Raw genomic sequence first — 49,731 nt, 5'->3', positions numbered from 1 at the left:
TTTTGGCACGCTGTTGAGTTCTCAAGGAACGGACGCTTCCTTTGTACTCACCCGAGAGACTCTCTCAGGCTTTCCTCCGGGCGCTTCCCTTCGGTGTTTCCAACACTATCAGGCTTTCCCGGTCCCTCTGACCACCGTCCTGCGAGCACGCAGAAGGCGATCCAGCGATAGGATCTGATGAGTTGGGTACTGCCGGGGCGAGGACGCCTGCTTCGCATCGCTCAGCCTCATGCAGGAGTAACGACTCTACACGGAGCCGTGGAACGGGTGCAAATCCGTGGGGACTGTGGTCTAGACCTCTAATCGGAACACTCATGCGGAACCGGTACTTCCTATGACATACCCTGCTCGTCAGTGCGCCGTCCGGGACAGGCAGTGACGGCCCGTACACATCACCGCCCCTGGGAGGCTTCCCATGACCACCGTCTCGTCCCCGCTCGCAGGACGTGCCATCGGACTGGCCGCTGTGCCCGACCCCGTCTTCTCCGGCGCCATGGTCGGCCCGGGTACCGCCATCGACCCCGTACGGGAGCCTTCTGAGGCGGTCGCCCCCGTGGACGGGGTCATCGTGTCCCTGCACCCGCACGCCTTCGTCGTGGTCGACGACAGCGGGCACGGTGTGCTGACTCATCTCGGCATCGACACCGTGCAGCTCAACGGTGAGGGTTTCGAGCTGTTGGTGAACAAGGGCGACACCGTCGTGCGTGGGCAGGGCGTGGTCCGCTGGGACCCGGCCGCCGTCGAGGCCGCGGGCAAGTCGCCGGTCTGTCCGATCGTGGCCCTCGAGGCGACGGCCGAGGCCCTCACCGATCTCCGTGAGGACGGCGAAGTGAAGGCCGGCGAGAGTCTCTTTCTCTGGAAGTGACATCACCGCCGTCGTATGACGGCTGGTAGGACAACCACCGCGGCGGCGGGACCCGCCGCATTATCGGGACGGGTGAGATGGAGACAACGCTGCGAGGCGTCGGTGTGAGCCACGGTGTGGCGATCGGCGAGGTTCGGCACATGGGGACGGCGGTGCTCGAGCCGCCGGCCAAGCAGATTCCGGCCGAGGACGCGGAGCGTGAGCAGGGGCGCGCCCGCAAGGCCGTGGAGGCTGTGGCGGCCGACCTGATGGCGCGCGGCAATCTGGCGGGGGGCGAAGCCCAGGCGGTGCTCGAGGCGCAGGCCATGATGGCCCAGGACCCCGAGCTGATGTCGGACGTGGAGCGGCGGATCGCCGTCGGCAGCACGGCCGAGCGCGCGGTGTACGACGCGTTCGCCGCCTACCGCGCCCTGCTGGCCGGTGCCGGCGAGTACCTGGCCGGCCGCGTGGCCGACCTCGACGATGTGCGGAATCGTATCGTCGCCCGTCTGCTCGGGGTGCCGATGCCGGGCGTCCCGGACAGCGACGAGCCGTACGTTCTCATCGCGAGGGATCTGGCACCCGCGGACACGGCGCTGCTGGACCCGGCGCTGGTCCTCGGTTTCGTCACCGAGGAGGGCGGGCCGACCAGTCACAGCGCGATTCTCGCGCGGGCGCTCGGCGTGCCGGCCGTGGTGGCGCTGCCGGGCGCCGGGGAACTGCCCGAAGGTACGGTCGTCGCCGTGGACGGCAGCACCGGTGAGATCTTCGTGAACCCCGGCGAGGAGAAGAAGTCGCGGCTGCGGGCGGCGGCTGCCGAGCGCAAGGCCGCGCTGGCCGCGTCGACGGGACCGGGTGCGACCTCGGACGGTCACAAGGTGCCGCTGCTCGCGAACATCGGCGGGCCCGCGGACGTGGCCGCGGCGGTCGAGGCCGGGGCTGAGGGTGTCGGTCTCTTCCGTACCGAGTTCCTCTTCCTCGACGACAGCGAGAAGGCGCCGTCGGAGGAGAAGCAGGTCGCCGCCTACCGGCAGGTGCTGGAGGCGTTCCCCGAGGGGCGCGTCGTCGTGCGGGTGCTGGATGCCGGCGCCGACAAGCCGCTGGACTTCCTGACCCCCGGTGACGAACCGAACCCGGCATTGGGCGTGCGCGGTCTGCGGACGCTGCTCGACCACCCGGACGTGCTGCGCACGCAGCTGACGGCGCTGGCGAAGGCGGCGGAGGGGCTGCCCGTCTACCTCGAGGTCATGGCCCCGATGGTGGCGGACCGGGCCGATGCCAAGGCGTTCGCGGACGCGTGCCGTGAGGCCGGGCTGCGGGCGAAGTTCGGCGCGATGGTGGAGATCCCGTCGGCCGCGCTGCGGGCGCGCTCGGTGCTGCAGGAGGTCGAGTTCCTGTCGCTGGGGACGAACGACCTCGCGCAGTACACCTTCGCGGCCGACCGTCAGGTGGGCGCGGTGTCCCGGTTGCAGGACCCGTGGCAGCCGGCGCTGCTCGACCTCGTGGCGTTGTCCGCCGAGGCGGCGAAGGCCGAGGGCAAGAGTTGTGGTGTCTGCGGTGAGGCCGCTTCGGACCCGCTGCTGGCGTGTGTGCTGACCGGTCTGGGCGTCACCTCGCTCTCCATGGGTGCGGCTTCTCTTCCCTATGTCCGGGCGACCCTGGCGAAGTTCACGTTGGCGCAGTGCGAGCGTGCCGCGGCTGCCGCCCGGGCGGCGGACAGCGCCGATGAGGCGCGCAACGCCGCGCAGGCGGTGCTGTCCGGCGAGTAGGAGCCGGACGAGGCTGCGGCTGTGGCGCGGGGCGTTCCACCTTCGGGTGGGGCGCCCCGCACGCGTTCAGTGGTGGTGTCCCGGTGGCAGGTGGTCGTCTCCGAGGTCGGGGGGCGCGCAGTAGTCGACGTTGGATTCCGGGGAGATGAGGTCCCCGGAGTCCGCGTCGGTGCAGTACGCGTCGAAGACTTCACCGGCGGTGAGGGGTTCGAGGCCGTATCCCCGCAGGCGCCAGCCGTGGATGCGGTCCGGGCCGCCCGGGGTGCTGATCCGCATGACGAGTCCGCCGGGGCTGTGGGTGGCGAGGCCGAGGGCGAGGACACTGGTGAATTCCAGGGTTTCGGCCTCGTCGATGTGCGGGGTGCCGTCGATGTCCTCGTCGGCGTACAGGGCGGAGACGAGGGTTTCCGGGGAGCCCGAGACACTGCAGACCAGGTGCCGGTTGCCCGGTGGAGCCGTTTCGAGGATGCGGACGAGGAGGCGCGTGGCCCGGGTGAAGGCGGCTCGGCCGAGATCCTCGCCGCAGGTGGCGCAGCTGCCGAGGCGGGCGAGCAGGGTGGACGCGTACTCCCAGGTGGCCTGGCGGACGGCTTCGTCGACGAGGTCCGGGAGGAGGTCGGTGAGGGGCTGGCCCTCGTACGGGACGGTGGGTCCGCTGGCGGCGAGTTCGGCGGTGAACCGGGTGCGGCTGGCGGCGGCGTCGGGGTCGAGGCCCGTCGCCGAGCAGAAGTCGGCGTATTCCTCCGGGTCGAACAGGGCGACGCTGGTGTGGGTGCCCTGTGAGGCGCGTGACCTGAGCAGGGCTTCCACCTGGTGGAGATAGGCGGCGTGGTCGTCGAAGGTGAAGCTGCGGTAGCGCCGCATGGCGCGGAAGTCGTGTTCGTCGGTGAGCAGTCCGATGGTGCCGGCGATTTCCCGGCGCAGGACGCGTCGCCCGGTCTGGTCGGTGTGCGCCATGATTCCCCCTTTGCGCAGTCGATCAATGCTCACTCACAGTAACTGGCGGCACTGACAACAGCGTCGGGGCGGGGGCATCGTGAGCCGGCCGCCGTCTGGGCGGCCGGCTCGTCGAGGGCTTTTCAGGTGCGCCCGCGGGCGAGGTCCTCGTAGAAGCGGAGCAGGTCCGGGTTGTCGATGGAGCCGGGGTTGACGGCCTTCTCCAGCGGGGTGCCCTGGAGGAGGCGCTTGACCGGGACCTCGATGCGCTTGCCGGTCAGGGTGTGCGGGATACCGGGCACCTCGATGACCTCGTCGGGAACATGGCGCGGAGAGAGCTGTTCGCGAATGGTCTGTTTGATGCGGTTCAGTAGGGTTTCGTCGAGTACGGCTCCGGAGGCCAGGTGCACGAACAGGGGCATCCAGTAGCCGCCGTCGGGCTGCTCGACGCCGATGACGAGGGATTCACTGATTTCGGGAAGGCGCTCGACGGCCTCGTAGATGTCGGCCGAGCCCATGCGGACGCCCTGCCGGTTGAGGGTGGAGTCGGAACGGCCGTGGATGACGACGGATCCACGGGAGGTGAGGGTGATCCAGTCGCCGTGCCGCCAGACGCCGGGGTAGGTGTCGAAGTAGCTGTCGTGGTAGCGGCTGCCGTCGGGGTCGTTCCAGAAGCGGATCGGCATCGAGGGCATGGGGTTGGTGACGACCAGCTCGCCGACCTCGTCGGTGAGGGGCGCGCCCCCGGGGTCCCAGGACTGCAGGTCGGTGCCCAGGGCGGGGGCCTGGAGTTCGCCGATGTACACGGGCAGGGTGGGGACGGCGCCCGCGAAGCAGGAGCACACGTCGGTGCCGCCGCTGACGGAGGCGATCCACAGGTCCGCCCCGCTCGCGGCGAACTCGTCGTGCAGCCAGCGGAACCCGTCGGGCGGGAGCGGAGAGCCCGTGGTGGCGACGCACGTGACCCGGGAGAGGTCGTGGTCGCGGGCGGGGTGCACGCCGGCCTTGCGGCAGGCCATGACGTAGGCGGCGGAGGTGCCGAAGAGGGTGGCGCCGGTGCGTTCGGCGATGCGCCACTGGGCGCCCGTGTCCGGGTAGCCCGGGCTGCCGTCGTAGAGGACGATCGTGGTGCCGGTGAGCAGGCCGGAGACGAGGAAGTTCCACATCATCCAGCCGGTCGACGTGTACCAGAAGAAGCGGTCCTCGGGGCCCAGGTCGCAGTGCAGGCCGAGCTGTTTGAGGTGCTCGACCAGGATGCCGCCCTGGGACTGGACGATGGCCTTGGGCAGGCCGGTGGTGCCGGAGGAGTAGAGCACCCACAGGGGGTGGTCGAAGGGCACCTGCTCGAAGACGGGGTCCGTGTCCGCGGCCGTCAGGGTCTGCCAGTCCAGCGCGCCCTCGGGGGTCTTGGTGCCGAGGAGCGGGATGTGGACGACGGCGCGCAGGGTGGGCAGTTCGCGGCGGAGTTCGGTGACGGTGTCGCGGCGGTCGTGTTCCTTGCCGCCGTAGCGGTAGCCGTCGACGGTGAACAGGACGACCGGTTCGACCTGCTGGAAGCGGTCCAGGACGCTGCGGGCGCCGAAGTCGGGGGCGCAGGACGTCCAGACGCCGCCCACGGCTGCGGTGGCGAGGAGGGCTACCACGGCCTGCGGGATGTTCGGCAGGTACCCGCTGACGCGGTCACCGGGGCGTACGCCGAGGGCGCGCAGTTCGGCGGCGAGCGAGCCGACCTGGCGGCGCAGCTCGGCCCAGGTGACGGGGCTCGGCTCGTGGGTCTCGTCGACGTACAGGAGGGCCGGTTCGTCCGCTCGGGTGGCCGCCGCGCGCAGGGCGTGCTCGGCGTAGTTGAGGGTGGCGCCGGGGAACCACTGGGCGCCGGGCATCGAGCGGTCGCCCAGTACGCGCGCGTAGGGGGTCGAGAAGCGTACGTCGAACCATGCCGTGACGGCCTTCCAGAAGGCGGCCGGCTCGTCGACGGACCAGCGGTGCAGGGCGGCGTATCCGCCCTCGGCGGGGGCGCCGTGGTGTTCTGCGGCCCAGGTCTGGAACCTGGTGATCCGTGCCTGGTCGATGCGCTGCGGATCTGGCTGCCAGAGCGGCTGGGGGTTCACGGTCGGCATGGGGCGGCTCCCGGACTGTGCGCGTCGTGTGCGTCCTCCGCGCACGGGCTGGGGTGTGCGCGTGACGCGGCTGACACGGACGATGCCACGTGATCGATTTCCGCACCAGGGCGCGCGCCACATAGTCGGCGCCGTGAAGATGTGGTCCCGTCACGGGTGAACGGCAGTTGAACGAGGCCCGCGCGGGAGGTCGTCGATGGCAGGGTGAGCAGCATGGACGGTCGTGACCTGGTGCGTTCGGTGAAAATGGTCGGCTCTGCGGGGGCGGCGCAGGGGTTGCGTACCGTACGGGCGGCGTGGCGCAGGCGGCGTGCCGACGCCGCGGGGCTGCCGCCGCGGGGTGCGGAGCGTGCGCGGGTGCCGGGGCCGATGCGGGAGGTGGAGCCCGGGCCCGGCGGCGGTGTCGTCCGGTTCAGCCGCTCGGAGCTGCGCATTCTCGTCGCCGTGAACGGGGCCGTGTTCTGGGGCTGGGACGGGGCCGGGCCGGAGCCGTCGTACGCGTTGGCGGGCCGTTGTCCGGAGCCGGACCCGCGGGCGGTGCTGGAGCCGGACAAGGACGGCGGCTGGCGGGTGGTGGCCGAGCGGGCGACCGTGTCCGTGTCCCGGCACGGCCAGATCGAGGTCCGTACACCTGGGGGCGTGGTGCTGCGCCGTGAGCTGCCGCCCCGCTGGTGGGAACCGGTCGGCGGTGGTGCGGCGCGCTGGACGCAGCGTTCGGAGGTGGCGGCGGACGCCCGGTTCTTCGGGCTCGGCGGGCGGGCCACGGGTCCTCGGCTGCGGCACGGCACGTACCGGCTGTGGAACACGGCGGTGGGACCGGCCTTCTCTCCTGCGGAGGATCCGTCGTCCGTCACGATGCCGGTGCAGCTGGTGGTGGCCGACGCGGGGACGCATCTGGTGTTCCACGACAGCTCGTGGGACGGCACGGTGGCGTTGCGGGAGGGCGAGGAGGGGTCGGGTTCCGGGCACGACCGGCCGGGGCGGAGTGTGCTGCGGATGGAGGGCGGTCCGCTGCGGTGCTGGGTGATGGCCGGTACCCCCGCGCGCGTGCTGCTCACCTGGGCGTCGCTCACCGGGGCGTCGGCGCTGCCTCCGGCGTGGGCGCTCGGTCACCATCACGTGCGGTCGGGTCTCGGTGACGAGCAGGAGGTGCGGCGGATCGTCGCCGGCTACCAGGAGCGTGACCTGCCGCTCGACGCCGTGCATCTGGACGTCGGCCATCTCGATGCGCGGCAGGTGTTCACCGTGGACGAGGAGCGGTTCCCCAAGCTGCCCGTCCTCGCCGAGGAGCTGCGGCGGGACGGTGTCCGGCTGGTGTCGGTGGTGGGGCCCGTGGTCCCCGCCGCGCCCGGCAACGCCGTGTACGACAGCGGGACGGGCGAGGACGTGTTCGTACGGGACGCCTCGGGGCCGGTCGTCCGGGGGGTGGCGTGGCCCGGGGACGTGGTCTTCCCGGATTTCACGCACGCGCGTGTGCGCGAGTGGTGGGGCGGGCTCTACGAGGAGCGGCTGGGGCAGGGGTTCGCCGGGTTCTGGCACGATCTGGACGAGCCCACCTCGTTGGCCGCGTTCGGGGAGTCGACGCTGGCCCGTTCGGCCCGGCACTCCCTGGAGGGCGGGGGCGGCGATCACCGGGAGGCGCACAACGTGTACGCGCTGTGCATGGCCCGGGCCGGCTACGAGGGGCTGCGGAGCCTGGTGCCCGAGGAGCGGCCGTTCGTGCTCTCGCGGTCCGGCTGGGCCGGGATGCAGCGTTACGGCGGCACGTGGTCCGGTGATGTGGCCGCGGGCTGGCCCGGACTGCGGGCGTCGCTGGCGCTGGTGATGGGGCTCGGGCTGTGCGGCGTGCCGTATGCGGGGCCGGATGTGGGCGAGGCCGGCGGGGACCGGTCGCCGGAGCTGTACCTGCGGTGGTTCCAGCTGGCCGCCTATCTGCCGCTGTTCCGCACGCGCGGGGGGTCGCGGGCGGGCCGCGGGGAACCGTGGGCGCTGGGTGCCGAGGTGCTGGAGCACACGCGGACGGCGCTCGTCGAACGGCGGCGGTTGCTGCCCTACTTCATGACGCTGGCGCATCTGGCCCGGCGTACGGGCGCGCCGTACGTGCGCCCGCTGTGGTGGTCGGCGCCGGAGGAGCGGGCGCTGCGGGACTGCGAGGACGCCTTTCTGCTGGGTGACTGTCTGCTGGTGGCTCCGGTGCTCGATCCGGGGGCGGACCGGCGGGCCGTGCGGCTGCCGCGGGGGCGCTGGTACGACGTGGTGACGGAGCGGGCGTACGAAGGGCCCGCGCAGATTCTCGTCGATGCTCCGCTGGCGCGGATTCCGGTGTTCGCGCGCGCGGGAGCCGTGCTTCCGGTGCGGGGGGAGGACGGCGGGACCGAGTTGGAGGTGTGGGCGCCCGCGCGGGGGCGGACCGGCGGCGGGCTGGTCGTGCCGGACGCGGGCGACGGCTGGGCGGAACCGGAGATCGAGCGGTACGTGTCCCGTTGGGGAGCGCGGGGGCTCGTCGTGGAGAGGGAGGGCGAGGACGGCGTGAGCGAGCCGTCCCGACCGGTGCGCGTCCGTGGGCTCGAGGAGCGCTCGGCTCAGATGTAGCGGCCCTCGAACCAGGCCCGCACGGCCCGGGTGTGGAGGGGGAAGGCGAGCTCCTCCGCCCTGCGCAGCAGGTGCCACCCCTCGGTCTCGTCCGTGGCGACGGACGACGGGAGGTTCTCGGCCGGCCGCTCGGGGAGGAGCCCGAAGAGGAGCAGGTGGCCGTCGGGCGAGCTCATGGCGTCGATCAGCCGTACGTCGCGGCTCGCCGCGTCGATGCCCGTCTCCTCCTTGAGTTCGCGCACGACGGCCTGTCGCCAGTCCTCCCGGTCGTCGATGTAGCCGCCGGGCAGTGCGACGCCTCCGCGCGCGGGGGACACGGTTCGGGTGATGACGACCAGGGCGGTGCCCTGCGTGTCGTACACGGGCTGGAGGGCGACCGCGACCGGCAGTGGGTTGCGGTAGGCCTTGGTGCCGCACGCCGGGCAGGTGCGGGGCCGGCCGGAGACGCCCTCTCCGTAGGGCGATCCGCAGCTCGAACAGTGGGAGTCGGGTGCGGAGTTGGGAACGGAGGTATGAGTTTCGGACACGCGGCGGACTGTATCCGATGGCTCGGCGGGCGACCCCGGCAGGCGGCTCAGTGGCGGCCGGCTAGGGACTTGGCGGAGACCGGGAAGTCGAAGTAGGTGTCCGGGTAGGGCTCGGGCTTGTACGTGAAGTGCCACCACTCCTCGGGGAGGTTCACCAGGCCGACGTCCTCCAAGGTGTTCTTGAGCAGCAGCCGGTTGGCCCGCTGGGCGCCCTGGACGCGGGGGTCGAGGGTGTGTGAGCGGGTGTCGAAGCAGTCGTAGCCGGTGCCCATGTCGACGGAGTTGTCGGGGAAGCGTTCGTCCTGGGGGGCGAAGCAGGGGGCCAGGGGCTGCCCCGGGTGGTACGGCCGGGTGGGCTTCGCCGGGAGCTTCACGATCGTGAGGTCGACGGTGGAGCCGCGGCTGTGGCCGGACTTCTCCGCGATGTAACCGTCCGCGAACAGACGGGTCTTGTCGACGTCCGGGTAGAACTCGGCCTTCATGTCCTGGTCGTCGAGGTCCTCGGCCCAGCGGACGAAGTGGTCGACGGCGCGCTGCGGCCGGTAGCAGTCGTACACCTTCAGGGAATAGCCCTGGCGCAGCAGCCGGGTCTGGGCGTCGTGGAGGGCTTCGGCCACGGGGCGGGTGAGGATGCACAGGGGCTGCCGGTAGCCGTCGATGCGCTCGCCGACGAAGTTGTGCGGGGTGACGTAGCGCATCTCCTGGATGATCGTCGGGTCGACGCTTCTCAGGGCGACGAAGTCCTTCGGGGCCCTCGGTTCGGGGGTCGCCGCCCGGGCGGCGGCGGGGACGGTCGTGGCGGCGAGCAGGGCGGCGAGGGTGGTGGCCAGACCGCGGAGCGCGGTGGAGAGTCGTGTCATGTTCCCTGCATCTATCAGGTGCGCGTTCCGTGGGGGAAGTGGGCGGGCCGGCGACTCGCCGTCCGTACGCTTCGCGGGCGTGCCGGAATCCTGTGTGAACGTCACGTGAACTGGGCCCGTGGGGCTGCCCGCGGCGCCATTCTGCTCCCGTGCGCTCCTGGACGGACACTCTCCGCTTCGCCTTCCAACCGGTGGTCAACCTGATGACCGGCGGGGTCACGGCGCTGGAGATACTCGCCCGCCCGGAGACCGGCGACATCCTGGCCGAGGCCCGGCGCGACCCGGAACTCGACGGCCGGCTGGCGGTGGCGGCGTTCCGCGCGGCGGTCCGCAAGGAGACGCTGCTGCCGCTGCACGTCAACGTGTTCGCGGGCACGCTCGCCGACCTCGGTGGGCTGGAGGAGCTGCACGGCGCCGTACGCGAGGCGGGACGGATGCCGTGGGAGGTGACGGTCGACGTCTGTCCTCCGTACACGCATGTTCCGCGTCGCGCCCTGCTGGAGGCGGTGACCGCGTTGCGGGGCCAGGGGTTCCGGGTGTGCGCGGACGGCGTCGGTGACGGGGACGCGCCGCTGCGGCTGCTGACGGACCTGGCGCCGGAGCTGGTGAAGCTCGACGCGTCGTTGCTGGCGCGGCCGGCGGCCGTACGGGCGATGCGGGTGCTGTGCGACGAGCTGGGGGCGCTGCTGTCCGTGGAGGGCGTGGAGACGGAGTCGCAGTGCGCTGCCGCGCGGTCGGCCGGGGCGCAGTTGGCGCAGGGTGAGTTGTTCGGGCCGCCGACGCGGCTGCCCGCGGCGGACGTGTACGTTCCGGCCGGTTCCGCCGGCGTCGTACCGGCACCGCGCTCGGGGCCGTCGGTACGGCAGTTCGTGCGGCCGGCCGCGCTGCTGCCCGTGACGGCTTCGGCGGGGCAGGTGCGGGCGCTGCTGACCGGGTCGCCCGACGTGTCCGGGGTGCTGCTCGTGGACCGGGAGGGGGTTCCGGTGCGGTCGGTGCACCGCTCCCGCTTCCTGCTGTCGATGTCGGCTCGCTACGGGCACGCCCTGTACGCCGACCGGCCCGCCGCGAAGCTCGGTGACCTGCCGCGGACGGTGGGGGTCGACGCGACGGCCTGGGAGGTGTTGGACGTGGTGGCGGTCGGCGGCCCGGGCCGTACGTCGGACGACGTGGCCGTGGTCGACGCGTGCGGCCGGTGCGTGGGCGTCGTGCGGCTCGCGGATCTGGTGCGGGCGCTGGCCGAGAGCCGGGTCGAGGAGGCGGCGGGGCTCAATCCGCTGACGCGGCTGCCCGGTTCGGACGCGATCACGGGCGAGGTGGACCGGCGGATCGCGGACGGGCGGGCGTTCGCGCTGAGCTGGCTCGACGTGGACCACTTCAAGCAGGTCAACGACGGGGCCGGCTTCGCGGCGGGTGACGAACTGATCCGGGCGATCGGGCGCACGCTGCTGCAGAAGGCGGCGGGCTCCACGCGCGTGGGGCACATCGGCGGTGACGACTTCCTGGTGCTCACCGACCCGGACGGGCTGGATCCCCTGGCCACCTCCGTGCTGGACGTGGCGTGGTCGGCCGGCGGGCGGCCCGTGACGCTCTCCTTGGCGACGGTCCTGTGCCCGCCGGGCGGCGTGCCGGACCACCGGCAGGCGGCGGCCTGCCTGGCCCCGCTGAAGAAGGCCGCGAAGGCCCTGCACGGGGCGAGTTGGGTGCTGGGCCGGGCGGGCGTGCCGGGGTGGGAGGTCCGGCGCGGCTCGGACCGGGCGGCGGCGTCGGCGGGGTGAACCGGGCCGGCTCCGTGGGCACCGAGGCGCGACCGTGCGGCCGTCGTCGGTCAGGTCGGCGTGTACGTCGGGAGGGCCGGTGTCCACCGTCGGCAGCCGTCGGCCCGCGCTCGCGGTGCCGTTGCGGCCGGTGCTCGTCCCGCGGGCCGCGAACCGTTGCGGCCGGTGCTCGTCCCGCAGGACCCGCACCAGTGCGGTCGGCGTGTGTCGTCTCCGTGCCCCCGGCCGTCACGTCATGACGGCCGGGCGGCGGTCCGCCGCCTGGGCCATGGCGTGCTGGACCACGCCGATGAGTGTCTCCTTGACCGACTCCCGGTCACGGGCGTCGCACATCACCAGGGGCACGCCGGCGTCGAGGTCGAGGGCCTGGCGTACGGTTTCCGCCGGGTAGCGGGCCGCCCCCTCGAAGCAGTTGACACCGACCACGAACGGGATGGAACGGCGTTCGAAGTAGTCGACGGCGGCGAAGCAGTCCTCCAGGCGGCGGGTGTCGGCCAGCACGACGGCACCGAGCGCGCCCTCGGAGAGCTCGTCCCACATGAACCAGAACCGCTCCTGGCCGGGTGTGCCGAAGAGGTACAGCACCAGGTCCTCGCGCAGCGTGATCCGCCCGAAGTCCATGGCCACCGTGGTGGTGAGCTTGCCCTCCACACCCTGGACGTCGTCGACGGGCCGCCCGGCCTCGGTGAGCAGTTCCTCGGTACGCAGTGGCCGGATCTCACTGACCGCGCCGACGAGGGTGGTCTTGCCGACGCCGAAGCCGCCGGCCACCAGGATCTTGAGCGTGACGGGCTCGACCGGCGGCTTGCCGCGCTGAGAACGCCCGAAGATCATCGATTTCTTCTCCTTAACGTGCCGCTTGCCGTGCCGCTTGCCCTGCCCTGAGGCCGCTTCACAGTGCCCTCAGCCCGTTGATCACGTCGCGCAGGATGTTCTCGTCCGGCAGCTCGGCCGGGGGCACGGGCCGGTTCACGTGGACGAGTTCGGCGTCCACGAGGTCTCCGACCAGTACCCGTACCACGCCGATGGGCAGGTCGAGTTCGGCGGCGAGTTCAGCGACCGACTGCGGGGTGTCCCGGCACAGTCCGACGATGTCCACGTGCTCCGGGGAGAGCGTGACGTCCGCCTCCGGATCGTCCCCGTGGGGTTCCGTGACCACCATCGCGATCAGGTCGAGGCGGTGCTGGGCCGCACTGGTGGTGCGGCCGCGCGTCATGGCGTACGGACGGACGACGGGCCCGGCCTCGTCGTCGAACCAGTGGTTTCTTCCCTGACCGTCTGCGCTCATGTCATCCCACTTACCCGCCCGAGGACAGATCGGTGCGCGGAGCGGTGCCGAGATGCACGCCGACCCGCTTGACGAGGAGGGTCATCTCGTAGGCGACCTGGCCGACGTCGGAGTCGGCGTCCGACAGGACGGCGAGGCAGCTGCCGTCACCGGCGGCGGTGACGAACAGGAAGGCGTCGTCGAGTTCGACGACCGTTTGCCGGACGCTGCCCGCCTCGAAGTGCCGGCCCACGCCCTTGGCGAGACTGTGGAAACCGGACGCCACGGCGGCCAGGTGTTCGCTGTCCTCCCTGGTCAGGTCCTTGGAAGCCCCGGTCGCCAGACCGTCGCCGGACAGGACGACGGCTTTGCGGATGCTCGCGACACGGTCCACCAGGTCGTCGAGGAGCCAGTTGAGCTCCCCGGACTTGGTCGTGGTGTGGCCGGTCGTCTTCGGTGCGGTCATCGACCGTCCCCCTTACTCGTTTCCTGTGGTGCTTGTGGTGCCGTACCGCCGGGGACGTCGTCCCCCGCGGCGTTCTCCTCGCGGCCGCGCTGCCAGCCGCGTTGGAGCGAGGCCATACGGCTGCGCACTTCCTCGGCGTCCCGGTCGGCGGGATCCGAGCGGTCCTCGGCGGGCGGTTCGGGGCTCTGTCTGAGCTGGGGTGCCAGGCTTGCCTGCCGCACGCGCCGGGGCAGCGCGCCCGCACCGGGTCCGGAGGCGTCCGGGATTCCTCTCTGGACGCCGGGGGCGCGGTCGGCGTGCCACGAGCGGTCCTCGCCGTTGCCGGACACGGGGCCCCTGCGCGCGGCAGACGCGCCGCGGCGGCGAGCGGGGAGGGACGACAGCGCGTCGGGCTCCGGGCGGTCGGCGTCACGACCGTTGGTGCCTCCGTCGCCGCGGTCGTCGGTGCGGTCGTCGGTGCGGCGGCGGGTCGGCAGCGCGGGCGGCTCACCCGTTCGTGCCTGGGGGCCTGGCCGGGTTGCCGTGCGCTCCGCGTCTGCCGGAGCCGCCTCGCCCGCGTCCCGGGGGGCCCGTTCGGAGACCGGGCGCCCGTGTGAACTGACCAGCTTGGGGGTCCGGCGGCGGGGCAGCGCGACCGGCGCGCTCGTCCCGTCCTCGTCCCGCGGCGACTCGCCTTCGACGGCGGGCTCCTGACGTCGCCGTTGGGCGCGGCGGGCCACCCGGTCGTCGTCCGCCGCGACGAGCGAGCGGTGCGGGCGGAACAGGCCGCCCCGTTCGCTGTCCTGGCCGTCGAGGGCGCCCGGCAGGTCGTCGAGGGCGTCCAGGTCGACAGGCGCCTCCAGTTCGACCGGGCCGTCCAGCAGCGGGGCCGGCCGGTCCGGCGACCGTGCGGGCATGTGGGAGAGGGCGGACCGGCGGCTCTCCGCCCCCTCCTTCTTCTTGACGTGCTGGGGGCGGTCGAGACGGAACCCGACGCCGTTGGTGTCCGGCGCGTCGTCCGTGAGCAGCGCGTCGGGCACGAAGACGACCGCGGTGGTACCGCCGTACGGCGAGGGCTGCAGGGACACCCGGACGTTCTGCCGCTGGGCGAGCCGGCTGACGACGAAGAGACCGAGCCGGTCGGTGTCGGACAGCTCGAACTCGCGTGTCTCGGCGAGCCTGAGGTTGGCGTCGAGAAGGGCGTCGGCCGCCATGCCGAGGCCACGGTCGTGGATCTCCAGGGTGAAGCCGTTGGCGACACGCTCGCCGAGGACCTGCACCGCGGTGTGCGGCGGCGAGAACACCGTGGCGTTCTCGAGGAGTTCGGCCACGAGGTGGGTGAGGTCGGCGACCGCCGGTCCGGTGACGGCGATCCGGGGCAGCCTGCGGACCTCGATGCGCTCGTAGTCCTCGACCTCGGCGACGGCGGCACGCACCACGTCCATGAGCTGGACGGGCTTGCGCCACTGCCTGGACGGGGCGGCGCCGGAGAGGATGACCAGGCCCTCGGCGTGCCGGCGCATACGCGTGGTCAGGTGGTCCAGGCGGAACAGGTCGGCGAGTTCCTCGGTGTCCTCGGTGCGGCGCTCCATGGTGTCGAGCAGGGTGAGCTGCTTGTGCAGCAGCACTTGACTGCGGCGCGCGAGGTTGACGAACACCTCGGAGACGCCGGCGCGGAGTTCGGCCTGTTTGACGGCTGCTTCCACCGCGGCCCGCTGGAGGGTGTTCAGTGCCTGGCCGACCTCGCCCATCTCGTTCCTGTCGTACTCCAGGACCGGCACCTCGGTCTCCACGTCCACCTTCTCGCCGGCCGAGAGGCGGCGCATCACGCTGGGCAGGCGTACGCCGGACGCCTCGTGGGCCTCCATGCGCAGCTGCCTGAGGTCGCGGATGAGGGAGCGGCCGACGCGTACGGACAGGAAGAGGGAGTACAGCAGCGCGATCAGGCCGAGCGCGCCGGCGACGACCACCTTGGCGATGACGTTCGTCGCTACCGGGTCGACGCGGTCCTGGTAGCGGTCGGCGGCGTGATCGTCGAGGGCGCCGAGTTCGTCGAGCACACGGCCCGCGGCGGTGTCCCAGCTCTTGGCGGTGACGCCGCGGGGCGTGCCGGCCTCGGTGGAGACGGCCGCCTCCTCGGCGACGCGCAGGGGGGCGGAGGAGGCGTTCTTCCAGAAGCGCTGGTACCGCCCTCGTTCGGCGGCGGGCAGCAGCGGGAGGTTGATGTCGTACATCATGGTGCGCTGGGCCACGAGGTCGGAGACGTCCCGCGTCTCACCGCGGGTGAGCCGGCCGGTGACGAGGGCGGAGCCGAGGAGGGCGTCCTCGCGGGAGAGCAGTTCGCGGGCGCGTGAGACGTTGACGAGGGCTCGGTACTGCTTGTCCAGGCCCACGTTGTCGACGACGTGCAGGTTGGCGAGCAGTTCGTGGCAGGAGTCGACGAGCCGGTTGTAGAGGCCGAGCGCCTGCGCACGCTCGACGGTGCCGTCCTCCACGCTGCGGCGCAGCGAGCCGATGCCGTCGAGGGCGTCCAGTACGGCGGTGAGCCGTTCCTCCTCGGCCTCGCGCAGCGCGTCGCGTACGTCGGCGTCCGCGGCGTTGCGGCGGATCTCGGCAAGGGCCTCGTCGGTGGCTGCGCGGCTGCGCCGCAGGGCGGAGAGTCCGTCGGAGGCGCGCGGGTCGGCGAGGTGGACCAGGGTCTGGCGGCGTTCCTGCTGGAGGACGCGGACGGTGTCCTCGACCGGGTAGCCGATCTCCTCGACGACGGTCGAGACACTGAACAGCCGGCTCGCCTCACGCCCCGTGAGCACCGTGGCGAAGGCCCAGATCGCGGTCAGGGACACCAGCGGCACGAGAAGCAGCGCCACGATCTTCCGGCGGATCGACTTCCCGCGAAAGCGCATGGCCTCCCCCAGCTCGACCCCCACCGGCAGGGGGTGCACATGTACGTCAACAAACGGCGCGAGCCTACTACTGACGCGCAGGTAACTCGAAGACCCGTCCGGGGCGCGAACCTCCGCACCCCCGCCGGGCGATGGTCAGTTGTCCGGTCATTGGGGGAGATTGCCTCCCGGGATCCGGTGGCGGTCGGGGAGGAGCTTCCTCGTGGTATGGCGGGCGGATTGGCCGGAATTTTTCGACTGTGCGGGATTTTCGGGAATCTTGGAGGCCCGTCGTTCGTCCTTCACTACGGGAAATCGAGGCGGAATCGGCCGCGGGGGCCGCATCCCGGCCTCGAGCGGCGTAAAGCAGCGCAAGCAGGGCAGCCAGAGGGGAGCCGTGCTTCGTACACGGGAGAGCTGTCTGCTGGCGGTGGGGAGTGACATGTCGATGGGCACGGCGGAGCGGCGCAAGGCGCCGGAGGGCGGCAGTGCGGCCGAGTTGACGGCCCGCTCGGTCCCCGAGGTGCCGGATGACGGCATCCCGGCGGCGGGGCCGGACACGTCGGCGCGTGAGCGGCCGGAGCGGTCGGGCCGGCCGGAGGCACGGGAGCAGGAGTCGGCCTACCGGCCGTTGTGGACCGAGGAGCCCGCGCGGCGGCGTCGCCTGCCGGACCCGGTGCGTACGGCGGCCGTCCGCGCGGTGCTGGTCGTCGCCGTTACGTTGATCATGGCCATGGTGGCCTTCCTGTGCACGCTGGCGGAATCCTGGCTGGCGTTCCCCATGGTGATCGGCAGCGTGGCGGGCACGGTGGTGGCCACCTGGGGCGTGCTGGACGTCTGGGTGACGAGGCAGGTCTGGCACCAGCGGCACGGCGTGGTGTCGATGCCGAGCAGCACCGCGCGGGCCATGCGACGCGAGCGTCGCCGTGCCAGGCGGCAGGCCCGGTCGGCGGAGCGGGCCCAGGAACGGATACGCCGGCAGGGCGGCGCGGGGCGGTTGTCGCACGGTTGAATGGCCGGGTTCCGGAACATTCCTGAGTGAACGGGCTACGGCGGGGCCGTGTCTCACGGCGCGGCCGACCGCAGACGGTCGGCCGTCGGTTGGATGCGGTCGGCCGCGGGCCGGTTCCACCCGGCCTCGCGGGCGATGTCGCGTCGGGCCCGCATGAAGGGGCGTGGCCGGTCCACGGCGAGTACCGCGGTCGTACGACCGTCGCGTTCGTATCGGACGAGGAAGCCGCCCTCGGCCGGCGCTCCGTCGGAGACCTCGCCTTCGGCGATGCGGGCGGTGTCGCCCTCCAGGCGTCGGCCGGCGAACTGAAGGCAGGCACCGTACTGGTCGGACCAGAAGTACGGCAGCGTTCTCGCGCTCTCCACGGTGCGTCCGGCGAGCAGGTTGGTCACGGCGGCCCGCGGCTGTTGCGTGGCAGAGGTCCAGTGCTCCGCGCGCGTGCCGCCGACGCGGGCGACGTCGCCGACGGCGACCACCTGCGGCAGGGACGTCACACAGCCCTCGTCGCACAGGACGCCGTCGTTCAGGGCCAGTGACGACCCCGCCAGCCAGGCGGTGTTGGGCGTGGCACCGATACCGACGACCACCACGTCCGCGGGCAGGGTAGGACCGTCGGCGAGTGTCACCGAGGTGACGGCGGTCGTGCCGTGCAGTGCGGCCACGGACGCGCCGGTGACCAGTTCCACACCACTGCGGCGGTGCAGCGCGGCGCAGACGGCGGCCATCTCGGCGCCGAGTTGGGGCACGAGCGGGAGCGGAGCGGCCTCGACGACGGTGACCGTGTGACCGAGGGCGGCGCACGAGGAGGCGGTCTCCGCGCCGATGAAGCCGCCACCGATGACGACGACTCTGCGGGGACCCCGGGTGAGTTCCGCGCGCAGGGCACGGGCGTCGTCCAGCGTACGCAGGGTGTGGACGCCGTCCAGGCCGTCGCCGGCCAGGCGCCGGGCCGAGGCACCGGTGGCCACGACGACGCCGTCGGTGGACACCGTACGGCCGTCGTCGAGCAACACCGTACGGCCGCGGGCGTCCAGGCCGCGGGCGCGGACGCCGAGCAGCCACTCGGCGTTCAGCTCGGCGGTCTCCTCCGCATCGGTGAGGGCCAGTCGGTCCTCGTCCGCCCGGCCGGTGAGGAAGTCCTTGGAGAGGGGAGGACGGTCGTAGGGGCGGTGGGGCTCGTCGCCGACCACCACCAGCCGGCCGTCGAAGCCCTGGGCACGCAGTTCCCGGGCGGCGTACAGGCCGGACAGCGAGGCGCCGACGACCGTCACGGTCCTCATGCGGCGCTTCCCTCCTCCGTGGCGAGGCCGACGTGGACGATGCCGTCGTGGACGGTGACGCGGTGGGTGCGGACGGGCCTGCGAGCCGGGAGGCAGGTCGGCCGGCCCGTACGGAGATCGAACGAGGCGGCGTGCAGCGGGCATTCGACGAGGCAGCCCTCCAGCCAGCCCTCGGACAGGGAGGCGTCCTGGTGGGTGCATGTGTCGTCGATGGCGTAGAGATCACCGTCGTCGGTGTGGAAGACGGCGATCGGCGGGCTCGTCCCCACGCGGGCGGACTCCCCCTTGGGGAGGTCTTCGAGGCGGCAGACGGGAATCATGGCTCCCCCTCTCGGTCCGGAGCGCGTGTTCCCGACGGTGCGGGACGCGTACTCTTCCGGGATCCGGACGCTTCGGTAACATGATGTTTCACATGACGCATTGAAGAGCGTCATGCGCAACAGAATCCGGGGCGGGTGCCCGTGGCGTCAAGGGCTTCCCGCAGATGCGGTCCGAACGGGGCCGCCAGGTGGTGGGAGTTGAGCCATGACCCGCACACAGAACCAGCCCGACCATGGTGAGGAGCACGTGGAGAACGCGGAGGACTTGGCGCGCTCGGCCCCCTCGGGCAGGCAGGCCGGCAGAGGGACGGCGAGCGCCGTGCAGTCGGTCGACCGCGCGGTGAGCGTGCTGGAGATCCTCGCCCGGCACGGGGAGGCGGGCGTCACCGAGATCGCCGACGAGCTGGACGTGCACAAGTCCACCGCGTTCCGGCTGCTCGGCGTGCTGGAGAACCGCGGCCTGGTGGCCCAGGAGAAGGAGCGGGGCAAGTACTACCTGGGTGCCGGCGTACTGCGCCTCGCGGGGGCGGCGGCAGTGCGCCTGGACATCTCGCAGGAAGGCGTACCGGTGTGCCGCGAACTCGCCGACGAACTCGGGGAGACGTCGAACATCGCGGTGCTGGACGACGACGCGGCGGTCAACGTCATGCAGGCCCGCGGCACCGCCTCCGTGACCGCGCAGAACTGGCTCGGCCGGCGCACTCCGCTGCACGCCACCGCCAGCGGCAAGGTGCTGCTCTCCCACCTGCCGCCCACCCTGCGCGAAGGCCTGCTGGCCCGCCCGCTGCACCGGTTCACCGAGCACACCGTCACCGGCGCGGCGGTGCTGCGGGGCGAGCTGGAGGCCGTGGCCGGGCAGGGTTACGCGATCACGCAGGAGGAACTGGAGATCGGGCTCGCCGCCGTGGCGGCGCCCGTCCGTTCCCACGACGGCAAGGTGATCGCCTCGATCAGCGTCTCGGGGCCGGTGTACCGGCTGACGCCGGACCGGCTGCCCGGCCTCGCGAAGCGTGTCCTGGCGGCGGGGGCCGAGCTGTCCCGCCGCATGGGGTACGGCTCCTGAGCCGACGACGGGAGGCACGGGACGGGACGGGCCCGAACGACGGGCCGGGCCGGGCCGAAGCAGACAACCGCGGCGCGGGACCGGGATCCCCGAGGGTTCCTCCGGCCCCGCGCCCTTCCCCCGGCCTGCCTTCCTGCGTCCCGCCCTTCCTGCGTCCCGCCCTTCCTCCGTGCCGCCCTTCCTCCGTCCCCTGCGCCGTGGTGTGTCCGGTGTGTTCCGGCCCTGGTTCCTCTCACCCTTCGGCCCCCGTTCCTCTCGCCAAGGGTCGCCCGGTCCTCTTGACGGCCGCTCGATGGCCTTCTCACTATGTTCCTCAGCGCGCAACCCATCGTGCAATGCGCAACAGCAGAGGAGCTTGTCGTGCCACACGAGGTCCGTGCCGTAGTCGCTGTGAAGAAGGGCGCACCGGTGGAGGTGCAGACGATCGTCGTCCCGGATCCGGGGCCCGGCGAGGTTCTCGTCGCGGTACAGGCCTGCGGGGTCTGCCACACCGACCTGCACTACCGGGAGGGCGCGATCACGGACGGCTTCCCGTTCCTGCTCGGCCATGAGGCGGCCGGCACGATCGAGGCCGTCGGAGCGGGCGTCCACGATCTGCGGCAGGGCGACTACGTGGTCCTCGCCTGGCGGGCGCCCTGCGGCGGCTGCCGTTCCTGCCGGCGGGGCCGCCCCTGGTACTGCTTCGACTCCCGCAACGCCGCCCAGCCGATGACCCTGCTCGACGGCACCGTGCTGACCGCCGCCCTCGGCATCGGCGCGTTCGCCGAGATGACGCTGGTCGCGGCGGGGCAGGCGGTGAAGGTCGACCCGGCCGCCCGGCCCGAGGCGGCCGGTCTGATCGGCTGCGGGGTGATGGCCGGGTACGGAGCCGCGGTCCACACCGGCGCCGTCAAACGCGGCGACTCGGTCGCCGTCATCGGCTGCGGTGGCGTCGGCGACGCGGCGATCGCGGGCGCCGCCCTCAACGGCGCCACGAAGATCATCGCGGTGGACGTGGACAGCGGGAAACTGGACCGGGCGGAACGGTTCGGCGCCACACACACCGTCGACTCCCGCGGCACGGACCCGGTGGAGGCGGTCCGCGCCCTCACCGACGGCCACGGCGTGGACCTCGCGATCGACGCGGTGGGGCGTCCGGAGACGTTCCGTCAGGCCTTCTACATGCGCGACCACGCGGGCGTGCTGGTCCAGGTCGGGGTGCCCGCACCGGAGACGACGGTCGAGCTACCGCTCATCGACGTGTTCTCGCGCGGTGGCGCGGTCAAGTCGTCCTGGTACGGCGACTGCCTGCCGAGCCGGGATTTCCCGTTCCTCGTCGACCAGTACCTGCACGGGATGCTGGACCTGGGCGCCTTCGTGTCGGAGACGACCTCGATGGACCGGGTGGAGGAAGCGTTCGCCAAGATGCGGCGCGGTGAGGTGCTGCGCTCGGTGGTGGTCCTGTGAGCGCCCGCGACGCCCACCCCCAAAGCCCCCGCGTGGTCGTCATCGGCGCCGGCATCGTCGGCTGCTCCCTCGCCGACGAGCTGACCGCCCGCGGGTGGCGGGACGTCACCGTCCTCGAGCAGGGCCCGCTGCCGGCCCCCGGCGGTTCCACCTCCCACGCGCCCGGCCTCGTCTTCCGGACCAGCCCGTCCCGGACCCTGACGGCCTTCGCCCAGTACACGGTCGACAAGTTCAGCTCCCTCGAGGCGGACGGCGTGCGGTGCTTCGCCCCGGTCGGCGGCCTGGAACTCGCCACCACCTCGGAACGCCTCGCCGACCTGCACCGCAGGGCCGGCCATGCCGCCGCCTGGGGTGTGCGCGGCGAGGTCGTCGACACCGCCCGGTGCAAGGAACTCTGGCCGCTCCTCGACGCGTCGGTGGTGCTCGGCGGCTTCCACACCCCCGGGGACGGCCTGGCCCGCGCCCTGCACGCGTCCCGTGCCCAGCTCGACCGGGCCACCGCGCGGGGTGCCCGCTTCCTCGACCGGCACACGGTCACCGGCATCGAACGGCGGGACGGCCGGGTCACGGGCGTCGTCACCGACCGGGGCGCGTTCCCCGCCGACCACGTCGTCTCCGCCGCCGGTTTCTGGGGGCCGGTCGTCGGCCGCATGGCCGGCGTCGACGTGCCCCTGCAACCGCTCGCGCACCAGTACGCGAGGACCGGGCCGGTGCCCCGGCTGAGCGGCGCCACGGCGGAGGCCTCGAGGCCGATCCTCCGCTTCCAGGACCGCGACCTGTACTTCCGGGAGCACACCGACCGGCTCGGCATCGGCTCCTACGCCCACCGCCCGCTGCCCGTGGACCCCTTCGCCGTCCCCGCCTACGACGAGGCTCGCGCCCGGGACATGGACATGCCCTCGTCCTACCCCTTCACCCCCGACGACTGGGCGCCGAGCTGGGAGGACTGCCGCCGGCTGATGCCCGCCCTGCGCGAGACGGAGATCGAGTCGGGGTTCAACGGCGTCTTCTCCTTCACCCCGGACGGCATGCCCGTCCTCGGCGAGTCGCGCACGCTGCGGGGATTCTGGCTGGCGGAGGCCGTCTGGGTCACCCACTCGGCCGGTGCCGCCCAGGCCGTCGTCGAGTGGATGGTGAACGGGCGGCCGTCGCTCGACGTGCACGAGTGCGACCTCACGCGTTTCGAGGAGGCGCAGCGTTCACCGGCGTACATCCGTGAGCGCGGTTCACAGCGGTTCACCGAGGTGTACGACGTCGTCCACCCGCTTCAGCCGACGGGGCGGCCGCGCCCCCTGAGGGTCAGCCCCTTCCACGCCCGGCAGCAGCGACTCGGCGCGTACTTCCTGGAGGGCGGAGGCTGGGAACGCCCGCACTGGTACGAGGCCAACGCCGGCCTCGCCGCGGACCTGCGGCTCCCCGCCCGCGACGCCTGGTCGGCCCGGCACTGGTCTCCCGTCGCCGCGGCGGAGGCACGGACGACCCGCGAGAAGGCCGCCCTGTACGACATGACCCCGCTGCGCCGCCTGGAGGTCACCGGCCCCCGAGCCCTGGACTTCCTGGACCGCATGACCACCAACAACCTCCGCAGGAAGCCGGGCGCGGTCACCTACACCCTGCTCCTCGACGAGACCGGAGGCATTCGCTCCGACCTCACCGTCGCCCGCCTCGCCCCCGACCGCTTCCAGGTCGGCGCCAACTCCCCCGCCGATCTCGACCACCTCCTGCGCCACGCACCCGACGGAGTGCACATCAGGGACATCACCTCCGGCACCTGCTGCATCGGGGTCTGGGGCCCGCTCGCCCGCGACCTCGTCCAGCCACTGGTCCCGGACGACTTCTCGCACGAGGCGTTCGGCTACTTCCGCGTGAAGGAGACGTACGTCGGCCATGTCCCGGTCACGGCCATGCGCCTGAGTTACGTCGGTGAACTCGGCTGGGAGCTCTACACCACCGCCGACCTGGGGCTCAGGCTCTGGGACACGCTGTGGGAGGCCGGCCGGAGCCTGGGGGTGGTCGCGGCCGGGCGTTCCGCCTTCGACTCCCTGCGCCTGGAGAAGGGGTACCGGGCCTGGGGCACGGACATGACCGACGAGCACAACCCGTACGAGGCGGGCGTCGGCTTCGCGGTCCGGATGGACAAGGCGGACTTCGTCGGCAGAGCCGCGCTGGAGCGCGCGGGCGCGCCGGCCCGGCGTCTGACGCCCCTCCTCCTGGACGACCCGGCCGCCGTGGTCATGGGCAAGGAGCCCGTCCACGTGGACGGCACGCCCGCCGGATACGTGACCAGCGCCTCGTACGGCTACACGCTCGGCCGCTGCGTCGCCTACGCCTGGCTCCCCGCCGGTCTGGCCACCGGCACCGGTGTGCACGTGGAGTACTTCGGGGAGAAGGTGCCCGCCACGGTCGCCGACGAGCCGCTGTTCGACCCGCAGATGTCCCGTATCCGCCGCTGAGGCCCCAGGAGGCTCGCTCTTGTCCCCCACCTACGACGTGATCGTCATCGGTCTCGGCGGCATGGGCAGCGCCGCCGCCCACCACCTGTCCGCGCGGGGTGCCCGTGTGCTGGGCCTGGAGAAGTTCGGCCCGGTGCACAACCGCGGCTCCAGCCACGGCGGTTCCCGGATCACCCGGCAGTCGTACTTCGAGGACCCGGCGTACGTCCCCCTGCTGCTGCGCGCCTACGAGCTGTACGAGGAGTTGGAGCGGGCCACCGGCCGGGACATCGCCCTGCTGTGCGGCGGGGTGATGGTCGGCCGCCCCGACTCCTGGACCGTCTCCGGTTCGCTGCGTTCGGCACGCGAGTGGGACCTGCCGCACGAGATGCTGGACGCCCGGGAGATCCGCCGCCGGTTCCCCACGCTCGCCCCGCAGGACGACGAGGTCGCGCTGTACGAGGCCAAGGCCGGTCTCCTGCGCCCGGAGAACACCGTCGCCGCCCACCTCCAGCTCGCCACCCGGCAGGGCGCCGACCTGCACTTCGACGAGCCGATGACCCGCTGGGAGCCGTACCGGGACGGCGTGCGGGTGCACACCGCCGAGAACACCTACACCGCCTCCCGGCTGGTGGTCTGCCCGGGCGCGTGGGCACCGCGGCTGCTCACCGACCTGGAGGTGCCGTTCACGGTCGAACGGCAGGTCATGTACTGGTTCCAGCCGCGGAACGGCATCCGGCCCTTCCACCCCGACACCCACCCGATCTACGTCTGGGAGGACGCGGCCGGCGTCCAGGTCTACGGCTTCCCCGCCATCGACGGCCCCGACCGCGGTGCCAAGGTCGCCTTCTTCCGCAAGGGGCGGGCCACCACCCCGGAGACCATCGACCGGACGGTCCACGACCACGAGGTCGAGGCGATGGCCGCCCACCTGTCCGGTTGCGTCCCCGACCTGCCCGGAACCCTCCTCAAGGCCGCGACCTGCATGTACACCACCACCGCGGACGAGCACTTCGTGATCGCCCGGCATCCCGCGCACCCCGACTCGGTGGTCGTGGCCTGCGGCTTCTCGGGGCACGGCTTCAAGTTCGTGCCCGTGGTGGGCGAGATCCTCGCCGACCTGGCCCTGACCGGCACCACCGCCCACCCCATCGGTCTGTTCGACCCCTCCCGCCTCCGCTCCCGGCTTCGCCCGGGCGGGGGGTCCCACACCGCCGCCCCGCCCGCCCGAGGAGCACGCACGTGACGACGACTCCCCCGTCCCCCAGTCTCATCGCGACCCTGCCGGGCCACTACTACACCGACCCGGAGGTCTTCCGTCAGGAGCAGCGGCACGTCTTCGAGTCGATGTGGTTCTGCGCCGTCCGCGGGGCCGACCTCGACCGGCCCGGCTCCTTCCGCACCGTGCAGGTCGGCCGCGAGAACGTCGTCGTCACCCGCACCCGCGCGGGCGGACTCCGCGCCTTCCTCAACATCTGCCGGCACCGCGGGGCCCGGCTGTGCCTGGAGGAGTCCGGCCAGGTACGCCGCGGCCTCCGGTGTCCGTACCACGCGTGGACCTACGACCTCGACGGCAGGCTGGTCGCGGCGCCCAACCTGACGAAGATGCCGGACGTCGACCGCGCCGCGTACGGCCTGGTCGGGGTCGCCGTGCGCGAGTGGCTCGGCTACGCGTGGGTGTGCCTGGCCGAGGCGCCGCCCTCCTTCGAGGAGACGGTGCGGGGCGCGGCCGTCGAACGGCTCGGCGACCCGGCCGCGATCGAGCGGTACGGGACCGAGAACCTCGCGCTCGGGCGACGCGTCAGGTACGACGTGCGGGCCAACTGGAAGCTGATCGTCGAGAACTTCATGGAGTGCTACCACTGCGCGACCATCCACCCCGAACTCACCGACGTCCTGCCGGAGTTCGCCGACGGGTACGCGGCCCAGTACTACGTGGGCCACGGCGCCGAGTTCGGCGAGGAGGTGAAGGGCTTCACGGTCGACGGCGGCGAGGGCTTCGGCACGCTGCCCGAGTTGTCACCGGGCCAGGACCGTCGCTACTACGCCATCACCGTCAAGCCGACGGTCTTCGTCAACCTCGTACCGGACCATGTGATCCTGCACCGCATGTTCCCGCTCGCCGAGGACCGCACGGTCGTCGAGTGCGACTGGCTGTACGCCCCGGACGTCGTGGCGTCCGGGGCGGACCTGTCGCGGTCGGTGGAGCTGTTCCACCGGGTCAACACGCAGGACTTCGCGGCCTGCGAGCGGACCCAGCCGGCCATGTCGTCCCGGGCGTACCGTGCGGGCGGGGTGCTGGTCCCGACCGAGCACCACATCGGGGTGTTCCACGAGTGGCTGCTGGAGCGGCTGGACGAACCTGCCTAGGCGGGTGACTGGGCCGGCCGTCTGAACATCCGGGTCGCCGTGATCTCGCTGTGGACCGCCTCGCCGCCGCCCTCACCGGCCGGGGTCGGCTGGGGCAGTCCCGGCCGCAGGTGCTCCTCCACGCTGATGTACTTCAGGCCCGCCCGGAGGTCGGCGTCGTTGCGCAGCCGGATGACCAGCGGGAACTCCGCCAGCGCGGTCGTGTCGAACAGGCCGGTGGTGTACAGGAGCTGGACGCCGAGCGCGTCGGACACGGCCCGCTGGAGCTCCAGCAGATAGGTGGCGTTGGCGCGGCCGATGGGGTTGTCGAGGAACAGGGTGCCGGCGTGGCGGTGCCGGTCGCGGCCCCGGTCGTTGCTGCGGAGCGCGGCCATCGTACAGTAGAGGGCGATGGCCGCGGTGAGCAGCTGCCCGCCGGAGAAGACGTCGCCCATCTGGCCGACGGGGACCCGCTCGGCGCGCAGTACGGCATCGGGCTTGAGGATCTCGACGGCCACGCCCTTGGGCTGGAGTGCGGCGGCCACACCGCGCAGCAGCAGGGACATGCCGTCGCGGCGCAGGTCGGAGTTCTTCTTCACGGCCGCGCGGGTGGCCTCGTCGACGACCTCGCCGAGCCGCTCGGTGAGCGTGGCCTGATCGGGTTCCTCGAAGCGGATGCGCAGGAACTCCTGCCCGGACCACTCGCCGAGGCCCTCCGGGAGCCGGGAGAGCCGCTGGGCGGAGCGGAGCGTGGCGAGTGAGGACTCGACCAGGCCGCGCAGCCGGTCCACGATCGAGTCGCGGTTGCGCTCCAGCTGTGCCAGCTCGTCGGTCAGGACGCGCAGGCGGGGTGCGAAGGCGTCCGCCCACTTGGCGGCGTGCTCGGGCAGCGCGGAGGCGGGCAGCTCGCGGATCTGCTGGCGCGCGGGGGTGCGGACCTGCTCGTAGCGGGTGGAGTTGGCGTGGCGGACGAGGGCGTCGCTCGCCTCGCGCACGGCGGCCTCGGCGGCGGACAGGTCGGCGGCGCAGCCGCGCAGCGAGCGGCGGGCCTCGGCGGCGGCCCGGCGGGCGTCCTCCAGGCCGCCCGGGTAGGGCTCGGGCTCCTCCTGCTCCTCGTCGGCCGTGTGCTCGCGCATCAGGTCGCGGAGCATGGCGGCGATCTCGTCGAAGCCGCCGGCCGCGTCCTCGGCGGCACGGTGGGCGTCGAGGAGTTCGGCGTGCGCCTCGCGGGCCTGGGTGAGTGCCTCGGTACGGGAGGCGAGTTCGGCGGTCGCCGTGCGCAGCAGGGTCTGGGCGTGCCCGGCGTCGCGCGGGAGGAGTTCCTCGGGGAGTTCGGTGTGGGCGTCGCCGTCCTCGGGTGCGTGCCGTTCGGCCTCGCCGCGCAGCCGGCCGAGCTGCTCGCTCGCGCTGGACACGCGGGTCTCCAGGAGCTGCACCAGCTCCTCGGCGCGGGCGGCGGCGGCCTGCCGGGACGGTCCGTCGGAGCCGTCGGGCGACTCCAGCAGCTGCCCTGCCCGGGTGCGGACCTTGTTGCTGAGCCGGTCCAGGTCCGCGCGCGCGGCGCTCTCGTCGCTCTCCGCGCGGGCCTGTTCGGCGCGCAGGTCGGCGCCGACGCCCACCTTCTCGTAGAGCTGGGAGGCGGCTCGGTAGGCCTCGCGGAGGGCGGGCAGGGACGACTGCGGCGTGTCCGTGCCGTCCTCGGGTACGTCGTCGGGGGCGCCGGCGATCTCGGAGCGCTCGGCGCGCAGTGCGCGTGCGGTGCGGCGGGCGTCGTCGGCGGCGCGCTGGGCGGCGCGCCGGTCCTCGTCGGCGGCGCGGGCCCGCTCCAGGCAGGCCTGGGCGCGGGCCTCGGCCTCGGCGCCCTCGTCGGCCAGTTCACGGAGCCTGACCTGCCAGCCGGCGCGCTCGCGCAGCCGGAAGGCGAGTCCGGCGAGGGCGTCGGCGGCCCGGCGGGCCTTCTGCGCGGCCTCCTGCCGTTCGTCCCGCAGCCGTACGGCCTCGGCGGCGCTCTCGTCGGCCTCGGCCCGCACCGTGCGCGCCTCGGTCAGTTCGGCCTCGGTCTCCTCGGCGAAGGCGTGCGCTTCCTCGGCGGTCCGCGCCAGCTCGGCGAGGCGCCCGGCGGGGCAGCCGGTGCGCCAGGAGGCGAGCCGGGCCGCCAGTTCCCGGTCCTTGCCGAGCCGGGCGGCAAGGGTGCGGATCTCCTCGTCCCGCTCCGTCGCCCGCGCGCGCAGGGCGTGCCGCTCCTCGTCGGCGGCGTGCTCGTCGTGCATGGCGGGGTTCGGCGGTACGAGGAAGACGTCGCCGGCGTCGGAGCCCGGCGCGGGGGTGGGTGCGAGCAGGGCGGCGGCCGTACCGACGGCGACGGCGGAGCGCGGCAGCAGGGCCGCGTCGCCGAGGACCTCGCGGGCGCGGGTGTGCGAGTCGGGGTCGGTGATGACCACGCCGTCGACCAGCTCGGGACGGGCGGCCAGCACGCGCGCGTGGTCGGCCGGGTCGACGGCCTGCGCGAGGTAGCGCCAGCCGGGCAGGGCGGGGATGCCGTGCTCGCCCAGGAACTCCACGGTGGCCAGCACGTCCGGCCCGGGCGGCAGCAGTCCGCCGTCGCCGAGCGCGCCGAGGATGCGGGAGTCGTCGGCGGCGGCCGTGCGCAGCTCGAACAGCTGGCGTTCGGCGGAGGAGACGGTGTCGTCGAGGAGCTCGCGCAGTTCGTCGGCGAAGCGGTCGAGTTCCTCGGGGGTGAGGACGCCGTCGGCGGCCTCGGGCGCGGCGGCCGGGTCCCGGTCGGTCTCCTGGCGGGGCCGCGGGACACCGGGGCGGGTCTCGGCGGCCAGGCCGAGCAGCTCCGCCAGCCGCTCCTCGGCTGCCAGTGCCCCGGCCGTGCGGCGCTCGGCCTCATGGGCGCGTCCGGCCGCGGTGGCCGCGTCCGCCGCGCGGGCCGCCGTCAGTTCGGCGCGGCTCTCGGCGGCGGCCGCCTCACGCGCGTGCTCCGTGGCCCGGTGTGCCGCCTCCCGGGCGGTGTCCCAGGCCGCGACCGTCGTCTTCTCCGCGTCGCTGGCGGCGAGGGCGGCGCGGGCGGGATCGGCGTCGGGCGCGCTGTCGTCGAGCCAGCCGGCGCGGACCGCCTCGTCGGTCTCCTGCTCGACCTCGGCGAGTCGCTGGCGCAGATGCCCGGCCTCGCTGCGGGCCCGCTGCGCCTCGGTGGCCGCGGTGGTGGCGTCCCGGTGGGCGGCGTCGCTGACCTCCTGGAGGGAGGCCGACCGCTCCTCCTCCTCGTTGGCGTGGTGTTCGACCTTCCCGGCCGCCGCGTGCAGGGCGCGGACGAGGTCGACGGCGGCCTTGGAGCGGGCGGCGAGCGCGGGTGCGGCGTCCCGCTCGGCCTCCTGGATCGCGGCGGACACGCGGGCGACGCGGTCGGCGGCGGCGCGGTGGCGCAGGACGGCCTCGGCGGCCTGCCAGGCGGAGTGCAGGGTGCGCGCGTCGGCGAGTTCGCGCTTCTGCGCGGCGGCCGACTTCTCGGCCGCGGTCAGGGCCAGCGAGGCGTGCCGGTAGGCGAGTTCGGCGGCGATGAGGGCGCTGCGGTCCTGGGCCGACTCGGCGTGCGTGACGGCGTACGCGGCGGCGGTGACCCGCTGGGCGAGGTCGCCGGCCCGACTCCGCTCCTGGGCGCCGCGGGCGGTGAGCCGGCGGGCCAGGGTCCTGGTCCGGCGTTCGGCTGCGCCGTGGATGTCCCGCGCGCGCGTGCGGGCGTCGGCGGCCTCGACGATACGGCCGAGGAGGTCGACGGACCCGGCGGTGAAGTCGCGTTCGGCGATCAGCTCGGCACGCCGGCCCAGTTTGCTGCCGAAGCCGCCGACCAGGTCGGCGAGTCCGTCGGTGTCGCGGGTGTCGGTGACGGCGCGCAGCAGCAGGTCGGTGAAGTCGGAGTCCTTCTTGACCGCGAAGAGACCGGCGGCCTCGCCCTCGTCGGCGTTCATCTCGCGCTGGTAGCGGAAGAGTTCCGGGTCGAGGCCGAGGTCGGTGAGGTGCTCGATCCAGCGGTCGTGGATCTCCTCCCAGTGCACTTCCAGGTGCGGGTAGGCCTTCCCGGCCTCGGTGATGGCGTCCCGGAAGCCCTTCATGGTGCGCCGTCGGCCCTGGGCGCCGGAGACGCCCTCGACGGGCGGGCGGACGGCGGTGGCCTCGGCGACGGGCAGGTTGTCCAGGGTGAGTCCGGGGCCGGGCCGGAAGGAGTACCAGGCCTCGGCGAACTTCCGCGGGTCGCCGGAGACCTGGCGCCCGCGCCACTCGCTGACCTTGCCGACGACGACGCACTCGCCGGTCTGCACGTGCTGCCACTCCAGCGCGACGTGTCCGCAGTCGTCGGCGAGCAGGAACTTGCGCAGCACTCCGGAGCTGGCGCCGCCCAGGGTGTTGCGGTGGCCCGGCAGCATCACCGAGAAGATCAGCTTGAGCAGGACGGACTTGCCGCCGCCGTTCTCCAGGAACAGCACGCCGGCCGGCGCGGGCCGGCGCGGGGGGCCGACCGGCTCCTCCTCGAAGAACTCCGCCTGCGTGGGCGCGGGGTCGGGCACGGGCCGGCCCACCCCACGCAGGTCAAGCACGGTGTCGGCGTAGCGCGCACCGGCGGGTCCGATGGAGTAGAGGCGGACCCGGGACAGCTCGTACATGGCGGACTCTCGTAAGTCTTCGTGAAAGTGGTGTGCGGGGGGCTGGTGGGGGCGGTGTCAGGAGGAGTGGAACGGCAGGCCGGCGTCGGCCACCAGCTCCAGGTCGTCCGTCTCCTCGGCGGGCAGCAGCGTCGCGGTGCCGTCGGTCACCGGGACGATGCCCAGGTCCAGCAGCTCGGCCATGGCGGCGCTGCCCGCCATGTCGCGCACCTGGAGCTGGTAGCGGGCCGTCGTGCGGTACGTGCCGCCGCTGTCGTCGCCGGTGCGCTGGAGGAAGCCGGATTCGGTGAGGAACGCGGCGGCCTTCCCGACGATGCCGGTGGTGGACCCGGGGAGTCTGCGCGCGTCCTTGGTGGCGCCCGTCGCGCTGCGTCTGACCCAGATCCGCCAGGCGGCCTCCAGGCCCGGGGCGTCGGTGGCCGGGTCGGTGTTCTCGCCCTGCTCCTCCGCCCGCTCCTCCAGCCGGCGGCAGGCCTGGCGGACGAAGGCGTCCACGCCGTTGACCGTGACGCGGCCGATGTAGCCGTCGTCGGCGAGGTCCTCGGGGCGCGGGTAGGCCATGGCGGCCACGGCGAGGTGGGCGAGGCCGTGCAGGAAGCGGTCGCCGGAGTCGGTGGCGGCACGCCGCGCGTAGTCGCCCATGCGGACGGCGAAGACCGAGTCCTCGGCGGCGGTCACGGCCATCCCCGCGCGCGGGGACACCTCCAGGACGATCAGTCCGAGGCCGGCGGCGACGGCGTCGGCGAGCCGTGCGAACGGCGGGTCCTCGCGGTACCGGCGCAGCAGGTCGGCGTACTCCTGGTCCCGCGCGGGCAGCAGTTTGGGCTGGAGGCCGAAGGCGACGAGCCGCGCCGCGTCGGCGGCGTCGGCGGGCGTGACGGCCGTGGCGGCCGACGCGGCACCCGCCTCCGGTTCGCTCCGGTCGACGTGCTCGGTCACGGTCGGTACTCCTCGCTGTGCTGGTGCTGGTGCTGGTGTTGCTCGATTTGGTGCGGGCGCTGCTCAAGGTGCTGACGGTGCTCGGAGGGCTGCCGCCGGTGCCGCCGACGCGTCGTCATGCCGCCTCCGTGCGGTCCGCGGCCATCCCCGCCGCGTCCAGCAGTGCCGTGCCGACGATGAGGTCGGCACCGCCGAACTCGGGGTCGTCCAGCTCGGTGCCGTCGTCCACGGCGAACAGCAGTTTCGGCTCGCCCTGCCGGTAGGCGGTGCCGACGGGCGGGCTGGCCGCGTGGACGGCCAGCAGGGCGACGAGGTACGGCAGCTCGGCGTCGCGGGTGCGGGCGTCGGCCAGCAGCCCCGACAGCCGGCGCGGTGCGTCGTGCGGCAGGTCGAGCAGTTCCATGGCCGCGGCCAGCTGTTCCTCGCTGAAACGGCTGTCGTCCGGGGTGGCGATCAGGTCGGGTTCCGGCATCTCGGCGCCCAGGTGCTCCCGCTCCACGGGCGGGGTCAGCAGGATGTCGACGAGGTCGCCGACCCGGACGGAGACGGGCGTGCGCAGGCCGGTGCCGCGCGCGAAGAAGGCGTCGGTGACCCGGAGCGCCCGCTCCAGGGGCAGCGGCAGGACGGGGGCGACGAGATGGCCGTACAGGTCCAGGCCCGAGGTCGTCAGAGGGGTGGCGAAGGCCTGCCGGTCCTGTTCGGCGCGGAAGAGCGGGCCGGCCTCCAGCAGCCGGGACTGGAGCTGGGTGTGGCGGCGGATGCAGTCCTTGACGATGTCGACGAGCTCGGCGGCGCGACGCTTGTGCTCGGGGTCCTCGGACTCGTCACGGGCCTTGCGGATGTTGGTGAGGATCGCGTTCTCGTGGCGGTACCTGTCGGCGACGTGGTCCAGGGCCTCGGCGATCATGTCGGGGACGGCGCTCAGCCAGTCCACCGCACGGACGTTGCGCCGGGTGGCGTCCAGTGCCCGGCGCAGGGTCTCCGAGTACTGCACGGTCCGGTACCGGGCCTGTTCGGCGGCGAGCTGGGCGTCGGCGAGGCGGCCCCGGCTGATCAGCACCTCCAGCTTGACCTCGGCGGCGATCTGGGCGCTGGTGACGTCGGTGTCCAGGGCGCCTACGAGGACGTTGACCGCCTCGTCCGTGGTGCGCAGGTAGACGGTGCCGCCGGGACCGGGGACCTCTTCGAGCAGCTTGAAGTCGTAGTCGCGGCGCACATAGGTGCCGTCCGGCCCGAAGGTGCCGTACACCGCGCGGAAGCCGCGGTCGACGCTGCCGACGTTGATCAGGTTCTCCAGGACCCAGCGGGCCACCCGCTCGTGCTCGGCGGCGGGCCGTGCCGGGGCCTGGGCGGCGACGCGCGGGATCAGCCGGGCCACTATCTGGTCGTGGTCGGCGCCCGTGTCGAAGTCCATGTTCAGCGTGACGAGGTCGATGGCGGCGAGGGCGACCTCGGCCATGCCGTACACCGAGTACTCACCCGCGAGGTTCGCCTTGCGTACGTCGAGGTCGTGCAGCGGCGCCGTGCAGGCGAGCGCACGCAGCCGCCGCGCCAGTCCCTCGTCGGCGGCCGGGCCCGGGGCAGGGCGCGGCCCCGCGCTGAGCTGGGGCGGAACACTGTCCGTCGATGCAGGCGAAGTCACGGTGCACAGACTAGGTCCTCGGTCTGACAACAACCCAAACGACGCATCTGGGCCCCGACGCGACGGGCTTCGCGGGCGCTCCGGGGGGGGGCGCAACCGGGAGCGCTCCGGGGGGCCGGGCGGGACTGGGGGGACCCGGGGAGACCCAGGAAGACCCGGGGGGACCCAGGGAGCCCCGGGGGGCCGGGGGGACCGGGGAGGGACCGGGGGAGGCTCCGGGGTGGGTTGGCTACCCCTCGTCCCCGACCCTCCGCAGGTAGACCTCCACGACCCGCTTCAGCGAGTTCTCGAGGTAGACCGCGAGAAGCCGCTCCGCCGCCTCCCGCTCGCCGGAAGCCAGGACGTCGAGGATCTCCGCGTTGCGCGCGATGTACGGCTCGTGCAGGCGCCGAGGGTCGTCCACGACGTGGAAGGCGAGGCGCAGTTCGGCGAAGACGCTGCGCATCAGTTCGTCCGTGCGTTCGCTGCCGGCCAGGGCCACCAGTTCCCGGTGGAAGTGGATGTTGGCGGTACCCACACCTTTCCAGTCACCTTCACGGGCCGACCGGCGCCCGTCCTCGACGGCCCCGGCGAGTCCGTCCAGGACGTACGGCGGCTCTCCGAGGCCCCTGACGACGGCGCACTCGACGAGGGCGCGGGTGCGGTAGATGTCCTCGACGTCCTCGACGGTCAGGACCCGGACGAAGACGCCCCGGTTGAGCTCGTGGACGAGCAGGCGTTCATGGGTGAGCAGCCGGAACGACTCGCGCAGCGTGTTGCGTGAGACCCCGAGCGCGCCGCCGATGCTGTCTTCCGACAGCCGGGTCCCGGGCGGGAAGTAGCCTTCGGCGATCCGGCTTCTGAGGATGTCGGAGACCCGCTCGGCGGTGCTGGTCCGCCCGAGGAGGGCACGGTCGTCCGCCAGTCCCGTCAACTGCTCTGCCATGCCCGGAATTCAATCGCAGATACCAGAACGAAACAACAGGGGTATTGAGGGATCGTTGAACGATCCCCTACGGTGCCTTCAAGTGTCGGCACGGCGCCCGCTCCGCGCACCGCGCCGCCGCACCGACCGGCTCACTCTCGGCAAGCACCCTCCGTCCTCCCACTGCGAGGTGCACCATGAGCACACCCCCTCGACCACAGGCACCGTCCGTCGGAACCCGTCCGTCCGGCACGGGTGAACACGCCCCGGACGACGGCCCGTTCGGCTGGCTGCGCGCCCTCGGCCCACAGGGGCGCCGCGCCTTCGGCGGCGCGTTCGGCGGCTACGCGCTCGACTCGTACGACTACTTCACCCTGCCGCTGACCATGGTCGCGCTGGCCGCGTACTTCGGCCTGGACAGCGGCCAGACCGGTCTGCTCACGACGGTCACGCTGGTTGTCTCGGCGGTCGGCGGCGCCCTCGCGGGCGTCCTGGCGGACCGCGTCGGCCGGGTCGAGGCACTGCTGCTCACCGTGATCACCTACGCCGTGTTCACGGTGGCCTGCGGCTTCGCGCCCAACTACGAGACGCTGCTGGTCTTCCGCGCACTGCAGGGCCTCGGTTTCGGCGGCGAGTGGGCGGTCGGCGCGATCCTGGTCGCCGAGTACGCGAGCGCCAAGCACCGCGGTCGCACGCTCGGCGCGATCCAGAGCTCCTGGGCCGTCGGGTGGGGACTGGCGGTGGTCGTGTACACGCTGGTGTTCTCGCTGGCCGGTGACGACCTCGCGTGGCGCATCATGTTCTGGACGGGCGCGCTGCCGGCGGTGCTCGTGGTGTGGGTGCGGCGCAGCGTCCAGGACGCGCCCGAGGCTGCCGCGGCCCGCCGGAAGGACCCGGCGAAGGGCTCGTTCGCGGCGATCTTCAAGCCGGGCACGGCCGGCTCGCCGGGCCTGCTGCGGATCACGCTCTTCGCCAGTCTGCTCTCCACCGGCGTCCAGGGCGGCTACTACACCCTCGCCACCTGGGTCCCGACCTATCTGAAGGACGAGCGCGACCTGTCGGTCGTGGGCACCGGCGGTTATCTGACGTTCCTGATCTCGGGCGCCTTCATCGGCTACCTCACCGGCGGCGTCCTCACCGACCTGCTGGGCCGCAAGCGCAACATCTGGCTCTTCGCGCTGCTGTCGGCGCTGTGCATCCTGGCGTACGCGAACATCCCCAGCGGCGCCAACACGCTGCTGCTGGTGCTCGGTTTCCCGCTCGGCTTCTGCATGTCGGCGATCTTCAGCGGCTTCGGTTCGTATCTGAGCGAGCTGTACCCGACGGCGGTACGGGGCGCGGGGCAGGGCTTCACGTACAACACCGGGCGCGCCGTGGGCGCCGTCTTCCCGACCACGGTCGGCTTCCTGGCCGACAGTTGGGGCGTGGGCGGCGCGCTGGTCTTCGGCGCCATCGGCTACGGCATCGCGGCGCTGGCTCTGCTGGGGCTGCCGGAGACACGCGGAAAGGAACTGACGTGAACCGCTCGCACCACATGGCCGACGACCGGCCGATCGTCCTCGTCGACGAGCACGCGCACGCGTGGAGCCCGAGAACGGCCCGCTCCCGCTTCCGGGAAGGGCTGACCGGACCCACGGCCGGGGCCGCGGCCGGCCACACCCAGGCCAACCTGATCTCGGTGCCCGCCGACTGGGCGTACGACATGCTGCTGTTCTGCACCCGCAACCCGAAGCCCTGCCCCGTGCTCGACGTCACGGACGCCGGGTCATGGACCACCTCGCTCGCCGACGGCGCGGACCTGCGCACCGATCTTCCGCGCTACCGGGTGTGGCGGGACGGCGAACTGGTGGACGAGCCGACGGACGTACGCGCCCACTGGCGGGACGACCTGGTGTCGTTCCTGATCGGCTGCAGCTTCACCTTCGAGTGGGCGCTCACCGCGGCCGGAGTCCCGGTCCGCCATGTCGAGCAGGGTCGCAACGTCCCCATGTACGTCACCACCCGGCAGTGCCGTCCCGCCGGGCGACTGCGCGGGCCGATGGTGGTGTCCATGCGCCCGGTGCCGCCCGCCCACCTGTCGGCGGCGATCCACGAGACCAGCCTGCTCCCCGCGGTGCACGGCAGCCCGGTGCACTGCGGCGACCCGTCGGCGCTGGGCATCGACGATCTGGGCCGGCCTGACTTCGGCGACCCGGTGGACATCGGGCCGGACGACATCCCTGTGTTCTGGGCCTGCGGAGTGACCCCGCAGGCGGCGGTCATGGCCTCGCGTCCGCCGTTCGCCCTCACCCACGCGCCGGGGCAGATGTTCCTCACGGACGCCCGTGACGAGCAGTACCGCGTGATCTGACGGCGGAGCCGGGGGCCCGTCCCGGAACGGAAGGGGAAGCGGAACGGAAGGGGAAGCGGAACGGAATCGTCAACGGCAACGGCAACGGCAACCGGAGACCCACCGGAGACACCGGAGACACTGGAGACATGACCTCGATCGACCTCAACGCCGACCTCGGCGAGGGCTTCGGCCGCTGGCGGCTCACCGACGACGAGGGCCTGCTCTCGGTCGTCACCAGCGCCAACGTGGCCTGCGGCTTCCACGCCGGAGACCCGGCGACCATGCGGCGGGTGTGCGAGTCGGCGGCCGAGCGGGGCGTGCGTGTCGGCGCACAGGTCTCCTACCGGGATCTGGCCGGTTTCGGGCGGCGCGCGATGGACGTGCCGCCCGGCGAGCTGGCGGCCGAGGTGGCCTACCAGATCGGCGCCCTGGAGGTCTTCGCCCGGGCGGCGGGCACGCGCGTGGCGTACGTCAAGCCACACGGCGCCCTGTACAACCGGGTGGTACGGGACGAGGAGCAGGCCGCGGCGGTCGTCGACGGGGTGGTCCTCGCGGGCGGCGCCCTGCCCGTGCTGGGGCTGCCCGGCTCGCGTGTGCTGGAACTGGCGGGCCGGGCCGGGCTCCCCGTCGTCACGGAGGCGTTCGCGGACCGCGCGTACACCGACGAGGGCACGCTCGTGCCGCGCGGGCAGGAGGGCGCCGTGGTCGCCGACCCGGACGCCGTCGTGGAACGCTCGGTGCGGCTGGCCGTGTCCGGCACCGTCACCGCCCGCTCGGGGGCGCGGGTCGGCGTCCGCGCACGTTCCCTGTGCGTGCACGGCGACACGCCGGGTGCGGTGGGGCTGGCGCGCCGGGTGCGGGAGCGGCTGGAGGTCTCCGGCGTGCGCGTGGAGGCCTTCGCATGAACGTCCTGCCCGTCGGTGACGACGCCCTGCTCGTCGAGGTCTCCTCGGGCGAGGAGGCCGAGGCACTGCACGCGGAGCTGCTGCGGCGCCGCGCGGAGGGCACGCTCTCGGCCCGGGAGATCGTCCCGGCGGCCCGCACCGTCCTCCTCGACGGCCTCACCGATCCGGCCCGCCTCGCGTTCGAGCTGACCGCCGCCGAGGTGCCGCCCGCTCCCCCGCGCACGGGGCCCGTCGTCGAGATCCCGGTCCGCTACGACGGTCCGGACCTGGCCGACGTCGCCGCGCACTGGGGAGTGGCGGAGGAGGAGGTGGCGCGCATCCACGCGGGCACCGAGTTCCGGGTCGCCTTCTGCGGGTTCGCACCCGGCTTCGGCTATCTGACCGGTCTGCCCGCGCGGTACGACGCCCCGCGCCGGGGCACCCCGCGCACCGCCGTCCCGGCGGGTTCGGTGGCGCTGGCGGGGCCGTACACGGGCGTGTACCCGCGCTCGTCGCCGGGCGGCTGGCAGTTGATCGGTTCCACGGACGCCGTGCTGTGGGACCACACGCGCGTGCCGGCGGCGCTGCTGTCGCCGGGCACGCGCGTGCGCTTCGTGTCCCGCGGACGCCAGGGGGGTTCATGACGGACCGTGCGCTCGCCGTCGTCCGGGCCGGGGCCCTGACCACCGTGCAGGACCGGGGACGCCCCGGCCATGCGCACCTCGGGGTCCCCCGTTCCGGGGCACTCGACGCGCCGGCGGCGGCGCTGGTGAACCGGCTGGTCGGCAACCCGCCCGACGCCGCCGTCCTGGAGACCACGCTGACCGGCTGTGCCCTGCGCCCGCGGTGTGCGGTGACGGTGGCGGCCGGCGGCGCTCCGTGCCCGGTGACGGTGGAGGGCCGGCCGGTGCCCTGGGGCGCGCCTGTCGGCGTGCCGGCCGGTGCGCTGCTGGACGTCGGGGCGGCCGACTCCGGCGTCCGCACCTATGTGGCCGTCACGGGCGGCGTCCTCGTCGAGGCGGTCCTCGGCAGCCGCTCCACCGACCTGCTGTCCGGCCTCGGGCCGCCGCCCCTCACGGACGGCGTGGTGCTGCCCTTGGGGCGACCGCACGGGCAGCACGCGCGCGTGGACGTCACCCCGCAGCCGGCTCCCCCGACGGAGCTGGTCCTGCACGTCACGCCGGGCCCGCGGGCCGACTGGTTCACGCCGGAGGCGGTACGGACGTTCGTTTCGCGCACCTATCGGGTGTCGCCCGCGAGCAACCGCATCGGACTGCGCATGGACGGACCCGCCCTGCAACGCTCCCGCACGGGCGAACTTCCCAGTGAGGGCATGGTCCTGGGGGCGGTGCAGGTGCCGCCCGACGGCAGACCGGTCGTGTTCCTGGCCGACCATCCGACGACCGGCGGCTACCCGGTGATCGGCGTCGCCCGCGCCACCGACCTCCCGGCGGCGGCCCAGGCGGTACCGGGGACACCGGTGCGCTTCGTGTCCGTGCGCAGGGGCTGACGGGGGCGGGAACGCGGTGCGCCGGTGCGGCGAGGGCGGTCCGTGCGGGCGGGTGGGGCGTACGGGCGGGTAGGGGCGTACGCGGCCCGGCGACGCGCCCAGTACGTCGGCCCGTACCCGCACGTGGCGGGGGGCCGTACTCGCACGTACGACCCACACCCGCACGTACGACCCGGACACCACACCACGCCACGGACCGGCACGGGCAGCGCGAACCGCGGGGCGGCACCCGTGCCGTCCGCCGGCACCGCTCCCTCCGCGGACGGGCGCCCGCCCCGCCGTCCAATCACCCGCTCCGGGCCGACGCCCACGCCCACGCCTGCCACGGCGCCGTGCGCGGGCAGGCGACGCCCTCGGTGTCCGGACACGCCCCACATTCCGCCGCCTCCGGCCGGGCGGGCGCCACCCGTCACGCCGCCTCCGGCCGCTCCGGCGTCGCCACGGCCGCCAGGGCGGCGGAGACCGCGGCGGACGTGCGCAGGTCGAGCCGGGCGCTCGTCCCGCGCGCGTGGTGCCGCAGTTCGTCGGCGGCCAGGGTCACCAGTTGGGGCAGCAGGTCGGTGCAACGCCTGGCCACCCAGCCGGTGCCGGCGGTGGCCAGCCACCACAGGTTCGCCGACCGGGACGGAGCGGGGAACTCGTTGTCCGGCGAGGGCGCGGGGCCGGTGGCGTCGCCACGCTCGGCGAGCAGTGCGTGGAAGCGCAGGGCCAGCTGCCGGTGGCCCAGCTCGCCGGGGTGCAGCCGGTCCGCGCTCCACATCGCACGGTCCCTGATCCAGTCGCCCTCGCACGCGTGCAGGTGCACGGCCCCGTACCGGTCGGACAGGGCGTGCACCACGGCGTTGACCGCCCGTTGCCGCCGGGCCAGCGGGCGGGCCAGCACGCCCGGCAGCCCGAGCATCGCCCCGGGGTCCGGCAGGCACGCCGTGAGCAGCAGCGCGCCCCGCCCGGTGCAGGCGCCGTACACCGTGTCGAGCCGGGCGGCGACGGCGCCGAGGTCGAAGGTGCGGCGGAGGGTGTCGTTGACGCCGACGACGACGGACACGACGTCGGGGTGCAGGGCGATGCCGGCCGGCAGTTGCCGCTCGGCCACGTCACGGGTCTGCGCCCCGCTGCGGGCGAGGTTGGTGAACTCCGCGGGCTCCTCGGCGAGTCCTGCGGCGAGCAGCGCCGCCCAGCCGCGCCACCCGTTCCCCAGCGGGTCGCCCACCCCCTCGGTCAGCGAGTCGCCGAGGGCCACGAACCGGACGCGTCTCATGACACGGCCTCCGGCGACACCGGTTGCGCGGGAGCCGTCGCGTCGTGCGCGGCCAGGAACGCCTCGACCGCCGAGTCCCAGCCGAAACACTCCGCACGCGCGCGTGCCGCCTCCCGCCGGTCCGCCTCCAGGCGTTCGAGGAGCAGGTCCACGGCGTCCGCGAAGGCCTCCCCGTGGTCGGCCGCGACTGCCCCGGCGGAGCCGATCACCTCCGGCAGCGCCGACGACAGGCTCGCCACCACGGGCGTGCCGCACGCCATCGCCTCCAGCGCGGCGAGTCCGAAGGTCTCGGCCGGTCCGGGCGCCAGGCACACGTCGGCGGACGCCTGGAGCGCGCCGAGCAGCCCACGGTCGGCGACATGCCCGAGGAAGGTCACCGGCAGCCCACGCTCCCGCGCCCGCTGTTCGAGCCGCGGGCGCAACGGCCCGTCCCCGGCCACGACCAGTACCGCCCGGTCGCCGCGCCGCCGGAGCGCCGCCAGCGCGTCCAGTGCCGTGCCGGGCCGCTTCTCGACGGACAGCCGGGAGCACATCACCAGCAGGGTCTCGTCCACGCGCGCGTGCCGGGCGCGCAGCCCCGGATCGCGCAACGCCGGGTGCCGCCCGGTCAGATCGACGCCCAGGGGCGCCCGTACGACGTTGCGGGCCCCGATGCGGGCGAACTCCCGCTCGGCGAACTCCGTGGTGCACACCACGCGTGCGTAGGTGTGCGCCGTACGGGCGTTGAGGGCGTCGGCGGTGCGCCGGGCGGTCCGCTCGGGCAGGCCCCAGGCGCGCAGCACCCCGTCGGTGGTCTCGTGGGAGACCATCACGGCGGGGACCCTGGCCCGCCGGGCCCACTTGCCGGTCCAGCGCAGCGTCGTACGGTCGGACACCTCCAACCGGTCGGGGGCCAGTTCCTCCAGCAGCGCGGCCACGCGCCGCCTGTCGGTCAGGACCCGGTATCCGCCGGTGCCCGGCAGCAGCGGTCCCGGGAGGGTGATGACCCGGCCCTGTTCGGTCTCCCGGTCGTCGGCGCGCTCGCCGGGGACGACGAGGACGGGGTCGTGCCCGGCCTCCCGGTAGCCCCTGCCCAGCTCGCGCAGGGCGGTGCGCAGGCCGCCGGACGCGGGGGCGACGAAGTTGGCGAGCCGGACGATCCGCAGCGCGCTCATGCCGCGAGCACCGCCTTCCGCGAGGCCAGCACGTCCGAGTAGTGCCCGATCAGCCGGTCGCCGACGGCCGCCCAGGTCCGCCCCTCGACGGCCGCCCGCCCGGCCGCCCCGTACGCGGCCCGCAGCGCGGGGTCGGCGGACAGGGACCACACCGCGTCCCGTACGGCGGCGGCGTCGCGGGGCGGCACGAGCACCCCGGTGTGCCCGTGGGTGACGAGGTCCAGCGGGCCGCCGGCCGCGGGCGCGACGACGGGCACCCCGCTCGCCATGGCCTCCTGCACGGTCTGGCAGAAGGTCTCGAAGGGGCCGGTGTGCGCGAACACGTCGAGTGAGGCGAAGACCCGGGCGAGTTCGTCGCCGGTACGACGGCCGAGGAACACCGCGCCCGGCAGCGCCCGCTCCAGGCCGGTCCGGCTGGGCCCGTCGCCGACGACCACGACGCGCACGCCGTCCAGGCCGCAGACGCCGGACAGCAGCTCCACCTGCTTCTCGGGGGCGAGCCGCCCGACGTAGCCGACGATCAGCTCACCGTCCGGGGCCAGTTCACGGCGCAGTGCCTCGTCTCGCCGGCCGGGCCGGAAGCGGGCGGTGTCCACCCCGCGCGGCCACAGCACGGCCCGGGGCACACCGTGCGCCCGAAGGTCGCGCAGGGCCGCACTGGACGGGGCGAGAGTGAGGTCGGCGGCGGCGTGCACGGAACGGATGCGCCGCCAGGCCGCGGCCTCGCCCGCCCCCATGTACGTACGGGCGTATCCGGCGAGGTCGGTCTGGTAGACGGCCACGGCGGGGACGCCGAGCCGGGTCGCGGCGGCCATGCCCCGGACGCCGAGGACGAAGGGGCCGGCCAGGTGGACGAGGTCGGCGCGGTGCGCGGCGATCGCGGCGGCCACGCGCCGGCTGGGCAGGGCGACGCGGACCTGGTGGTAGCCGGGGAGCGGGAGGGAGGGGATCCGGACGAGGGGGCACGGGGCGGAGGTGTCCGCCTCGCCGCCGGGAGCGGTGGCCGGAGCCACGACGACGCAGTCGTGACCGCGGTCGACGAGGTGCCGGGCGGTCTGGAGCGCGCAGTGGGCGACGCCGTTCACATCGGGGGGAAAGGATTCGGTCACGATGACGACACGCATACCGGTGTTGTCGCCGGATTGGACGTGCTCGCGTCAACGTCGATCTTTCCTGGCGAGGAACGTCCCATGAGCGTTGACCTGCCCACCCGAGCAGGTCGGCCCGCGGCCATGCCCGCCTGCCCCGCGGGTCACCCGTCGTTCATCCGGTGGGCCGCCTGCCGCCCGACGGGCCGCCACCGGCGGGCGGCGCGACGGCAGTGCTCACTCACCGACGGTGACCCACCTGCTCGACCACGGTCCCCGCCCCTCGCTCGACCACCGTCCCCGCCCCTCGCGCGGGGACGGGTCGCCGCCCGCTCACACGGCGGGCGCGTCCGGTCCGAAGCGGCTGCGCACGGCCGTCTGGACCTCGTCCTCCTCGGCCGGGTCGGCGGCGAGCCTGCGCAGCCGTTCGACGACGCGGTTGTCGCCGGTCTCGGCATGGCGGGCGGCGAGTTCGCGCGTCGTCTCCTCGCAGTCCCACAGGCACTCGATGGCGAAGCCGGCGGCGAAGGACGGGTCGGTGGCGGCCAGCGCGCGGGCCGCCCGGCCGCGCAGGTGGGAGGAGGCCGTCTCACGGTAGATGTGCCGCAGTACGGGGGCGGCGCAGGCGATGCCGAGCCGGCCGGTGCCGTCGACGAGGGTCCACAGGGTCGATGCGTCGGGGCCTTCACCGCGTACCGCCTCCCGCAGTGCGGCGAGGACGAGGTCGCGGTCCTGCGCTCCACCCCGGCAGGCGAGTACGCGTCCGGCGGCGGCGCCCAGGGCGTCGGGCCGGTGCACCCAGCGGCGCGCCAGGTCGACGGCGGCGAGGCTGCGCATCCGTTCGAAAGCGGCGACGGCCGCCTCCACGACCGGCGTCGAGCCGGTGCTCACGGCGCCCTCGATCAGGTCGAGGGCGTCCGGATCGTTGCCGTCGGCGAGATAGCGCAGGGCGGTACAGCGGGCACCCTCGTCGCCGGACCGCGCGGCCTCGACGATCTCGGGCCGGTCCTCGGGGCCGGCGACGGCCGTGAGACACCGGGCGGCCGGCACATGGAGCGCGGCGCCGCGCTCGACGCCCTGCTGGGCCCACTCGAACACGGCCCGCACACTCCAGCCCGGACGCGGTCCGGTGGGACTCATCTGCCGCTGCCAGCGGTCGAAGGAGCCCGCCTCGTGGGCGGCACGCACGCGCGTGGCGATCGATTCGCGGGGGTCGTCGGCCCACAGTCGCCAGGGCCGGGGTTCGAAGGCGTCCCGCACGGCGACGGCCAGCTCGGCGTCGCCCTCGGCGTCGCGCGGGAAGCGTGCCAGGACGGGGGCGGCGAGGGCGCGAAGTCCGGCGTCGTCGTCGCGCAGGGCCAGCTCGTCGAGGGCCCACGCCCAGTTGACGCCGTGGGCGGCGTACCCGCGCAACAGCTCGAGCGCGTCCAGCCTGCCGTAGGAGGCGAGGTGGCCGAGGACCGCGAGGGCGAGCCCGGTGCGTGACTCGTCGCCGTCGAGGATGTCCTCGGGGTCGAAGAGATGGGCCTCGATCGCGTCCAGCTCGCCGTTCAGGTCGAGGTAGAGGCGGGCGTAGTAGAGGGAGCGGTTCTCGACCTGCCAGTCGTGGCGGGGGTCGTGCAGCACACAGTGGTTCAGTGCCGCGAGCGCTTCGGCGCGCGGAGCGGTGAGCGCGTGCAGCGTGCCGTCGCCGCGACCCCGCTGAAGCAGGCCGAGCAGCGTACCGCTGGGCGCTATGACCGGATCGAACATGGGAAACAGCCTCACATCAAGCGTCGACGCAACCGGGGAACACGCGTTACCTGGCCGTGCGCCAACACGTCGGAGCGCCCGCCGTCTCTTGCTTGCTGAAGACCATGTTCCTCTGCCTCTCGTCGATGGCCCGTGCGGGCCGTGTCACGGCCCGCGCGGTGCGGCAACACCTGCCCAGCCATCGCGTCCGTGAACCACGTCGTCATGATGACCCGGCGGTCACATCTGCCGCGACCGAAATTTCGGCGGCCCGGTACCGCCTCCCCCGTTTTTCGTGTTTTCCCTGGTCAGAAAGTGCGGAGCGGCCCCGGAGCGGTTCCGGGCCGGCGCCCGGTCACTGGGCGCCGAACAGCTCCAGCAGCTCCGTCCGGGCGAACATCCGCGCCGTGTCGACGGCCGACGGCGTGCCCGCGGAGGGGTCCGCACCCGCCTCCAGAAGCACCCTGGTCACTTCCGTCTCACCCTTGAAGGCGGCTCCGGCGAGTGGGGTCTGACCCCGGTCGTTGACGCGGTCGGCCTCGGCGCCTCGGGCCAGCAGCGCGCGCACCGTGTCGGCGTGCCCGTGGTAGGCGGCGAGCATGACGAGGGAGTCGCCGCGGTCGTTGGTGAGATTGGCGGGAACGCCGGCGTCCACATACGCCACCAGTTCCTCGGTCCGCCCCTGCCGGGCCAGATCGAAGATCTTGGTCGCCAGCTCCACGACCTCCGGGTCGGGGGCTTCACTCATCGGCCGGACCACCTCTCACTGCGTACGTTGCGGACGTCTCGAACGTGACGAACGTCGGGGACTGTGTGCGCGTACGGCCGCGAGCGGCGCGGCCGTACGAGTGAATCGCCAGGGTACTGGCTCGTGCGGCACATGAGCCGAAGTGCCCGAGGTAAAGATCAGCAAGGACCGCGCCGGGCGCAACAGCCCTGCTCAACCGGCCCAAGGGAGCACTCCGCCACCTGGGGTAATTCCGCCGAATTTCCCCCATTTGCACCTTTTATCGTATGGATACATGCTGTGAGCCTGGAAGTACTCATGGTGACTGTCCCCGCGAACCAGGAGAACTCACATGATCCTCTCGATCTCAGGCGTGGTCCTGCTCGGCATCGTCGTCTTCATCTTCTTCCGCAAGGACGGCCTCAAGGCCTCGCACGCGCTGGTCGCCGTCCTGTTCGGGTTCTATCTGGCGAGTACGGCCATCGCCCCGAGCATCAAGGCAGGCGGCGAGAGCCTGGCGGGCCTCCTCGGCGGAATCAAGTTCTGAGGCCCTCTCCCCCGTCCGAACACCCGCACGTACGCACGTACGCGATTCCAGGAGGCAGCAGTGGCCCGGCGGCCCCTCCCCCGCATTCTGAGCAACGGCGGCGCACAGCTCGCCCGGAGCCGGGAGCTGGCCCGGACGGCGGCCGACAGCGCCACCGACGTCCTCCAGCCGCTGATCACGATCGCCCGCGGTCTGCGCCGCCTGGCCGCGGCCGCGCGGCGCAGATGGAGCGAGACCCCCAAGGACCGGCGCGGCGCGCTGCTGTTCCTGGCGGCCTCGGTGGTCCTGGTCGTGGCACTCGTGCCGTACGGCCCGCTGCTCGCCGTCATCACTCTGATGGCGGCGGCAGCATGGCAGGGCAGGGACCGCACCCCACCCGAGCCGGAGGGCCCCGACGCCTCCCAGACCAGGCGCCTGACGTCGCTCTACGAGGCGCTCGTCCCGTACTTCTCCGTCGCCGAGGACCCCGACCCCCTGTACGCCCACGGCGGGGCGTGGGAGAAGGCGTTCCCGGCGTACGAGTTCGACGACACCGGCCGCTTCACCCACCTTGTCATCCGCTACCCGGCGTACTTCACCGACGGGGAGGCCGAGGCCCGCGCCCGGATCGAGCACCTGCTCGCCGCGAAGTCCGGCCGGGGCCGGGAGTACCACTTCACGTGGGACGAGGAGGCCAACCACCTCTCCGTCGACGTGCTCGCGGCGCTCCCCACCGACATCGCCGCCCAGCGCTTCGTGACGGCGCCCGGCGAGACCGTCCTCGGTTTCACCGACCCGACCCGGGTCCAGCGCACCCTCCCGCTCACCCACGGCGAGGAGCGGCGCGACGTGCCGCCGGTCGTCTGGCGCACCGGAGTCCGCTCGACCGAGCCCCACCTGCTGGTCCTGGGACAGCCCGGAACCGGCACGTCCACCCTGCTGCGCTCGGTCGCGCTGCAGGCCCTGCACCACGGCGACCTGCTGATCGTCGACGGCGGCGGCACCGGTGAGTACGCCTGCCTGGTCGGCCGGGACGGCGTCCTGGCCGTCGAGTGCGGCCTCACCGGGGCGCTGACCAGCCTCGAGTGGGCCGCCGCCGAGACGGAACGCCGGCTGATCTCCGTCAACCGTGCCCGCCAGGAGGGCCGGCCGGCACCCGACGACACCAGGCGGCCTCTGTGGGTCTTCGTGGACCGGCCGAGCGCGTTCGCGCACCTGGCCGCCGCGGACGGCCGCCGGGACCCGCAGTCCCTGCTCCAGATCCCGCTGCGGCACGGCCGCGCCGCACACGTGACCGTGGTCGTCGCCGATCAGCTGGACGCCCTGGACAGCCTCAGCGACGCCGTACGGCAGCACACACGCGCGCGTGTCGTCCTCGGCCCGGCCACGGCGGACGAGCTGACGACCGTGCTGGGCGCTCCCCCGCACACCACCCCCGTCGACCAGGTCCCGCCCGGCCGGGGTTACGCCCGTCTGGGCACCGGCCCGGTGCACCGCCTCCAGGTCCCGGCCACGCCGGACCCCTACGACGACGCGACGAGCGAGGCCCACCGGCAGGCGGTGCTGGACCTGCTCCCACCGCGCACGACGCCGGCGGACGGGGAACGGGCGCCGATCCCCGCGGAGGCGCCGGAAGCGACGGAGCCGGAACCGGGGCCCGTCTCCACCGACAAGAAGGATCCCCCGGCCAGGCCCGAGGCCGGGACCGGGCTGAAGAAGCCGGCGCCGGACGCCGAGCCGGCCCCGGCAGCGAGGGAGACGACGGCGGTGAAGGCGATGGTGGATCCGGTTCCGTCGGAGCCCATTCCGTCGGAGCCCATTCCGTCGGAGACTGTTGCGGCCAAGGCGGTCACGGCGGAGGCTTCCTGACACCTGGCACCTGACACCTGGCACCTGACGCCCGTCACCGGACACCCGACCGGACCGGACCGGGCTTGGCCGGACCGGAGCGGCCACGCCGCCGCCCCGGCTTCGCCACCGGCGCCGCGCCCCCTTCTCCCTGCGCCCCCTTCTCCCTGCGCCCTCTTCCACGCCTCGTTACGCCACGAACGTCCGCGGCGCCTCGCCGCCCCCGGCGCCCCCGTTCGTCACCAGCCGGGCCGCCGCGGCCAGGCGCACCGCCGCCTCCTCGGCCACCGCGCCGCCTACGGTGAACGGCAGCCGGACGTAGCCCTCGAAGGCCCCGTCGACCCCGAAACGCGGTCCGGACGGGACCCGGACCCCCACCCGCTCCCCCGCCTCGGCCAGCCGCGAGCCCGACAGGCCACCGGTCCGCACCCACAGGGTGAGCCCGCCCCGCGGCACCTCGAACTCCCAGTCGGGCAGCTCCCGCCGTACCGCGGTCACCAGCGCGTCCCGGTTCTGGCGGGCCTGCTCGCGCCGCACCTGGACGGCCTGTTCCCAGCCGCCGGTGCTGAAGAGCCAGTTCACGGCCAGCTGCTCCAGTACGGGCGTGCCCAGGTCGGCGTACGCGCGCGCGGCGACCAGGCTGCGGATCACGTCGGGCGCGGCGCGGACCCAGCCGATGCGCATCCCGGCCCAGAAGGCCTTGCTGGCGGAGCCGACGGTGACGACCGTGGACCCGGCCGGGTCGAAGGCGCACACGGGGCGCGGCATCTCGACCTCGTCGTCCAGCCACAGCTCGCTCATCGTCTCGTCGGCCACGAGCACCGTCCCCGCCGAGCGGGCGGCGTCCACCAGCCGCCGCCGCTGGTCCTCGTCGGCGAGCGCACCCGTGGGGTTGTGGAAGTCGGCGACGACGTAGGCGATGCGGGGCGCCGCCTCACGCAGCACCTGGCGCCAGCGGTCCACGTCCCAGCCGGTGAGCCCCTCCGCCATCGCGACGGGGACCAGCCGGGCCCCGGCCTCGCGCATCAGCTGGAGGATGTTGGCGTACGAGGGCGACTCCACCGCGATGCGCTCACCGCGCCCCCCGAAGAGGTGGCAGATGGCGTCGATGGCGCCCATCGCCCCTGTGGTCACCATGATCTGCTCGGGCATGGTCGGGATCCCGCGCGCGGTGTAGCGCTCGGCGATCATCGCGCGCAGTGCGGGCAGTCCGGCCGGATAGTCGCCGTGGGTGTGCGCGTAGGGGGGAAGCTCCTCCAGGGCGCCCCGCACGGCACGGGTGAGCCAGGGCTCGGGCGCGGGCAGTGCCGCGCAGCCGAGGTCGATCACCGAGCCGAGCGCCTCGGGCGGCAGCGGCTCCAGACCGCGCGCCGGCAAGGGGTTCCCGGCCGGTACGGCGGTCCAGCTGCCCGCGCCGCGCCGGGACTCCAGGAAGCCTTCGGCGCGCAGTGCCTCGTAGGCGGCGGCGACCGTGGTGCGGCTGACGGTCAGGGACAGGGCCAGTTCGCGTTCGGCGGGCAGCCGGGCGGCGACCGGTACGCGTCCTTCGAGCACCAGGAGCCGGATGCCGTCGGCGAGCGCACGGTAGGCGGGCGGGCGACGGGTGCCGGGTCCGGCCGGGCGGTCCTGCTGGGAGCCGAGCAGCCGGGCCAGCTGTCCCGCCCCCACGGCCGAGGTCCACTGCGCCATGGAAATCAGTCCACCTTCCCCGAATTGGCCATGGTTGGCTCACCTTCTCAAGCCACAGGGTGTCATGCGGCAGGCCACTACCACGACCCAGGGGGGCACATCTTGTCCAGGCAGAGCAGGCAGACCAGGCAGAGCAGGCAACCGGGGCATCGGCAGCTCCCCCGGCGACTGACACAGCTCTACGGCGGCCTGGTGCTGTACGGCGCGAGCTCGGCGCTGCTGGTCAGGTCGGGCCTCGGCCTGGAGCCGTGGAACGTGCTGCACCAGGGCCTCGCGGAGCGCACCGGCCTGTCGATGGGCCTGGTGCTGACCCTGCTCGGCGCGGCGGTGCTGCTGCTGTGGATACCGCTGCGCCAGCGGCCGGGCCTCGGCACGGTCTCCAACGTGCTGGTGATCGGCGCCGCGATGGACGCGACGCTGACCGTCGTACCCGACGCCCACGGCTGGATTCCGCGGATCACCATGATGGTGGCGGGGATCGTCCTGAACGGCGCGGCGACCGGGCTGTACATCGCCGCCCGGTTCGGCCCGGGCCCGCGCGACGGACTGATGACCGGGCTGAACCAGCGCACGGGGCTCTCGGTGCGCCTGGTGCGGACCGCCGTCGAGATCACCGTCGTGGTGACGGGCTTCGCCCTCGGCGGCACGGTCGGCGCCGGCACCCTGCTGTACGCCGTGTCCATCGGCCCGCTCGCCCAGGTGTTCCTCCGCGCGTTCGCCGTTCCCCCGGCACCGGGCGGCAGCACGGTGGTTGCCGCCGGTCAACCCCGGCGCGCGATACTGCGTCGGTGACCACCGCGATACGCCACCCCTACCTGGACCATCCCGGCCCGATCGCCTTCGCCCACCGAGGCGGTGCCGCGGACGGCCTGGAGAACACGCTGCGGCAGTTCCGGCGCGCGGTCGAGACGGG

The 49,731-nt window shown here is 73.5% G+C and carries 39 protein-coding genes (1 of these 39 only partly in view); 19 read left to right on the top strand and 20 right to left on the bottom strand.

Going from position 1 to position 49,731, the window contains the following annotated elements:
• Window positions 1-415 precede the first annotated feature (415 nt).
• Window positions 416-865: a PTS sugar transporter subunit IIA gene (locus ACZ7G3_RS30220; RefSeq protein ID WP_426600393.1), complete on the top strand. Its 450-nt coding sequence runs from the start codon at window positions 416-418 to the stop codon at window positions 863-865.
• A gap of 77 nt (window positions 866-942) precedes the next feature.
• Complete coding sequence (gene ptsP / locus ACZ7G3_RS30215; protein WP_470929306.1) at window positions 943-2,613, top strand: phosphoenolpyruvate--protein phosphotransferase; 1,671 nt, start codon at window positions 943-945, stop codon at window positions 2,611-2,613.
• Between the two features lie 66 nt (window positions 2,614-2,679).
• Here the strand turns inward: ptsP and ACZ7G3_RS30210 are convergent, their stop codons facing one another.
• Window positions 2,680-3,570: a hypothetical protein gene (locus ACZ7G3_RS30210; protein WP_470929304.1), complete on the bottom strand. Its 891-nt coding sequence runs from the start codon at window positions 3,568-3,570 to the stop codon at window positions 2,680-2,682.
• Window positions 3,571-3,692: 122 nt separating this feature from the next.
• Window positions 3,693-5,669, bottom strand: coding sequence for an acetoacetate--CoA ligase (locus ACZ7G3_RS30205; RefSeq protein ID WP_470929302.1), 1,977 nt, complete (start codon window positions 5,667-5,669; stop codon window positions 3,693-3,695).
• Between the two features lie 213 nt (window positions 5,670-5,882).
• Between ACZ7G3_RS30205 and ACZ7G3_RS30200 the strand changes: the two genes are divergently transcribed.
• Window positions 5,883-8,261, top strand: coding sequence for a glycoside hydrolase family 31 protein (locus tag ACZ7G3_RS30200; protein ID WP_470929300.1), 2,379 nt, complete (start codon window positions 5,883-5,885; stop codon window positions 8,259-8,261).
• Here the strand turns inward: ACZ7G3_RS30200 and ACZ7G3_RS30195 are convergent.
• Window positions 8,252-8,788, bottom strand: coding sequence for an NUDIX domain-containing protein (locus ACZ7G3_RS30195; protein WP_470929298.1), 537 nt, complete (start codon window positions 8,786-8,788; stop codon window positions 8,252-8,254). The genes ACZ7G3_RS30200 and ACZ7G3_RS30195 overlap by 10 nt on opposite strands.
• Before the next feature lie 47 nt (window positions 8,789-8,835).
• Window positions 8,836-9,648, bottom strand: coding sequence for a M15 family metallopeptidase (locus tag ACZ7G3_RS30190; RefSeq protein WP_470929296.1), 813 nt, complete (start codon window positions 9,646-9,648; stop codon window positions 8,836-8,838).
• Window positions 9,649-9,797: 149 nt separating this feature from the next.
• Between ACZ7G3_RS30190 and ACZ7G3_RS30185 the strand changes: the two genes are divergently transcribed.
• Window positions 9,798-11,423 carry an EAL domain-containing protein gene (locus ACZ7G3_RS30185; RefSeq protein ID WP_470929294.1) on the top strand — a complete coding sequence of 542 codons (1,626 nt, stop codon included), beginning with the start codon at window positions 9,798-9,800 and terminating at the stop codon, window positions 11,421-11,423.
• A gap of 228 nt (window positions 11,424-11,651) precedes the next feature.
• On the opposite strand, the gene ACZ7G3_RS30180 is transcribed toward ACZ7G3_RS30185, so the two are convergent.
• Genes ACZ7G3_RS30180 through ACZ7G3_RS30165 form a run of 4 tightly spaced genes read right to left on the bottom strand, consistent with a single transcriptional unit; the run spans window position 11,652 to window position 16,038 of the window.
• Window positions 11,652-12,257, bottom strand: coding sequence for a GTP-binding protein (locus ACZ7G3_RS30180; protein WP_470929292.1), 606 nt, complete (start codon window positions 12,255-12,257; stop codon window positions 11,652-11,654).
• A 58-nt stretch (window positions 12,258-12,315) separates the two neighbouring features.
• A complete protein-coding gene (locus ACZ7G3_RS30175; RefSeq protein WP_426600402.1) occupies window positions 12,316-12,711 on the bottom strand; it encodes a DUF742 domain-containing protein in 396 nt (131 codons plus the stop codon).
• Window positions 12,712-12,721: 10 nt separating this feature from the next.
• On the bottom strand, window positions 12,722-13,156 hold the full coding sequence (locus ACZ7G3_RS30170; RefSeq protein ID WP_426600403.1) for a roadblock/LC7 domain-containing protein: 435 nt from the start codon (window positions 13,154-13,156) through the stop codon (window positions 12,722-12,724).
• On the bottom strand, window positions 13,153-16,038 hold the full coding sequence (locus tag ACZ7G3_RS30165; RefSeq protein WP_470929290.1) for a sensor histidine kinase: 2,886 nt from the start codon (window positions 16,036-16,038) through the stop codon (window positions 13,153-13,155). The genes ACZ7G3_RS30170 and ACZ7G3_RS30165 overlap by 4 nt, the downstream gene beginning before the upstream one ends.
• 421 nt (window positions 16,039-16,459) lie before the next feature.
• Here ACZ7G3_RS30165 and ACZ7G3_RS30160 point away from each other — a divergent pair, with 421 nt between their 5' ends.
• Window positions 16,460-17,029, top strand: coding sequence for a hypothetical protein (locus tag ACZ7G3_RS30160; protein ID WP_426600474.1), 570 nt, complete (start codon window positions 16,460-16,462; stop codon window positions 17,027-17,029).
• Window positions 17,030-17,082: 53 nt separating this feature from the next.
• Here the strand turns inward: ACZ7G3_RS30160 and ACZ7G3_RS30155 are convergent, their stop codons facing one another.
• Together ACZ7G3_RS30155 and ACZ7G3_RS30150 are read right to left on the bottom strand one after the other, a co-directional pair.
• Window positions 17,083-18,309, bottom strand: a complete 1,227-nt coding sequence (locus ACZ7G3_RS30155) for an NAD(P)/FAD-dependent oxidoreductase (RefSeq protein ID WP_470929288.1) — start codon at window positions 18,307-18,309, stop codon at window positions 17,083-17,085.
• Window positions 18,306-18,629 carry a bifunctional 3-phenylpropionate/cinnamic acid dioxygenase ferredoxin subunit gene (locus ACZ7G3_RS30150; RefSeq protein ID WP_426600406.1) on the bottom strand — a complete coding sequence of 108 codons (324 nt, stop codon included), beginning with the start codon at window positions 18,627-18,629 and terminating at the stop codon, window positions 18,306-18,308. Before ACZ7G3_RS30150 ends, ACZ7G3_RS30155 begins: the two co-directional genes overlap by 4 nt.
• Before the next feature lie 205 nt (window positions 18,630-18,834).
• Between ACZ7G3_RS30150 and ACZ7G3_RS30145 the strand changes: the two genes are divergently transcribed.
• The 5 genes from ACZ7G3_RS30145 (at window position 18,835) to ACZ7G3_RS30125 (ending at window position 25,940) form a co-directional block, all read left to right on the top strand.
• Complete coding sequence (locus ACZ7G3_RS30145) at window positions 18,835-19,692, top strand: IclR family transcriptional regulator (protein WP_426600407.1); 858 nt, start codon at window positions 18,835-18,837, stop codon at window positions 19,690-19,692.
• Between the two features lie 360 nt (window positions 19,693-20,052).
• Entirely contained in the window at window positions 20,053-21,138 is a 1,086-nt protein-coding gene (locus ACZ7G3_RS30140) for an S-(hydroxymethyl)mycothiol dehydrogenase (protein ID WP_470929286.1), read from the top strand.
• Window positions 21,135-23,591, top strand: a complete 2,457-nt coding sequence (locus tag ACZ7G3_RS30135; RefSeq protein ID WP_470929284.1) for a GcvT family protein — start codon at window positions 21,135-21,137, stop codon at window positions 23,589-23,591. Before ACZ7G3_RS30140 ends, ACZ7G3_RS30135 begins: the two co-directional genes overlap by 4 nt.
• Before the next feature lie 19 nt (window positions 23,592-23,610).
• The gene (gene solA / locus ACZ7G3_RS30130) at window positions 23,611-24,816 is read left to right on the top strand and encodes an N-methyl-L-tryptophan oxidase (RefSeq protein WP_470929282.1); all 1,206 of its coding nucleotides are present in this window, start codon (window positions 23,611-23,613) and stop codon (window positions 24,814-24,816) included.
• Entirely contained in the window at window positions 24,813-25,940 is a 1,128-nt protein-coding gene (locus tag ACZ7G3_RS30125) for an aromatic ring-hydroxylating oxygenase subunit alpha (protein ID WP_470929281.1), read from the top strand. The genes solA and ACZ7G3_RS30125 overlap by 4 nt, the downstream gene beginning before the upstream one ends.
• On the opposite strand, the gene ACZ7G3_RS30120 is transcribed toward ACZ7G3_RS30125, so the two are convergent.
• The 4 genes from ACZ7G3_RS30120 to ACZ7G3_RS30105 all read right to left on the bottom strand — a co-directional run bounded on the left by ACZ7G3_RS30120 (window position 25,937) and on the right by ACZ7G3_RS30105 (window position 34,092).
• A complete protein-coding gene (locus tag ACZ7G3_RS30120; RefSeq protein ID WP_470929279.1) occupies window positions 25,937-30,586 on the bottom strand; it encodes a hypothetical protein in 4,650 nt (1,549 codons plus the stop codon). The genes ACZ7G3_RS30125 and ACZ7G3_RS30120 overlap by 4 nt on opposite strands.
• Before the next feature lie 57 nt (window positions 30,587-30,643).
• Window positions 30,644-31,525: a hypothetical protein gene (locus ACZ7G3_RS30115; RefSeq protein ID WP_426600413.1), complete on the bottom strand. Its 882-nt coding sequence runs from the start codon at window positions 31,523-31,525 to the stop codon at window positions 30,644-30,646.
• Between the two features lie 115 nt (window positions 31,526-31,640).
• Window positions 31,641-33,167: a hypothetical protein gene (locus ACZ7G3_RS30110; protein WP_426600414.1), complete on the bottom strand. Its 1,527-nt coding sequence runs from the start codon at window positions 33,165-33,167 to the stop codon at window positions 31,641-31,643.
• 229 nt (window positions 33,168-33,396) lie between these two features.
• Window positions 33,397-34,092 carry a GntR family transcriptional regulator gene (locus ACZ7G3_RS30105; RefSeq protein WP_426600415.1) on the bottom strand — a complete coding sequence of 232 codons (696 nt, stop codon included), beginning with the start codon at window positions 34,090-34,092 and terminating at the stop codon, window positions 33,397-33,399.
• Between the two features lie 176 nt (window positions 34,093-34,268).
• On the opposite strand from ACZ7G3_RS30105, the gene ACZ7G3_RS30100 reads away from it, so the two are divergent.
• From ACZ7G3_RS30100 to ACZ7G3_RS30080, 5 genes are all read left to right on the top strand, one after another.
• Window positions 34,269-35,591, top strand: a complete 1,323-nt coding sequence (locus ACZ7G3_RS30100; RefSeq protein ID WP_426600416.1) for an MFS transporter — start codon at window positions 34,269-34,271, stop codon at window positions 35,589-35,591.
• 14 nt (window positions 35,592-35,605) lie between these two features.
• A complete protein-coding gene (locus ACZ7G3_RS30095; protein WP_470929314.1) occupies window positions 35,606-36,421 on the top strand; it encodes a putative hydro-lyase in 816 nt (271 codons plus the stop codon).
• A gap of 128 nt (window positions 36,422-36,549) precedes the next feature.
• Window positions 36,550-37,308 (top strand): LamB/YcsF family protein, encoded by a 759-nt coding sequence (locus ACZ7G3_RS30090; RefSeq protein ID WP_470929276.1) that lies wholly within the window; start codon window positions 36,550-36,552, stop codon window positions 37,306-37,308.
• Window positions 37,305-37,931 (top strand): 5-oxoprolinase subunit B family protein, encoded by a 627-nt coding sequence (locus ACZ7G3_RS30085; protein ID WP_470929274.1) that lies wholly within the window; start codon window positions 37,305-37,307, stop codon window positions 37,929-37,931. The genes ACZ7G3_RS30090 and ACZ7G3_RS30085 overlap by 4 nt, the downstream gene beginning before the upstream one ends.
• Window positions 37,928-38,797 (top strand): 5-oxoprolinase subunit C family protein, encoded by an 870-nt coding sequence (locus ACZ7G3_RS30080; protein WP_470929272.1) that lies wholly within the window; start codon window positions 37,928-37,930, stop codon window positions 38,795-38,797. Before ACZ7G3_RS30085 ends, ACZ7G3_RS30080 begins: the two co-directional genes overlap by 4 nt.
• A gap of 409 nt (window positions 38,798-39,206) precedes the next feature.
• On the opposite strand, the gene ACZ7G3_RS30075 is transcribed toward ACZ7G3_RS30080, so the two are convergent.
• The 5 genes from ACZ7G3_RS30075 to ACZ7G3_RS30055 form a co-directional block, all read right to left on the bottom strand.
• Window positions 39,207-40,055, bottom strand: coding sequence for an SGNH/GDSL hydrolase family protein (locus ACZ7G3_RS30075; RefSeq protein ID WP_470929270.1), 849 nt, complete (start codon window positions 40,053-40,055; stop codon window positions 39,207-39,209).
• On the bottom strand, window positions 40,052-41,209 hold the full coding sequence (locus tag ACZ7G3_RS30070) for a glycosyltransferase (protein WP_470929268.1): 1,158 nt from the start codon (window positions 41,207-41,209) through the stop codon (window positions 40,052-40,054). Before ACZ7G3_RS30070 ends, ACZ7G3_RS30075 begins: the two co-directional genes overlap by 4 nt.
• Window positions 41,206-42,333: a glycosyltransferase family 4 protein gene (locus tag ACZ7G3_RS30065; RefSeq protein ID WP_470929266.1), complete on the bottom strand. Its 1,128-nt coding sequence runs from the start codon at window positions 42,331-42,333 to the stop codon at window positions 41,206-41,208. The genes ACZ7G3_RS30070 and ACZ7G3_RS30065 overlap by 4 nt, the downstream gene beginning before the upstream one ends.
• 297 nt (window positions 42,334-42,630) lie before the next feature.
• Window positions 42,631-44,049: a HEAT repeat domain-containing protein gene (locus ACZ7G3_RS30060; protein WP_426600424.1), complete on the bottom strand. Its 1,419-nt coding sequence runs from the start codon at window positions 44,047-44,049 to the stop codon at window positions 42,631-42,633.
• A gap of 334 nt (window positions 44,050-44,383) precedes the next feature.
• Entirely contained in the window at window positions 44,384-44,776 is a 393-nt protein-coding gene (locus ACZ7G3_RS30055) for an ankyrin repeat domain-containing protein (protein WP_470929264.1), read from the bottom strand.
• 331 nt (window positions 44,777-45,107) lie between these two features.
• Between ACZ7G3_RS30055 and ACZ7G3_RS30050 the strand changes: the two genes are divergently transcribed.
• Together ACZ7G3_RS30050 and ACZ7G3_RS30045 are read left to right on the top strand one after the other, a co-directional pair.
• Window positions 45,108-45,302 carry a hypothetical protein gene (locus tag ACZ7G3_RS30050; protein WP_003977410.1) on the top strand — a complete coding sequence of 65 codons (195 nt, stop codon included), beginning with the start codon at window positions 45,108-45,110 and terminating at the stop codon, window positions 45,300-45,302.
• 60 nt (window positions 45,303-45,362) lie between these two features.
• Window positions 45,363-47,150: a P-loop NTPase family protein gene (locus ACZ7G3_RS30045; protein WP_470929262.1), complete on the top strand. Its 1,788-nt coding sequence runs from the start codon at window positions 45,363-45,365 to the stop codon at window positions 47,148-47,150.
• Window positions 47,151-47,318: 168 nt separating this feature from the next.
• Here ACZ7G3_RS30045 and ACZ7G3_RS30040 read toward each other — a convergent pair whose 3' ends face one another.
• Window positions 47,319-48,818 carry an SCO1417 family PLP biosynthesis transcription factor gene (locus tag ACZ7G3_RS30040; RefSeq protein ID WP_426600427.1) on the bottom strand — a complete coding sequence of 500 codons (1,500 nt, stop codon included), beginning with the start codon at window positions 48,816-48,818 and terminating at the stop codon, window positions 47,319-47,321.
• A 102-nt stretch (window positions 48,819-48,920) separates the two neighbouring features.
• On the opposite strand from ACZ7G3_RS30040, the gene yczE reads away from it, so the two are divergent.
• Both yczE and ACZ7G3_RS30030 read left to right on the top strand, forming a co-directional pair.
• Window positions 48,921-49,610 carry a membrane protein YczE gene (yczE, locus tag ACZ7G3_RS30035; RefSeq protein WP_470929260.1) on the top strand — a complete coding sequence of 230 codons (690 nt, stop codon included), beginning with the start codon at window positions 48,921-48,923 and terminating at the stop codon, window positions 49,608-49,610.
• Window positions 49,607-49,731 carry the start of a glycerophosphodiester phosphodiesterase gene (locus ACZ7G3_RS30030; RefSeq protein ID WP_470929258.1) on the top strand. The gene runs 643 nt beyond the window's last position, so the window shows 125 of its 768 coding nt (coding positions 1-125); it begins with the start codon at window positions 49,607-49,609; its stop codon lies beyond the right edge, outside the window. Before yczE ends, ACZ7G3_RS30030 begins: the two co-directional genes overlap by 4 nt.

It is taken from the genome of Streptomyces sp. NPDC037271, assembly GCF_055603605.1.
The sequence above is the reverse complement of the archived record's forward strand: the minus strand, read 5'-3'. Positions and strand labels throughout refer to the sequence as shown.

Excerpts from the sequence above, each read along its gene's own strand:
- ACZ7G3_RS30120 (WP_470929279.1), bottom strand. The coding sequence starts at position 30,586 with ATGTACGAGCTGTCCCGGGTCCGCCTCTACTCCATCGGACCCGCCGGT.
- ACZ7G3_RS30200 (WP_470929300.1), top strand. The coding sequence starts at position 5,883 with ATGGACGGTCGTGACCTGGTGCGTTCGGTGAAAATGGTCGGCTCTGCG.
- ACZ7G3_RS30085 (WP_470929274.1), top strand. The coding sequence starts at position 37,305 with ATGAACGTCCTGCCCGTCGGTGACGACGCCCTGCTCGTCGAGGTCTCC.
- ACZ7G3_RS30210 (WP_470929304.1), bottom strand. The coding sequence starts at position 3,570 with ATGGCGCACACCGACCAGACCGGGCGACGCGTCCTGCGCCGGGAAATC.
- ACZ7G3_RS30175 (WP_426600402.1), bottom strand. The coding sequence starts at position 12,711 with ATGAGCGCAGACGGTCAGGGAAGAAACCACTGGTTCGACGACGAGGCC.
- ACZ7G3_RS30205 (WP_470929302.1), bottom strand. The coding sequence starts at position 5,669 with ATGCCGACCGTGAACCCCCAGCCGCTCTGGCAGCCAGATCCGCAGCGC.
- ACZ7G3_RS30075 (WP_470929270.1), bottom strand. The coding sequence starts at position 40,055 with ATGAGACGCGTCCGGTTCGTGGCCCTCGGCGACTCGCTGACCGAGGGG.
- ACZ7G3_RS30060 (WP_426600424.1), bottom strand. The coding sequence starts at position 44,049 with ATGTTCGATCCGGTCATAGCGCCCAGCGGTACGCTGCTCGGCCTGCTT.
- ACZ7G3_RS30170 (WP_426600403.1), bottom strand. The coding sequence starts at position 13,156 with ATGACCGCACCGAAGACGACCGGCCACACCACGACCAAGTCCGGGGAG.
- ACZ7G3_RS30190 (WP_470929296.1), bottom strand. The coding sequence starts at position 9,648 with ATGACACGACTCTCCACCGCGCTCCGCGGTCTGGCCACCACCCTCGCC.
- ACZ7G3_RS30070 (WP_470929268.1), bottom strand. The coding sequence starts at position 41,209 with ATGAGCGCGCTGCGGATCGTCCGGCTCGCCAACTTCGTCGCCCCCGCG.
- ACZ7G3_RS30165 (WP_470929290.1), bottom strand. The coding sequence starts at position 16,038 with ATGCGCTTTCGCGGGAAGTCGATCCGCCGGAAGATCGTGGCGCTGCTT.
- ACZ7G3_RS30155 (WP_470929288.1), bottom strand. The coding sequence starts at position 18,309 with ATGAGGACCGTGACGGTCGTCGGCGCCTCGCTGTCCGGCCTGTACGCC.
- ACZ7G3_RS30055 (WP_470929264.1), bottom strand. The coding sequence starts at position 44,776 with ATGAGTGAAGCCCCCGACCCGGAGGTCGTGGAGCTGGCGACCAAGATC.
- ACZ7G3_RS30065 (WP_470929266.1), bottom strand. The coding sequence starts at position 42,333 with ATGCGTGTCGTCATCGTGACCGAATCCTTTCCCCCCGATGTGAACGGC.
- ACZ7G3_RS30050 (WP_003977410.1), top strand. The coding sequence starts at position 45,108 with ATGATCCTCTCGATCTCAGGCGTGGTCCTGCTCGGCATCGTCGTCTTC.
- ACZ7G3_RS30040 (WP_426600427.1), bottom strand. The coding sequence starts at position 48,818 with ATGGCGCAGTGGACCTCGGCCGTGGGGGCGGGACAGCTGGCCCGGCTG.
- ACZ7G3_RS30145 (WP_426600407.1), top strand. The coding sequence starts at position 18,835 with ATGACCCGCACACAGAACCAGCCCGACCATGGTGAGGAGCACGTGGAG.
- ACZ7G3_RS30100 (WP_426600416.1), top strand. The coding sequence starts at position 34,269 with ATGAGCACACCCCCTCGACCACAGGCACCGTCCGTCGGAACCCGTCCG.
- ACZ7G3_RS30080 (WP_470929272.1), top strand. The coding sequence starts at position 37,928 with ATGACGGACCGTGCGCTCGCCGTCGTCCGGGCCGGGGCCCTGACCACC.
- ptsP (WP_470929306.1), top strand. The coding sequence starts at position 943 with ATGGAGACAACGCTGCGAGGCGTCGGTGTGAGCCACGGTGTGGCGATC.
- ACZ7G3_RS30160 (WP_426600474.1), top strand. The coding sequence starts at position 16,460 with ATGTCGATGGGCACGGCGGAGCGGCGCAAGGCGCCGGAGGGCGGCAGT.
- ACZ7G3_RS30105 (WP_426600415.1), bottom strand. The coding sequence starts at position 34,092 with ATGGCAGAGCAGTTGACGGGACTGGCGGACGACCGTGCCCTCCTCGGG.
- ACZ7G3_RS30180 (WP_470929292.1), bottom strand. The coding sequence starts at position 12,257 with ATGATCTTCGGGCGTTCTCAGCGCGGCAAGCCGCCGGTCGAGCCCGTC.
- ACZ7G3_RS30090 (WP_470929276.1), top strand. The coding sequence starts at position 36,550 with ATGACCTCGATCGACCTCAACGCCGACCTCGGCGAGGGCTTCGGCCGC.
- ACZ7G3_RS30095 (WP_470929314.1), top strand. The coding sequence starts at position 35,606 with ATGGCCGACGACCGGCCGATCGTCCTCGTCGACGAGCACGCGCACGCG.
- ACZ7G3_RS30150 (WP_426600406.1), bottom strand. The coding sequence starts at position 18,629 with ATGATTCCCGTCTGCCGCCTCGAAGACCTCCCCAAGGGGGAGTCCGCC.
- ACZ7G3_RS30220 (WP_426600393.1), top strand. The coding sequence starts at position 416 with ATGACCACCGTCTCGTCCCCGCTCGCAGGACGTGCCATCGGACTGGCC.